The sequence below is a fragment of the Streptomyces sp. SID12501 genome, from assembly GCF_010550245.1.
In the GTDB taxonomy this organism is placed as follows: Bacteria; Actinomycetota; Actinomycetes; order Streptomycetales; family Streptomycetaceae; genus Streptomyces.
On the sequence record NZ_JAAGLU010000054.1, the window covers coordinates 1 to 44,461 of the forward strand.

The following is a 44,461-nucleotide window of genomic DNA, read 5'->3' on the forward strand; positions in this document are numbered from 1 at the left end:
ACTGCGCGGCGTACGCGCCGGACGCTCGCGCTCCACCGGCGGAGCGGCGGCGGCAGCCGCCGGGCCGGAGGAGTGGCCGGAACGGCCACCGCGACCGCGCGGGCCACCGCGTCCGCCCGTCTCACCGAGGTCTTCGACCTCCTCGGCGCCCAGGCCGGCCCGCGTGCGCTCCGAGCGCGGCAGGACACCCTTGGTGCCGACCGGGATGCTCAGTTCCTCGAACAGGTGCGGAGATGTGGAGTACGTCTCCGGCGGGTCGTTGAACTTCAGCTCCAGCGCCTTGTTGATCAGCTGCCAGCGCGGGATGTCGTCCCAGTCGACCAGCGTGATCGCGATGCCCTTGGCACCCGCGCGGCCCGTACGGCCGATGCGGTGCAGGTACGTCTTCTCCTCTTCGGGAGACTGGTAGTTGATGACGTGCGTGACGCCCTCGACGTCGATACCGCGCGCGGCCACGTCCGTGCAGACGAGGACGTCGACCTTGCCGTTGCGGAAGGCGCGCAGCGCCTGCTCGCGGGCACCCTGGCCGAGGTCGCCGTGGACGGCGCCGGAGGCGAAACCGCGCTGCGCGAGCTGGTCGGCCAGGTCGGCCGCGGTGCGCTTCGTACGGCAGAAGACCATGGCCAGTCCCCGGCCGTCGGCCTGCAGTATCCGCGCCACCAGTTCGGGCTTGTCCATGTTGTGCGCGCGGTAGACGTACTGCGCGGTGTTCGCGACCGTCTTGCCCACGTCGTCCGGCTCGGACGCGCGGATGTGCGTGGGCTGCGACATGTAGCGGCGCGCCAGGCCGATGACCGCGCCCGGCATGGTCGCCGAGAACAGCATCGTCTGACGCCGGGGCGGCAGCATGTTCATGATCTTCTCGACGTCGGGCAGGAAGCCCAGGTCGAGCATCTCGTCGGCCTCGTCGAGGACGAGCGCGCGGATGTGCTTGAGGTCGAGCTTCTTCTGGCCCGCGAGGTCGAGGAGACGGCCCGGGGTGCCGACGATGACGTCGACGCCCTTCTTGAGAGCCTCGACCTGCGGCTCGTACGCCCGGCCGCCGTAGATGGCGAGAACGCGCACGTTACGGACCTTGCCGGCCGTCAGCAGGTCGTTCGTCACCTGCTGGCACAGCTCGCGCGTCGGAACGACGACGAGGGCCTGCGGGGCGTCGGTGAGCTGCTCGGGCTTGGCGCGGCCGGCCTCGACGTCGGCGGGGACGGTCACGCGCTCAAGGAGCGGGAGACCGAAGCCGAGCGTCTTGCCCGTACCGGTCTTGGCCTGGCCGATGACGTCAGAGCCGCTGAGGGCGACGGGGAGCGTCATCTCCTGGATGGGAAAGGGAGTGATGATGCCGACGGCTTCGAGCGCCTCGGCGGTCTCGGACAGAATTCCGAGATCCCGGAAAGTCGTAGTCAGGGCAGTGCCTCTTCTGTGTACGCGGTGCGAGGCGAGCGTGGGGGTCGTGTCGGGACCGGGCCGAAAACATCGGCCGCCTCACGGGCGGGCCGAGTGGCACGGGACCACTGCCGACGCTCGAGCGCTCGTACCGCTGAGGGTCTCTCCGAACTCCGTACGCATAGTGCCGTACGGGTGAGGAGAGCTGTCGGGTCGGAGCCGATCGGGCCACCGACCGGGCATCCTCATTCGTGTGGCCCGTCGAGATACGTCTTTCAACTCAGCGGGCGCATTACCACCATACCCCGGAATCGCGCACATGCGATGGCCGATTCGGTCACGTAGTGGTCGTCACACTGATTGAGCAGGGACTTCCGCCTTGCGGCCAGCGGGCTATTGTGCGCTTCATGACGACGCCTGACAATGCCTCCGGTACCCCCGCGACCCCCGACGAAAGCACGGCAGAGACCGCGGCGGACGCCGCTCCCGCACTCACCGGAATCGCCGCCCAGGACTGGGCACAGGCCGCCACCGACCCGCAGTACCGTGCCGCGGTCGTGGACCTGCTCGGCGCGCTCGCGTACGGCGAACTGGCCGCGTTCGAGCGCCTCGCCGAGGACGCCAAGCTGGCGCCGACGCTCGTCGACAAGTCCGAACTGGCCAAGATGGCGTCGGCGGAGTTCCACCACTTCGAGCAGATCAGGAACCGGCTCACGGAGATCGGCGCCGACGCGGGCCAGGCGATGGAGCCGTTCGTCGCCGCGCTCGACGGCTTCCACAAGCAGACGGCTCCCTCCGACTGGCTGGAGGGACTCGTCAAGGCGTACGTCGGTGACTCGATCGCCAGCGACTTCTACCGCGAGGTCGCGGCCCGCCTCGACTCGGACACCCGTCAGCTGGTGCTCGCGGTCCTCGACGACACCGGGCACGCGAGCTTCGCCATCGAGAAGGTGCGCGCGGCGATCGACGCGGAGCCGCGCGTGGGCGGGCGGCTCGCGCTGTGGGCACGGCGGCTGATGGGCGAGGCGCTCTCACAGTCGCAGCGGGTCGTGGCGGACCGGGACGCGCTGTCCACGATGCTCGTCGGCGGCGTAGCGGACGGGTTCGACCTCGCGGAGGTCGGCCGGATGTTCTCCCGGATCACCGAGGCGCACACGAAGCGGATGGCTGCGCTGGGCTTGGCCGCGTAGTTGTCTTTGCCTGCGGGTCCGCTGTGGCCGGTCGCGCCCGCGCGGCGGAGCCGTACATGTCACAGCCCCGCGCCCCTTTAGAGGCGCTACGGCTACGCCGTCGCCGATGTCCGGTGGAGTCTGCCCTTGGGGCGGAGCAGCAGGGAGAGGGAGGCGGCGGAGACGGCCGCCGCGCCCAGCAGGATCAGCACGAAGTGGCCGGAACTCAGCGCGCTGTGTGTGATCAAGGCGCCGAAAAGGGCTCCGGCCGCACCGGTCGACAGGACCAGCGGGCGTGCGGGGAGGCGGTCGGGCAGACGGCTGGCCGCCGCCCATGCCAGCGCGAGGCCGAGGATCGCGGATCCGAGTGCTTCCAAGAACATGTCGGGGTCCCTCCCACAGCTTGCCGGCGCATGACGTTCTCAGCCCGTCATACCCGTGACCTGCGCAGGGCAACCCCCTTGTAAGGGTGACGTGTGGTCAACCTGTGAGTTCGGACCACGGGTGGGCATGGTCGCGGACCGGGCCACGGACAGGACTGTGTACAGGACTGCGGACATGGGTGGGGCCCGGCGGTTCGAACCGCCGGGCCCCACCCATTTTTTTTCCTACGTGTCCTACAGCGCGCTGAAGCCCACCTTGCGGACCGTCGGCTCGCCCAGCTCGACGTACGCGAGACGGTCTGCGGGGACCAGGACCTTGCGGCCGTGGTCGTCCACGAGGCTCAGCAGCGCCGACTTGCCGGCCAGGGCGTCGGATACGGCCCGCTCGACCTCCTCGGCGCTCTGACCGCTCTCCAGAACGATCTCGCGGGGCGCGTGCTGCACGCCGATCTTGACCTCCACGGCTATGTCCCTCCGACGGTCAGTGAAGTGCGCGGGCGTCCGCGCCGTACCCAGCACACATTAGCCCGGTGAGGGGACGTACATGTTCCGCCCGGGAACGCCAGGAGCGAACAGCCGACGGGAACAAACGGGCGGTCAGTGCTGCTCGGTGCCGTGCAGCGGGAAACCGGCGATGCCGCGCCAGGCCAGCGAGGCCAGCAACTGGACCGCCTGATCGCGCGGGACACTGCGGTCGCTGTGCAGCCAGGACCGCGCCACCACCTGGGAGAGACCGCCCAGACCGGAGGCCAGCAGCATCGACTCCGAGGGTGAGAGGCCGGTGTCCTCGGCGATGACCTCGGAGATCGCCTCCGCGCACTCGTTCGTCACCTTGTCGACGCGCTCGCGCACGGCGGGCTCGTTCGTCAGGTCGGACTCGAAGACCAGGCGGAAGGCTCCGCCGTCGTCCTCCACGTACGCGAAGTACGCGTCCATCGTCGCCCGGACGCGCTGCTTGTTGTCGGAGGTCGAGGCCAGGGCCGTGCGGACCGACGCGATCAGAGCCTCGCAGTGCTGGTCCAGCAGGGCCAGGTAGAGGTCGAGCTTGCCCGGGAAGTGCTGGTAGAGCACCGGCTTGCTGACGCCGGCCCGTTCGGCGATGTCGTCCATCGCGGCGGAGTGGTAGCCCTGCGCCACGAACACTTCCTGGGCGGCGCCCAGCAGCTGGTTCCGGCGGGCGCGACGCGGCAACCGCGTGCCCCGCGGGCGTGCCGCCTCAGTTTGCTCGATGGCTGTCACGCCGCCTCCCAATTTCATTCACATGCGGTGTGCGCCGCGCCGCCATCGTACTTTTCGGTAACCCTCGTGTGCGCGGTGCGAGCAGAGAAATTCCTCGACCGAGCGACTGTATGTTCCGGGCTATCCGCTCAAATGGCAACAAATCCTGCGCTTGGTACGGACTGCGGTGACGGCTATCGGTAGTCGTCCTCGTCCAGATTCACGACGCGGGCCTGTTCCGCGAGATCGGCCTCGTCGGCGCGGTCGGTGTTCTCGCCGGTCAGTGGGGCGTCGTGCTGCGGGGTGACGTCCGTGCGCTGCTCGGCGGCGTCGGCCTCGGGGACTTCGACGTCGAACTCGGCGCTGTCCTCGCCCTCGTAGTCCTCGGGGTCGGTGCGATTGGTGGGGTCGACGGTCATGCTGGGCTCCCTTCCCGGGGTGCGGTTCTCCTGCGGGTGCCCTGTTACGAGCGTAGGAGACTCTGGATCGGGATGCCAGGTGATCGGAGTGCCAGGTGATCGGGATTTCCTGCCCTGTGATGCCGAACACACGAACCACTGCGTGATCGTCTCGTAACATTGCCGCATGTCTTCGACCGAGCCGCCGTACATGCCGGCCACCAACGTGCTTCCGAAGGTGGCGCCCGTCAGGGTCGCTGAGGGCGAGCGGCTGCGCTCGGTCGGTCTGCCGGGGATCACTCTGACCGTGCGGTCGCGGCCCCCCGCGCGCGAAGGGCTGCCGCCCGCGCTGTACGTCCACGGCCTGGGCGGTTCCTCGCAGAACTGGTCGGCGCTCATGCAACTGCAGGACGAACTCGTCGACAGCGAGGCGCTCGACCTGCCGGGCTTCGGCGACTCCCCGCCGCCGGACGACGGCGACTACTCGGTCACCGGGCACGCGCGTGCCGTCATCCGCTACCTCGACGCCTCCGGGCGCGGGCCCGTGCACCTGTTCGGCAACTCGCTGGGCGGCGCGGTCTCGACCCGCGTCGCGGCGGTGCGGCCCGACCTCGTCAGGACGCTCACGCTCGTCTCGCCCGCGCTGCCGGAGATCCGTGTGCAGCGCAACGCGGTGCCGACCGGGCTGCTCGCCCTGCCCGGCGTGGCCCGTCTGTTCACCCGGTTGACCGAGGACTGGAGCGCCGAACAGCGCGTCCGCGGGGTCACGGCGCTCTGTTACGGGGACCCTGGGCAGGTGACGCCCGAGGGATTCCGCAACGCGGTCGAAGAGATGGAGAGACGGCTGCAACTGCCGTACTTCTGGGACGCGATGGCGCGTTCCGCGCGCGGGATCGTGAACGCGTACACGCTCGGCGGACAGCACGGGCTGTGGCGCCAGGCCGAGCGTGTGCTCGCGCCGACGCTCCTTGTCTACGGCGGCCGGGACCAGCTCGTCTCCTACCGCATGGCCCAGCGTGCGGCGCGTACGTTCCGCGACTCGCGGCTGCTCTCGCTGCCCGATGCCGGGCACGTGGCGATGATGGAGTACCCGGAGACGGTCGCGTCGGCGTTCCGTGAACTGCTCCAGGACACAGGTTTGTTGAAGGCGAATACCGGTACTGTGACAGCGAGGACGGTCGGCACCAGGGCCGACGCCGCGAACGCGGGGAGCTGAGACGCGAGGTGGGACGTCACAGCCGCCGCGGCCGAACCGGCGGCAGCGCGAGTACCGGCGACGCGGTGAACATCCCCGTGGTTCCGCGGGGGAAGCAACCTCAACAGGGGCAAGGCGCACCCCGTTTCACTGTTCCTGACGGCACGCCCGCTCATGGGTTCCCGCGACTCCCGGAGGGCACGCCCGCTCACGGCTTTCCCCGTGTCCGGGGAGGTGGGCACCCCGAGCAGCGCGAAACCGGCGGCGGCTGGGGCGAGTTCGGCGGGCGGGCCGGAGCCGGTCCCGCCATACCGCGTCAGCGTCCCGCGCCTCCGAACGCTTCCGGGCCCAGGCAGGCGTACGTCGATGCCTTCGACGGAGCAGGCCGGCCCGGTGTCGCCGTCGAGGACGCCGATCTCTTCGCGTCCCGCGCCCGGACATCGCACCTTGCCGACCCGGCCGACATCTACGCCCTGCCCGCCGAGCCGGCGGTCAAGGTCAAGGGCGGCAAGGGCCGGGCCTTCACCGGGATCGCGGCTGCCGCCGTCACCACCGTGCTGGCGGTCGTCGTGGCCGGGCAGGTCACCCAGGGCCAGGACGACGGCGGGGGCGTACGGACGCAGACCGCGATCGGCTCGGGCCAGGACGTCCAGGGCTCCGGGGACTCCGCGGCGAGCGGTGACGGCCTCCCCGCCGCGTCCGACGCGCCGGCCGAGGCGACGACGCTGACGTACGACCAGAAGATGGCCAGGACGTACGCGCTCGGGGCGGCCCTCAAGGGCTCGGGGAAGTTCGACGCGATCCGCGGGTTCGCCAAGGCGCCGGGGGCGGGGCGGAAGTACACGTACCGGGTGGACGTCGAGCAGGGGCTCGGGCTCGACGGGGGGTTGTTCGCGCAGGCCGTGCAGAAGACGCTCAACGACAAACGAAGCTGGGCACACAACGGCGGCCGTACGTTCGAGCGGATCTCCTCAGGCAAGCCCGATTTTGTGATCACCCTGGCGAGCCCCGGCACCACCGCCTTCTGGTGCGCCAAGTCCGGTCTCGACACCACCCAGGACAACGTGTCCTGCGACTCGGCCTCCACCGACCGCGTGATGATCAACGCCTATCGATGGGCGCAGGGGTCCAAGACCTACGGCGACAAGATCTACGCGTACCGGCAGATGCTGATCAACCACGAGGTCGGCCATCGCCTCGGCTACGGGCATGTGACCTGCGACAAGGACGGCGAACTCGCCCCGGTCATGCAGCAGCAGACCAAGTTCCTCGATCATGACGGGATCCACTGCCGGGCCAACCCCTGGCCGTATCCGGGAAGTTGACCCGCGGCTCAGGGGCCACGTTGACATGGATGGAAAGTTCGTTCATATTTTTCCGCATGTGGTCTAGTCATGTTGCCGAGCGCGCCGCCATCGAGCTGGCGCTGATCGGCGTGACCACTCTCTGTGTAGCCGACATTCTCTGTCGCTGACACCCGCCCCCGGGCGTGCGTGTCGCGACGTTCACCTTTGCCGTCACTGACCGACTTCCGCCATCGGCGGCGGTTCTCGACGACCTGATGCGACCTGACGCCCGGGCAGACGTGTGTTCACTCCCGTCTCATTCCCCGTCATTCCGTCTCACTATTCGAGAGGTCGTCTTCCTGATGCGCCAACCGTCCGTCAGAGCGCGCCGCGTGGCAGCGGTGTCCGTCAGCCTTGTCCTGGCCGCGGGCGCCGCCGCGTGCGGTCCGAAGGACAACGATGCCAAGGGCGCGGGGAGCGGCGACTCCACGCCGCAGAAGGGCGGCACGCTCACCGTCCTGAACTCCAACCCGCAGGACGACTTCGATCCCGCCCGGCTGTACACCTCCGGCGGCGGCAACGTCCCCTCGCTGGTCTTCCGCACGCTCACCACGCGCAACCGCGAGAGCGGGGCGGCGGGCGCGAAGGTCGTCCCCGACCTGGCCACCGACACCGGGCGCCCGAGCGAGAACGCGACCGTGTGGACGTACACCCTGAAGGAAGGGCTCAAGTACGAGGATGGTAGGGCGATCACCAGCGCCGACATCAAGTACGGCGTCGAGCGTTCCTTCGCCCCCGAACTCTCCGGCGGCGCGCCCTATCTGAGGGACTGGCTGATCGGCGCCGCCGACTACCAGGGGCCCTACAAGGACAAGGGCAAGGGCCTCGACGCGATCGAGACGCCGGACGCACGCACGATCGTCTTCCGTCTGAACAAGCCCGAGGGGGAGTTCCCCTACCTGGCCACGCAGACGCAGTTCACGCCGGTCCCGAAGGCCAAGGACACCGGCACGAAGTACGAGGAGCACCCGATCTCGTCGGGTCCGTACAAGGTCGTCAGCAACGAGGGTGACGGCGAGCGGCTGATCCTGGAGCGCAACACCCACTGGTCGGCGGCCACGGACGCGGAGCGCAAGGCGTACCCGGACAAGATCGACGTACGGTCCGGGCTGGACTCCTCGGTGATCAACCAGCGGCTGTCGGCGTCCCAAGGGGCGGACGCCGCGTCCGTCACCACGGACACCAATCTCGGCCCGGCCGAGCTCGCCAAGGTCGCCGGCGACAAGGAACTGGCCGCGCGCGTCGGCACCGGGCACTTCGGATACATCAACTACATAGCGTTCAACCCGAAGGTCAAGCCGTTCGACAACGTCAAGGTGCGGGAGGCGATCTCGTACGCCATCGACCGTACGAGCGTCATCAACGCGGCCGGCGGTTCGTCGCTCGCCGAGCCCGCCACCACCTATCTGCCGAACCAGAAGTCCTTCGGGTACACGCCGTACGACCATTTCCCGGCGGGTGCCTCCGGGAACCCGGCGAAAGCCAAGGAGGTGCTGAAGGAGGCCGGTTACCCGAACGGGCTGACCGTCACCCTGACCCACTCCAACGCCAAGGACTTCGAGACCAGCCCGGAGATCGCGACCGCCGTCCAGGACGCGCTCAAGAAGGCCGGCATCACGGTGAAGCTGGACGGGCTGGAGGACAACGACTACTCCGACACGATCCACGACGTGAACAAGGAGCCCGGGTTCTTCCTCGCCCACTGGGGTGCCGACTGGCCCTCCGGCGGTCCGTTCCTCGCCCCGATCTTCGACGGCCGGCAGATCGTCAAGGACGGCGCGAACTTCAACACCGGCTTCCTCGACGACAAGTCGGTCAATGCCGAGATTGACGCGATCAACAAGTTGACCGATCTTGACGCTGCCGCCAAGAGGTGGGGTGCGCTGGACAGCAGGATCGGCGAGCAGGCGCTTACCGTGCCGCTGTTCTACCCGGTCTACAAGCGGCTGTACGGCAAGGGCGTCAAGAACATCGTGATCAGCGACTGGACGGGTGTCCTGGACATCTCCCAGGTCTCGGTGAAGTGACCACACCGTGAGCGAGGTCCTTCTCGCCTCCCAGGCCGCCGGGACGGGTACGACACCCGTCCCGGCGGCCTCGGGGGCCCGTCAGTTCTGGCGGCGACTGCGTGCGCAGCGCGCCGCCCTCGTCGCGGCGGCCGTCGTCGCGCTGCTCGTCCTGGTCGCGCTCGCCGCGCCGTTGCTCACCGCGATCGCCGGCCAGGACCCGACCACCTACCACCCCGACCTCGTCGACTCCGCGCGCGGAGGCGTCCCGACCGGTTCCCTCGGCGGGATCAGCGGCGACCACTGGCTCGGTGTCGAACCGCAGACGGGGCGCGATCTGTTCGCCCGGCTCGTCTACGGGGCCCGGGTCTCGCTGGGCGTCGCGCTCGCGGCGACCCTCGTCCAGGTGTTGATCGGCGTCGTGGTGGGCATCGCGTCTGCCCTGGGCAGCCAATGGGTTGATCAACTGTTGAGCCGTCTCACCGATGTCATCATCGCCCTGCCCCTCATGATCATGTCGCTGGCTCTGCTGGCGATCGTGCCCGGCAGCTTCCCGCGGCCCGTTCTCGTCGCCCTCGTCATCGGGCTGATCGCCTGGGGCGGGATCGCGAAGATCGTGCGCGCCCAGACGCTCACCCTCAAGCAACTCGACCATGTGGCCGCGGCCCGGCTCAGCGGCTGGGGTTCCTGGCGGATCGCCCGCCGCGAACTGCTGCCCGGCCTCGCCGCGCCCGTCATCACGTACGCCGCGCTCCTCGTCCCGTCGAACATCACGGTCGAGGCCGCCCTGTCCTTCCTCGGCGTCGGGGTGAAGCCTCCGACGCCCTCCTGGGGGCAGATGATCACCGCCGCCGACGTCTGGTACCAGGCGGCACCGCAGTACCTGCTGCTGCCCGCGGGCGCCCTCTTCGTGACCGTCCTCGCCCTCACCGTCCTCGGCGACGGCATCCGCACCGCCCTCGACCCGCGCGCGGCCTCACGCCTGCGCATCGGCACGGGCCGCAGGCACGAGGCCAAGGCCGGGGCTGTCGGGACGGTCGCGGCCGTCGCGGCCGTCGCGGTGGAGAAGACCGAGGCCACAGCGGAGGAGAAGAAGGGGGCCGGCGCATGAACATCTCCGGTTTCGGCGGGTTCGTCGGCCGTCGGATCGTCGGCGCGATCGTCACCCTCTTCGCCATCTCGGTGATCATCTACGTCGTCTTCTACGTCGCCCCCGGCAACGTCGCCCAGATCACCTGCGGCCCGCGCTGTTCCCCCGCCCAGGTGCACCAGGTCGCCGAGCAACTTCGCCTCGACGACCCGCTGTACCTGCGCTACTGGCACTTCCTTCAGGGCATCTTCGCCGGCCAGGACTACTCGACCGGTACGTCCGTCGAGCACTGCTCGGCGCCCTGCCTCGGCCTCTCGTACCAGAGCGACCAGCAGGTCACCGAGCTGATCCTGGCGAAACTGCCGGTCACCGGTTCGCTCGCGCTCGGCGCGATGGTGCTGTGGCTGCTCATCGGCGTCGGCACCGGAGTGCTCTCGGCCTGGCGGCGCGGCCGGCCCACCGAGCGCCTGCTGACCGGGCTCACACTGGCGGGCACGGCCACGCCCGTCTTCGTCATCGGCCTGATCCTGATGATCGTCGTCTGCGGCCAGCTGGAGCTGCTGCCGTTCCCGCAGTACGTGCCCTTCGCCGACGACCCCGAGCAGTGGGCCTGGAACCTGGTGCTGCCCTGGCTGTCGCTGGCCCTCATCGAGTCCGCCAAGTACGCCCGCCTGACCAGGGCGTCGATGCTGGAGACGCTCGCCGAGGACCACGTACGCACCTTCCGCGCGTACGGCGTCGGGGAGCCGTCGATCATCGGGCGGCACGCGCTGCGCGGGGCGGTGGCGCCCCTGATCGCGCTGACCGCCACGGACTTCGGGTCGATGTTCGGCGGCGCGGTGCTCACCGAGACGCTCTTCGGGCTGCCCGGAATCGGACGCGAACTCGTCGAGGCGGTCAAGGTCGTCGACCTGCCGGTGGTCGTCGGCATGGTCCTGGTCACCGGTTTCTTTGTGGTCATCGCCAACGCCGTCGCGGATGTCCTGTACGCGGTGGCCGATCGACGGGTGGTGCTCGTATGAGCTTGGACAAGGCCTCAATTGAGGTCCCGGTGGAGAGCGCGGAGACCACGGAGACCAGAGCGCTGGTGGAGGTCGACGGGCTGACGGTCGCCTTCGGCTCCCTGCGGGCCGTGGACGGGCTGTCGTTCCGGCTCGCGAAGGGCGCCGCGCTGGGCCTGGTCGGCGAGTCCGGGTCCGGCAAGTCCACGGTCGCGTCCGCCCTGCTGGGGCTGCACCGCGGTACGGGAGCGGAGGTCGGCGGCACGATCCGGGTCGCCGGAACCGACGTACAGCAGGCGTCCGAGGCCGGACTGCGGCGGCTGCGCGGGGCGAATGCGGCGATGGTCTTCCAGGACCCGCTCTCCTCCCTCGACCCGTACTACGCGGTGGGCGACCAGATCGCCGAGGTGTACCGGGTGCACACCAAGGCGTCCAGGCGGGCCGCACGCGCGCGTGCCGTCGAGGTACTGGACCGGGTCGGAATCCCGGACGCGGAACGGCGGTCGCGGTCCCGGCCGCACGAGTTCAGCGGCGGGATGCGCCAGCGCGCGCTGATCGCCATGGCTCTCGCATGCGAGCCCGACCTGCTGATCGCCGACGAGCCGACGACCGCGCTGGACGTGACCGTCCAGGCCCAGATCCTCGACCTGCTGCACACGCTGCGCGAGGAGACCGGCATGGGCCTGCTGCTCGTCACGCACGACGTGGGCGTCGCGGCGGAGAGCGTCGACCACGTGCTGGTGATGCGGCACGGGCGCGCCGTCGAACACGGCCCGGTCGCCGCCGTACTGGGGGCGCCCGCCCAGGCGTACACCCGCGAACTGCTCGCCGCGGTACCGCGCGTGGACGCGAGGCGGGTCCCCGGGGGAGCCTCCGGCTCCGAGGAGGTCGTGCTGGAGGCCGTCGGTCTGCGGCGCGAGTTCGGGCGCGGGAAGCGGGCGTTCACGGCCGTGGACGACGTGTCGCTGACCGTGCGCCGGGGCGAGACCCTCGGGATCGTCGGCGAGAGCGGCAGCGGCAAGACGACGCTCGGGCGGATGCTGGTCGGGCTGCTGGAGCCGACGGCCGGCGAGGTGCGCTACGAGGGGCGCGTGCGGTCCGGGGTCGGCCCGGCCGTGCAGATGGTCTTCCAGGACCCGGTCTCCTCCCTCAACCCCCGCCGCAGCGTCGGCGAGTCGATCGCCGACCCGCTGCGGGCGCGCGGCGAGAGGGACGAGGGGCGTGTCCGGGGGCGGGTGGGTGAGCTGCTGGAGCGTGTCGGGCTCGATCCGGCGCACTTCGACCGCTATCCGCACGAGTTCAGCGGCGGCCAGCGCCAACGTGTGGGCATCGCACGGGCGCTGGCCGCCGAACCCCGCGTCATCGTCTGCGACGAGCCGGTCTCGGCGCTCGACGTCACGACCCAGGCCCAGGTGGTCGCCCTGCTCGGCGAGTTGCAGCGCGAACTCGGTCTCGCGCTGGTGTTCGTCGCCCACGACCTCGCCGTCGTACGCCAGGTCAGCGACCGCGTCGCGGTGATGCGACGGGGACGGATCGTCGAGTCCGGCCCCGCCGACGAGGTGTACGACAATCCACGGAACCCGTACACCCGGCAGCTGCTGGCCGCCGTACCCGCTCTCGACCCGGATGTCGCGGCCCGGCGCCGCACCGCCCGCCAGGAGTTGACCTGGGCGTGACCGCACAGGCGTTCGTAACCATGCGTGTGTGAATGATCTCTTAGCGCGACAGAACGCCAACCGCACGGGAAAGTTACGACCGTTCACCCCTTTTGGTGGTGCGACGGACAACCGTCCGTCGCACCACCGTCATGTCCGCATACGTTCGTCCCGCTGCGAGCCGCCGGGTCAACGGTGGCTCCCCATACGGGAGATCGGGGGTGTACTCGTGCGCATCGGACTGCTGACGGAGGGTGGCTATCCGTATGTGAGCGGTGACGCCAGACTCTGGTGCGACCGGCTCGTGCGCGGGCTCGACGGACACGAGTTCGACATCTATGCGCTCAGTCGCAGTGAGCGGCAGGAGGACGAGGGCTGGATCGAACTGCCGCCGCAGGTCAGCCGGGTCCGGACCGCCCCGCTGTGGACGGCCGAGGATGACGGAGTGGCCTACGGCCGCCGTGCACGGCGGCGATTCGCCGAGGCCTACGGAGAGTTGGCCGCGGCCCTGTGCGGCGGACCCGACGCGGGGAACGCGTCGGGCGGATCGGACCCGTCCACCACTGAGGCGGACCGTTTCGGCAGTGCGCTGTACGGGCTCGCCGAACTCGCCCGGGACGAGGGCGGCCTGGTGGGAGCGCTCCGCTCCGAAGCCGCCGTACGCGCTCTGGAGCGCGCCTGTCGTGCGCCCGGCGTGCAGGGAGCGGCGCGCGAGGCGCGCGTCCCGGACCTGCTCGCCGTCGCCGCGCACCTGGAACGCGCTCTGCGCCCCCTCTCGCTCGACTGGTACGAGGACGACGGGCTCGGCTCGGTCGACCTCTGCCATGCCGCGGCCGGTGGCCCGGCGGCGCTCCCCGGACTGCTCGCCCACCACTTCTCCGACGTACCCCTGCTGGTCACCGAGTACGGGGTCCCGCTGCGGGCGCACTACCTGGCCTCGGGCACGGACGGCAGCGCCCCGGCCGTACGGTCCCTGCTCGCGGCCTTCCACGGCAGGCTGGCCTCGGAGGTCTACCGGCGGGCCGCGCTCGTCACCCCCGGCAACACGCACACCCGCCGCTGGCAGGAGAGATGCGGGGCCGACCGGGAGAAGCTGCGGACCGTGTACCCCGGCATGGAGGCGTCCCACTTCGCGGAAGCGGGCGAGTCGCCGGAGACCGCGGACCCCGACACGCTGATCTGGGTCGGCCGCATCGAGCCCGCCAAGGACCTGATCTCCCTCCTGCACGCCTTCGCGGAGGTCCGCAAGGAGGAACCGAAGACCCGCCTGCGCATCATCGGCGCGGCGGCGGGAGCCGAGAGTGAGGCGTACCTCGGCCACTGCCGGGCGCTGGCCGCGCAGCTCTTCCCCGACGAGGCCGAGGGTATTCACGCGGTCGGAGACAACCCGGTGTCCTTCGAGGAGATCGGCGGCCCGGAGGCGCCGACGCTCGCGGAGGCGTACGCGGTCGGCGCGGTCGTCGTCCTGTCGAGCGTGGTCGAGGGCTTCCCGATCAGCCTGGTCGAGGCCATGTTCTGCGGCCGGGCGACCGTGTCGACGGACGTGGGCGCGGTGGTCGAGATCATCGGCGGTACGGGGCTCGTGGTGCCCCCGCGCAACCCGCGGGCGCTCGCGGAGGCGTGCGTGGCGCTGCTGCGCGACCCGGCGCGCCGCGAACGCCTGGGCGCCGCCGCACGCGCCCGTGCCCTCGAACTGTTCACCGTCGAGCAGAACGTCGAGGCATTTCACGGCATTTACCTGGAGGTCGTCTCGCGCTGCCCCGTCCACAAGGTGGTCCTCGACCACGCCGGTGAACCGCTCCCGTTCGCCGTCCCGGCGGAGGCACACGTCCCCGGCCGCTGGACGCATGCCGACATACGAGTGGTGGCCCGGGGCGGGCCCAGCTGGGCGACAGGACGCGCTTCCGCACCGGTACAGGCGACCCCCGTACCCGCCGGGGAGGGCGCGCGATGAGCGAGCTGGGAGAACTGGACCGCCCGGGGGCACCGAACAGCCCCGCAGCCTGGGACGAACACCCGGAGGAGTGGCTCACGGGCGCCGCGGAGACGAACGTACGGGACACGGACACGGACACGGACAGGGAGACGGAGACGGAGACGACGCGGACACAGTCACAGGCCACCGCGCCCTCCACCCGTACCGCGCGCCGAGGGACCGGGGACCCCGTGAAGGCGCTCATGCACCGACACCGTGAGCTGTGCCGGCGTGCGGTGGACCCCCTGGAGATCGCCGCCGGCCTGGAGGCCCACGGCGTGACCGACCGGACGGCCGCACGCTTCCGCCACCGGGACGTGTTCTCCCTGGCCGAGGAGATGTACGCCCGGGTCTCCCGGGACACGGAATCGGCACTGAGGGCCACCCCGCCGCCCGTACCCCGCGTACGGGCCGACTGGGTCCTGCTCTCCCTGCTCCCCGGCGCCCTGTGCGCGGCGACGGTGACGGGCCTGCACCTCACCGAGGGCCGGGTCCGGCTGGCTGTGGCGACGCTGGGTGCCCTGGCCGTGGCGCTGGCCGTACGCGCGGCACTGGGCCGGGGGCCACTGGGCCCCAGATCCCACCCGGCGCCCCCCGGCACATACTCGAGCCACACCCCGGGCTCCACGCGTGCGTGGACCTACTGGCTCCTCGCGTACGCGCTCCTGGGCGACGACCTGCTCACCGCCGCGCTGACCGGCGGCCCCGACGGATTCCAGGCCGCCGTCCGCGACCTGTCCACCGCCCCTGTCATGGCCCTCACCCTGGCCTGCGCACCGGCTGCCTGGTGCGCCCACCTCTTCGCGGCGGGAGCCCGTCGCAAACTGGCCGCCAGTCGTGGCCTGGCGGACTTCACGGCAGCCGTGAAACCCCTCCTCCTGGGCGCGTTCGCTCTGTTCCTCTGCACGTCGGCGGCGCTCGTGGCGATCTCCGCGACGGTCCTGCGTGAACCGGCGGCCTACGCCACGACCGTCAGCCTGGGCGCCCTGCTCCTCCTGGCCCGCCTCCTCACTGCACACGGCTTCACCCACGCCCCGGCGGTGGTCCTCGGCGCGGCAGCCGCGACGGAGGCGGTGGCCCTGGCCACCGCCTCCGCGTCCCACCTCCCCGGCTGCGCCTCCCTGGCCGTCCCGGTGGACGCGGTCGCGGCCGCCTGGAGTCCGGCAGGCATCCAGGCCGCGGCCTGCTCGGTGGCCGCCCTGATCCTCCTGCTCCACGCCACCCGAACGCTGACCAGAGCGTCGGCCCACGCGATGCCGGGTGAGCCCGGATGACGTCCCGGAGCACGACCACGACCACGGCAGGCGACCGATTCCGCGACGCCCGGCCCTCCATCACGAACGAACCCGCAACCCCTGAAGGAGTACAGCGATGATCACCTCCCGACCCGGAGCCGGAGAATCCGCCGAGGGAGCCGTCCGATGAGGGTTCTACTGATCGGAGCCAACGGCTATCTCGGCCGCTTCGTCGCCGACCGACTGCTCGCCGACCCTGCCGTGCAGCTCACCGTCCTCGGCCGCGGCGACGACGCCGACGTCCGTTTCGACCTCGCGTCCGGCAGCCCCGGCGCACTCACCCGCTTCCTCGACGCCGTCCACCCCGGAGTCGTCGTCAACTGTGCGGGCGCCACCCGCGGCGGGGCCCGCGAACTCACCCGCCACAACACGGTCGCCGTCGCCACCGTCTGCGAGGCCCTGCGGCGCAGCGGCTGCGGCGCCCGTCTGGTCCAGCTCGGCTGCGGCGCCGAGTACGGCCCCAGCCAGCCCGGTTCCTCCACGGCCGAGGACGCCGTCCCCCGCCCCGGCGGCCCGTACGGTGTCAGCAAACTCGCCGCCACCGAACTGGTCCTCGGCTCCGGCCTCGACGCCGTCGTCCTGCGCGTCTTCTCGCCGGCCGGGCCCGGCACGCCCGCCGGCTCCCCGCTCGGCCGCCTCGCCGAGGCGATGCGCCGCGCGATGCAGTCCGGCGACGGCGAGCTCAAGCTCGGCGGCCTGGGCGCGCAGCGCGACTTCATCGACGTACGGGACGTGGCACGGGCCGTCCACGCCGCCTCGCTCTCGGCCGCGCAGGGCGTCATCAACATCGGCTCCGGCCGCGCCGTGCGCCTGCGCGACGCCGCCTCCGTCCTCGCCCGCGTGGCCGGATACGGCGGCGCGCTGCACGAACTCGACGGCCCGCCCGGCCCTCTGAGGGCGTCCATCGGCCACCCCCGCTCCGATCCGGACCACGCGCCTCCGGCCGCGTACCCGTACCCGGACGGCTGCGGCAGCTGGCAGCAGGCCGATGTACGCACCGCACGCGACCGGCTCGGCTGGCGGCCCCGGATCAATCTGGAGGAGTCCCTCGCCGACATCTGGATGGAGGCGGCATGCCGCATCTGACCAGTGCAAGGGCGGGCACCGCGAGCACCGGCGTACGCACCGGCTTCGGGATTCCGGGCTTCGCGCACCCCCTCGTCGCCCCGGCCGAGTGGGGCGAACTCACCCGCCCGGGCACGCCTCTGCACTGGGTCGTCCTCAACGTCGCCGACGGCCCGGGCAGCCGCCCCGATCCGCACTGCCTGGAGGCCGTCGGCCGCCTGCGCAACGCGGGTGTCCGTGTCCTCGGCCACCTCGACACCGCCCACGGGGCCCGTACGCACGGTGAACTGATCACCGAGGCGCAGCGGTACCGCGACTGGTACAAGGCGGACGGCTTCCTCCTGGACCGCTGCCCGACCGACCGCACCGCGCTTCCGGAGATCCGCCGCACGGTCGGCACGCTCCGCGAGGCGGACGGTGACGCGCACATCGTCCTGGGCCACGGCACCCATCCGCATCCGGACTACGCCGAGCACGCCGACCAGCTCGTCACGTTCTCCGGCCACTGGAGCGACTACCGCTGGTCGCAGGTGGCCGAGTGGACCGCCGACCATCCGCCCGAGCGTTTCTGCCACTTCGTGCACGGCCTGCCGCTCGGCCATCTCGACGAGGCGCTGCGCGTCGCCCGCTGGCAGGGCGCCGCCACGATCTACTTCACCGACCGTACGGATCGCGCTGGCCGCACCGACCCCTGGGAGACGATGCCCGGCTACTGGGACGAGATCGTCTCGCGCCTCGGAACGGGTGTCTCGGAATGAAGAAGGGCGTGGCAGTGTTACGGGGAGAACAACTGTAGTGATTGACCGACCAACGGAGTCCCCGTGTCGCTGCCACCCCTGGTCGAGCCCGCTGGCGAGCTCACCGTAGACGAGGTCCGCAGGTACTCCCGCCACCTGATCATCCCCGATGTCGGGATGGACGGGCAGAAGCGGCTGAAGAACGCCAAGGTGCTCTGTGTGGGCGCCGGCGGCCTGGGCTCGCCGGCGCTGATGTACCTGGCCGCCGCGGGCGTGGGCACGCTCGGCATCGTGGAGTTCGACGAGGTCGACGAGTCGAACCTGCAGCGCCAGATCATCCACAGCCAGGCGGACATCGGCCGCTCCAAGGCCCAGTCGGCCCGCGACTCGGTGCTTGGCATCAACCCGTACGTCAACGTGGTCCTTCACGAAGAGCGGCTCGAAGCCGAGAACGTGATGGAGATCTTCAGCCAGTACGACCTGATCGTCGACGGCACGGACAACTTCGCGACCCGCTACCTGGTCAACGACGCGGCCGTCCTGCTGAACAAGCCGTACGTGTGGGGTTCGATCTACCGCTTCGACGGACAGGCCTCCGTCTTCTGGTCCGAGCACGGCCCCTGCTACCGCTGCCTCTACCCGGAGCCCCCGCCGCCGGGCATGGTTCCCTCCTGCGCCGAGGGCGGCGTCCTGGGCGTGCTGTGCGCGTCCATCGGCTCCATCCAGGTCAACGAGGCCATCAAGCTCCTCGCGGGCATCGGCGAGCCCCTCGTCGGCCGCCTGATGATCTACGACGCCCTGGAGATGCAGTACCGCCAGGTCAAGGTTCGCAAGGACCCCGACTGCGCGGTCTGCGGCGAGAACCCGACCGTCACCGAGCTCATCGACTACGAGGCCTTCTGCGGTGTCGTCTCCGAGGAGGCCCAGGAGGCGGCGGCCGGCTCGACGATCACTCCCAAGCAGCTCAAGGAGTGGATCGACGAGGGCGAGAACATCGAGATCATCGACGTCCGCGAGATCAACGAGTACGAGATCGTCTCGATCCCCGGCGCCAAGCTGATCCCGAAGAACGAGTTCCTCATGGGTACCGCCCTGGCGACTCTCCCGCAGGACAAGAAGATCGTCCTGCACTGCAAGACGGGTGTCCGCAGCGCGGAGGTCCTCGCGGTCCTGAAGTCCGCCGGTTTCGCGGACGCGGTCCACGTCGGCGGCGGTGTGATCGGCTGGGTCCACCAGATCGAGCCGCACAAGCCGGTCTACTGACCCGCGGTTCACGCCACGGTCTGTCCCGTTCCTCTCGTTCCTCCTCCTGTTCGGCCGGCGGGGGTCTCGCGCACCACAGGTGCCCGGGGCCCCCGCCGCCGTCATGAACAGACCTTGCCGTCCTTCGGCACCGTCCCGTCCAGCAGATACGCGTTCACCGTGGAGTCGACACAGCCGCTCCCACTGCCGTACGCCCCGTGCCCCTCGCCCTTCCAGGTCAGCATCACGCCGACGCCCTTGCCCAGCTCGTCCGCCATCTTGCGCGTGCCCTCGTACGGTGTCGCCGGGTCCCCGGTGTTGCCGACCACGAGGACGGGCGCCGCGCCGGGCGCGCCGACCTCCGGTGTGTCGTACTGGCCGGCCACCGGCCAGTCGTGGCACCAGCCGGCCGTGTCCCAGCCCATGAACTCCCCGAAAACGGGCGAGATCTTCCGGAATTCGGGCAGCAGCTTCCTGGTCTGCGCCGCGGTCGGCCGCTGCTTGTCGTCCAAGCACGATATGACCCGTTGGGCATGTGTCGTCGTGCCGTAGTGGCCCGACGCGTCGCGGTCGTTGTAGCCGTCGGAGAGCGCCATCAGGTCCGATCCGTCGCCCTGCTCGGCCGCGTCCAGTGCGTTGGTCAGCGCCGGCCAGCTCTGCTTGCTGTACAGCGGCAGGACGACGCCGGTGACCGCCATGCCCTGGGTCAGCTTCCGCCCTGAGGACGTGGGCAGCGGCTCGGCGTCGATCCGCTTCAGCAGCGCCGCGATCTTCCGCGAACCCTGGTCCGGGTCCTGGCCCGTCGACTTCAGGTAGTCGTCGAGGGCGCGCTGGAAGCCCCGCGTCTGGTTCTTCGCGTGTCCCACCAGGTCGGCGCTCGGGTCGACGACGGCGTCGAGGATCAGCCGTCCCACGTTCTTCGGGAACAAGTGGGCGTACACACCGCCGAGTTCGGTGCCGTACGAAATGCCGAAGTAGTGCGTCTTCGCGTCGCCGAGGACCTGACGCATCAGGTCCATGTCGCGGGCGGAGTCGGTCGTCGAGACATGCGCGAGGAGCTTTCCGGCGGACTTCTCGCAGCCCTTCCCGAAGTCGGCCGCGTCCTGGAAGTACGCCTTCTCCTCGGCTGCGTCGTCCGGCGTCGGGTCCACCGACTCGGCGGCCTCGATCTCCTTGTCGCTGCGGCAGCGCACGCCCTCGCTGGCCCCGACCCCGCGCGGGTCCCAGCTCACCAGGTCGTAGCGTTTGCGGAGTGCGGAGACCGTGCCGGCGTACGAGGGCATCACGGAGATGCCCGACTGGCCCGGTCCGCCGAAGTTGAACAGGAGGGACCCGATGCGGTTGCCTCCGGTGGCATTGGCGCGGATGAGCGCCAGGCCGATGGTCTCGCCGCCCGGTTTCGCGTAGTCCAGCGGCACCTTGAGCGTCGCGCACTGCCAGTCGCTGCCCGGCGTGGGGGAGTCCGACGTGCCCTCGCAGCGGCCCCAGCCGAGCTTCTGCGAGGTCAGCGAGGCGGGCAGCTCCGGCGAGGCCCGGGACGAGGAGGCCGCCGTTGAGGGCGTGGCGGCGCCGGACCCCTTGCCGTCACCGCTGCCGGATGTGTTGTCGCCGCAGCCGGCCACCAGCAACACGGCGGCGGCAGCGGCCGTCCAGCGTACGAAACGAGACATGTGCACTTCCCCCCTGCGAGCCGTCCGCTCGGATCAGCGGATGGCGTTCCGGCCATATTAGGCGGATCACGCCGAGGCTGTATCGGCCTGTGGATAACGTTCTGACCTGCACTTTTCTAGGAGCATACGGTCCCCGTCGCCGGTACCTTCCCGTTCAGCAGATAGCCGTTCACCGCCGTGAGCACGCAACGGTTCCCGCTGTCGTACGCGCCGTGCCCCTGCCCCTTGTACGTCAGCTCGACGCCCACACCCTCACCCAGCGCACCCACCATTTTCCGCGCGCCCTCGTACGGCGTGGCAGGGTCGCCGGTGTTGCCGATGACGAGGATCGGCGCCGATCCGGTCGCGCCGACGTCGGGGTGGTCGGCGTCGCCCCGCACGGCCCAGTCGGTGCAGCTGACCATGGACCAGGCCAGGAAGTCGCCGAACAGGGGAGAGGCGGCGCGGAACTCGGGCAGCCTCGCCTCGACGTGCGCGACGGTGTAACGCGGCTTCTGGTCGGAGCAGTTGATGGCGATGTTCGCCGCGGTGATGTTGCTGTACTCGCCGTTCTGGTTGCGACCGTTCATCGAGTCGGACAGCAGCATCAGGAATTTGCCGTCACCCTCGTACGCCCGCTCAAGGCCCTCGGTGAGGTACGGCCAGAAGTCCTGTGAGTACAGCGCCTGCGCGATGCCGTTGGCCGCCGCGCTCTGGGTCAGCTCGCGCGGGAAGATGCCCGGGATCGGCTTGGCGTCGAGGTCCTTGAGGAGCTTGGCGATCCGGGTCTCGACATCCTGCGCGGTGTCGCCGACCGGGCAGTCCTCGGTCTTGGAGGCGCAGTCCTCGGCGAAGTTGCCGAGCGCGAGCTGGAAGCCCTTGGCCTGTCCGAGCGAGCCCTGTTCGGGTGTCTGGGTGGGGTCGACGACCGCGTCGAAGACGGCACGGCCCACCTTCTTGGGGAACAGATGTGCGTAGACGCCGCCGAGTTCGGTGCCGTACGAGATGCCGAAGTAGTACAGCTTTTCGTCGCCGAGGACCTGGCGCATCAGATCCATGTCCCGGGCCGCGTCGGTGGTGCGTACACGGGGGAGCACCCTTTTGGAGTTCTTCTCGCAGGCCGCGTTGAACTTCCGGGTGTTGCCCAGCAGCTCGGAGCGTTCGGCGGCGTCGTCGGGCGTCGCGTCCTGCTGGAAGTACGCGTCGAGCTGTTCGTCGTCCTCGCACCGCACACCGGCGCTGGCCCCGACCCCGCGCGGGTCGAAGCTCACCAGGTCGTAGCGCGTGCGCAGGGTCGTGTAGTCCGTGCCGAACGCGGGAAGCGTGGCGACTCCCGAGCCGCCGGGCCCGCCGAAGTTGAAGATCAGGGATCCGACGCGCTTGCTCGCGTCTCCACTGGTCTTCGCCCGGATCAGCGCGAGTCCGATCGTCTCGCCTTTCGGCTCGGCCCAGTCCAGCGGTGCCTTCATGGTGGCGCATTGCCAGGTGTCGCCGCCCGGCAGCGGGGACGGCGCCTCGCCGCCGCCCTCCGACTCGGACGGCTCGGGACAGTCCCGCCAACTCAGCTTCTGGGCCGACGGATCCTCATCCGCGGAGCCGGAATCGTCGCTGCACCCCGACATCAGGGATGACAGCAGGAGGGCGCTGGCCGTCAGAGCAGCGGCACGCGGCCGGAAGGGGCTGGGCATGCCCCCATCCTGCGGTCGTGCCCGGTGGGACGCTCGGGGCGCGAGCCGTACGAGGTACCGCGCACGCCCCGGGGAGCACCGGCACGAGGCTCCTCTCGCTAGAGGGAGCCCTTCCGTGTCAGGTGGTTGAAGAACAGCCAGCCCGGCAGTACCGGGATCCAGAGGGTCAGCAGCCGGTAGAGCAGCACGGCAGGGGCGGCGACCTCCTTGGGCAGACCGACGGCGATCAGACCGACCGTCAGGGTCGCCTCGACCGCGCCCACACCACCGGGGGTCGGTGCCGCGGAGCCCAGCGCGTTGCCGGCGAGGAAGACGACGGCGACGCTGGCGAGGCTGAGCGAGGTCGACTCGTCGCCGAATGCCCGGATGGACGCGTCCAGGCACATCACGAAACACGCGGTCAGCAGCAGCATGCCGCCGATACCGGTGATCAGTTTCTGGGGCCGTTGGAGAACGTCCAGCATGCGCGGTACGACACCGGCGAACAGCGACCTCACGCGCGTGACGACGAATTTCCGCAGGAACGGCACCGAGGTCACCACGAGCACGAGCACCGCGACGGTCAGCAGGCCCGCGATGACCGTCCGGGACGGCGACAGTGACGGAGTCTTCTCGGTGCCCGTCAGATAGCCGAACGACAGCAGCATCAGGATGTGGCAGCCGAGCCCGAACAACTGCGACGCGCCGACACTGGCCACCGCGAGCCCGGGCCGCACACCGACGCGTTGCAGGAATCGCGTGTTGAGGGCCACACCGCCCACTGCCGCGGGTGCCACGATCTTCACGAACGACCCGGCGACCTGCGCGGCCACGGTCCGCATGAACGGCACCCGCTCCGGTACGAAGCCGAGCAGACTCATCGCCGCGGCGAAGTAACTCAGCGCCGAGAACAGCACGGCCGCGATGACCCAACCCCACTCGGCTTCGTCGAACAGGGTGGCGAACTCGATGTGGGTGAGCTGGGAGAGCAGGAAGTACGCGCCGAACGCGCCCGCGATGAAACTCATCAGGGTGCGCGGTCTGACCCGTTCCAGCCGGGCCGGTTCGACCGGTGCCTGCGGTCTGATCAGCAGCACCTGGTGGCGGATCTGGGCGAGCAGATCCTCCTCGCGGGCTCCCTCAAGAGCCTCGTCGATGGCCCGCTTCTCGGCTCGCTGTTCCGCTCGCACGGCTTTTTTGTCGGACTTTTCCAGTACGACCGGCCCGGTGTCGGGCTGGGCCGCCTCCAGCCGGGCCTGCTTGGCCTGCTGGGACGCTTCCAGGACCGCATCGCGCTGACGCTGGGCGCGCTCGCGGGCGAGTCTGCGCAGCGTCGCGCGCGTGGAGCGCGACAGGGCGATGGGCTGGAGCATCGGCAGACAGTCCGCCACCGCGTCCGGGCCGAGCACTCCGACCGCGGACGTCACCGTGCGCTCGGCGCCCACGCGCAGACCCAGCGTCGACACCAACTGGGCGATGTCCATGCGCAGGAGCAGGTCCCCGGCCGCGATCTCGCCGACCCGGAGGTCGGTGAGGATCACCTTGCCGGAACGATCCACCAGAATCGCCTCGCCGACGAGCCTGCGATGGGCGATGCGCCGCGACTGCAGGGCCCTCACCTGATCCCAGGTGTTGCGCAGCAGGTCGTCGGTGATCTCCTCGTCCTCCAGCGAGTCGAGCGTGCGGCCTCCGGTGTGCTCGTATACGAGCATCACGGCATCAGGGCCGAGCTCCGAGGTCGCGATCAGCTTGGGCGCGTTGGCCCCGGCGGCGATCGCCGCGTACGCGAGGAGAGCTTCCTGCTCCAGTGCCTGGCGCAGCGACTGGAGGCTGCTGCGGGTGGCCAGGCCGCGCAGCGTGATGTTGCGCCACATGCGGTAGAAGAACCCCTGCGCCTGCTGCTCGCGGTCGACCACGGTGACGTCCAGCGGGGGGCCGTCCTCCAGGGTGACGAAGTAGCGCCGGCCGCGGTCACCGCTGTCCGCCGCCTCCGGTACCTCCTCACGGGCCGCGCTCACCGGGCGGAAACCGACGTGCCGCAGGCCCGCCATCAGGTTGCGCCCGGTGGGACGCACGTTCGGCGAGCCGACCGCGTACAGCGTCCCGTACGCCACCGACCAGCCGATCAGCACCGTCAGGATGATCGAGAACGGTGTTGTGTAGCCGGTGACCAGCATCGAGAAGGCATCGAGCAGCAGCACCACCCACAGCACGGCGCGCCAGCGCGGCCGACGGGACATGCCGACGGCCGTCATGTACGCGATGACCGGAGCGAGATAGCCGTGCACCGGGTCGGTGAGGGCGTGGATGTCGCCGGGGGAGGGCTGGGTCAGCGCCTCCTGGATGGAGCCCGGGGCGGCCTTGGCGACCCACAGGTCGGTGGCGAGGGTCACACCGTGCGCGAGGACCGCCGCGAGCACACCGTCGGCGATGCGCAGCCCGTCCCGCTTGATCAGCCGTTCGATCGCGAAGGCGACCGGCACCAGGAGGATCGCGATGCTCGAAGCCAGCCCCGCGATCTTGATCAGCAGGTCGGGTGCCTGGCCGGTGCCCTTGTTGATGTCCTGTTCGAGCCCCGAGGTGGTGCCGTGCGCGAACGCGGCGATCGCGAGCAGGACGATGATCGCGAAGACGCCGGCCAGGAGCCGCATGAGATCGGAGGGGCGGTGCACGCGCGCGGGGAGCAGCGGTTCGTCGCCCTCGACCTCCTCGGCGTGGGCCTCGTCGTCGGTGCAGTCGGCGGCCGGTCCGGCCGGTGTCCGCTCGGGCTCGTGGCCGGTGCCGTCCGCATCGGGACGCGACGAGACCTCAGAGGTGTCCTCCGTGCCTTCGGGGTGCACGCCCTGCTGCTTCATGGTCTCTTCTTGGTCTCGTATCACCGGTCACCGCCCGCACGATGGTGGCATGCCCCACTGACACACAGGGGCATCAGGGTGCAATGCGGGGGCGCACAGTCTGCCGCAAGCACTGCTCCGGGGCGAGGAATACCCACGGTCGCCGTCTCGTCACATTGTCGGTGGGGTGGGGCAGGATGGGTCGGATGAGCGACGAGAGCCGTCCGGCGGACGCCCTGCCGGAGTACGCCGAGCGGGCCCTGGAGGCCGCCGAACTGATCCCGCCCGGGCGTGTCATGACGTACGGAGATGTGGCCGAGTGGCTGGAGGAGGGCGGACCGCGCCAGGTCGGGCGCGTGATGGCCCTCTACGGAGGGGCCGTTCCGTGGTGGCGGGTGGTCCGCGCGGACGGCGTCCTGCTCCCGGGCCACGAACTGGAGGCCCTCGGCCACTACCGCGCGGAGGGCACACCTCTGAAGGAGGCGAGCAAGGCCGCCGCGGGGCATCTGCCGCGCCTCGACATGAGACGGGCGCGATGGGACGGCGGCGAGCGGGCGGAGGGTCACACCTGACAGCTTCCGCCATCGGGCGGGCATCAGGGGGACCAGTGGCCCGTACGGGGTAAACCGGGCACGTCCGTGCCATGGCGTACGTTCGAGGGGCGAGGGGCCCGGGTGACGCCCGGGGCGGGAGGGAACAAGCGGAAGCCCTGCTTCCGAACCGCCCGTCGGCGTACCGTCTGCTGCACCTACCCCCCTCACCTCCCGGCCACCGTCCTCCACGCGGTCGGCCGACCAGCACACCCACCAGGACCGGCGAACCACGTGAGCTCCTCTTCCTCCACCAGGCGCCTGTCGCACCCCCAGGGGCGACAGGGGAACCGTGGCGCTTACCGACTGGTGCGCACCCCGCCCACGCGGCAGGATCCCCCTCATCTGGACGCCGCACAGCGTGCGGTGGTTGACCACGCGCGGGGCCCACTGCTCGTCCTCGCAGGTCCGGGTACCGGAAAAACCACCACCCTCGTCGAATCCGTGGCGGCCCGGATCGCCCGGGGCGGGGACCCCGAGCGGATCCTCGTGCTGACGTTCAGCCGCAAGGCGGCCGTCGAACTGCGCGACCGCATGGCACTGCGCATCGGAGCCGCCCGCGCTCCCCGCGCGACCACCTTCCACTCCTTCTGCTACGCCCTGGTCCGCGCCCACCAGGACAGCGACCTGTTCGCGGAACCCCTGCGACTGCTCTCCGGCCCCGAACAGGACGTGGCCGTACGCGGACTGCTCGCCGGCCAGCCCGACCTGGAGCGGCTCGGCCTGGCCCATGTGCGCTGGCCGGACGAACTGCGTGCCTGCCTCACCACCCGCGGCTTCGCCGACGAGGTCCGCGCGGTCCTCGCCCGCAGCCGCGAACTGGGCCTCGGCCCGGACGCTCTGGACGCCTTCGCCCGGCGCATCGGCCGCCCCGACTGGCGGGCCGCCGCCGCCTTCCTCGCCGAGTACCTCGACGTACTCGACATGCAAGGAGTGCTCGACTACGCGGAACTCGTGCACCGGGCCGTACTCCTCGTGAGCCGCCCCGACGCCGCCGGGCAGCTCGCCGCCCGCTACGACGCCGTCTACGTGGACGAGTACCAGGACACCGACCCGGCGCAGGTACGGCTGCTGCGTGCGCTCGCCGGAGGCGGCCGGACACTCGTCGCCCTCGGTGACCCCGACCAGTCGATCTACGCGTTCCGCGGCGCGGACGTCAACGGCATCCTGGACTTCCCGGATGCCTTCCCGCGCGCGGACGGCCGCTCTGCCCCGGTCGAGGTCCTCCGGACGTCCCGCCGCTCCGCCGCCACCCTGCTGACCGCCACCCGCCTGCTCACCCAGCGCATGCCGCTGACCCGCCTCCCGGCCGAGAAGGTCCGCGCCCACCGCGGACTTGCCCCGGTCCGCGACGGAGGCCGCGTCGAGGTCTTCACGTACCCGACGTCCGGTACGGAGCTGGAGAACATCGCCGACATCCTCCGCCGCGCACATCTGGAGGACGGTGTCCCCTGGGGCGAGATGGCCGTCCTGGTGCGGGCCGGCGGCCGTACGATCCCGACGGTCCGGCGCGCTCTCACGTCCGCCGGGGTCCCCCTGGACATCGACGGCGACGACCTGCCCCTGCGCCACGAACCCGCGGTGGCACCGCTCCTGACGGCCCTCCGAGCGGTGGCGACCGCGGCGGCGTCGAGCGCGGGTGAGGAGAGGGACGCCGAAGGAGCAGAGGACGGTGAGGGTGAAGACGCCGACGTCGCCCTGCAGGGAGCCATCGCCTGGCTCGGTACCGAAACCGCCCTCACCCTCCTCACCTCCCCCCTCGCCGGCATGGACGCCGCCGATCTGCGGCGCCTCGGCCGCGCCCTGCGCGAGGAGGAGCGGACCGCGGGCAACCCCGTACCGCCGCCCTCGGACGAACTCCTGGCCCGCGCGCTGGCCGAACCGGAACGCCTGGTCGTCCACGACCCGACGTACGCGCGTGGTGCCCAGCGCCTCGGCGCGCTGCTCGGCAAGGCACGTGAGCGCCTCGCGGGCGGCGGCACGGCGGAGGAAGCCCTCTGGGACCTGTGGAACGGCACGCCCTGGCCAGGGCGGCTGGAGCGGGCCGCCCGGCGCGGCGGTGCGGCCGGACGCAACGCCGACCGCGACCTCGACGCCGTGTGCGCGCTGTTCGCGACCGCCGCGCGCGCGGAGGAGCGCACCGGCGGCCGTGGCGCCCTCAACTTCCTGGAGGAGATCGACGCCGAGGACATCGCCGCCGACACCCTCAGCCGCCGTGCCGTGCGCCCCGACGCCGTACGCCTGATGACCGCGCACCGCTCCAAGGGCCTCCAGTGGCGCCTCGTGGTCGTCGCAGGCGTCCAGGAGGGTCTGTGGCCCGACCTGCGCCGTCGCGGCTCCCTCCTGGAGGCCGACCGCATCGGCCGCGACGGCCTCGCCGAGCCGCTCACGCCGGGAGCACTGCTCGCCGAGGAACGGCGGCTGTTCTACGTGGCCGCCACGCGCGCGCGTGAACGCCTGGTCGTCACCGCGGTGAAGGCTCCCGCCGACGACGGCGACCAGCCTTCCCGCTTCGTCACGGAACTCGGCGTCGAACCCAAGGACGTGACGGGCCGCCCGCGCCGCCCCCTCTCCGTCGCCGCCCTCGTAGCCGAACTGCGCGCCACAACGGTCGACCCGCGCGTGTCCGCTCCCCTCAGAGAGGCCGCCGCCCGCCGCCTGGCCCGGCTCGCCGCGCTCACCGACGAGGAGAGCCGCCCACTCGTCCCGTCAGCCCACCCCTACCGCTGGTGGGGCATGTATGAACCGACCGAGAGCAAGGTCCCGCTGCGCGACCGCGACCAGCCCGTCGTGCTCTCCGGCAGCGCCCTCGACCAACTCGCCAACACCTGCTCCCTGCAGTGGTTCCTGGGCCGCGAGGTGAAGGCCGACGCCCCCGCGACCGCCGCCCAGGGCTTCGGCAACGTGGTGCACGTCCTCGCCGACGAGGTCGCCTCCGGACACACCCCCGCCGACCTCGCCGTCCTCATGGAACGCCTCGACTCCGTGTGGAACGCGCTCGCCTTCGACGCGCCCTGGAAGTCGACGCAGGAGAAGGAGCACGCGCGCGTGGCGCTCGAACGCTTCCTGACGTGGCACGTCGACTCCAGCCGCACAGGCCGCACCCCGGTGGCCAGCGAGCACGACTTCGACGTGACCCTCGGAGCCGGCGACTACGAAGTGCGCATCCGCGGTTCCATGGACCGCGTCGAGGCCGACGGCGAGGGCCGCGCCTACGTGGTCGACTTCAAGACCGGCAAACAGACGCCCACCGCCGCAGAGGTGGCCCGCCACCCCCAGCTCGCCGTCTACCAGCTCGCCGTCCGTGAAGGCGCCGTCGACGATGCCTTCGACGGCGTGCGCCCCGAACCGGGCGGCGCCGAACTCGTCCAGTTGCGCCAGGGCGCCGCAAAGAAGGACGGCGGCGAGACACTGCCCAAGGTCCAGGCGCAGGCCCCCCTTGAGGGAGGGACCGGGACAGGGACGGAGGGGGAGTGGGTCGGCGACCTGCTGGCCACCGCCGCCGGCAAGGTGCTCGACGAACGGTTCACCCCGACCGCCGGTCAGCACTGCGCGCACTGCTCCTTCCGGGCATCGTGCAGCGCCCGCCCGGAGGGCCGGCACGTCGTCGAGTGACACCCGTCGGCCCCGCGCGAGGGTGACGCCCGTACGGGAGTGATGTACGGCACCACCTGTGCCGACCTGCGCTTCCGCCGCCCCGGACGGCGAACCTGGCCTCCGCTGTCAGTGTCCGCGGCTAGCCTCTCTGACGTGCCAGCCAGTATCAGCGACCCCGAGCAGCTCAAAGAGCTCCTCGGTATCCCCTTCACCCCGGAGCAGACGGCCTGCATCATCGCGCCGCCCGCCCCTCAGGTGATCGTGGCCGGAGCCGGGTCGGGCAAGACGACGGTGATGGCGGCACGCGTGGTGTGGCTCGTCGGCACCGGCCAGGTCGCCCCCGAACAGGTGCTCGGCCTCACCTTCACCAACAAGGCCGCCGGTGAACTCGCCGAACGCGTCCGCAAGGCCCTCGTCAGGGCAGGCGTCACCGACCCGGACGTCATCGACCCCGACAACCCGCCCGGCGAACCGGTCATCTCGACCTATCACGCCTTCGCCGGCCGTCTCCTGAAGGACCATGGCCTGCGCATCGGCCTCGAACCCACCGCCCGTCTCCTGGCCGACGCGACCCGCTACCAGCTCGCAGCGCGCGTACTGCGCGAAGCCCCCGGTCCCTACCCCGCCCTCACGCGGTCCTTCCCGGACCTCGTCAGCGACCTTCTGACGCTCGACGCCGAACTCGCCGAACACCTCGTCCGCCCCGAGGAACTGCGCGCGTACGACGCCGAACTGCTGCGCGCCCTGGAGGGCGCCAAACTCACCAACGCGGACCTGCGCAAGCTCCCTGAGACAGCCGCGGCGCGCCGTGAACTCACCGAACTGGTGACCCGCTACCGGGCCGCCAAGCGCGAGCGCGACCTTCTCGACTTCGGCGACCAGATCGCCCTCTCCGCGACGCTCGCCGACATCCCCGAAGTGGGCCGCGTCCTGCGCGACGAGTTCCGGGTGGTTCTCCTCGACGAGTACCAGGACACCTCGGTGGCCCAACGCGTCCTCCTCGCAGGCCTGTTCGGTGGTGGCACCGGCCATCCGGTGACCGCGGTCGGTGACCCCTGCCAGGCGATCTACGGCTGGCGCGGTGCCTCCGTCGCCAACCTCGACGACTTCCCCGAGCACTTCGCCCACGCCGACGGCGGCTCGGCTGCCCGCCAGTCGCTCAGTGAGAACCGCCGCAGCGGGGGCCGCCTCCTCGATCTCGCCAACGGCCTCGCGGAGCCCCTGCGCGCCATGCACGCGGGCGTGGAGGCCCTCCGCCCCGCACCCGGCGCCGAGCGCGACGGCCAGGTGCGCTGCGCGCTGCTGGGCACTCACGCCGAGGAGATCGACTGGCTCGCCTACTCCATCGCCCACCTCGTACGCACCGGCACGGCACCCGGCGAGATCGCCGTCTTGTGCCGCACCGCCACCGACTTCGCCGAGATCCAGGGCGCACTCGTCGCCAGGGACATCCCCGTCGAGGTGGTCGGGCTCTCCGGGCTGCTGCACCTGCCCGAGGTCGCCGACCTGGTGTCCGTCTGCGAGGTACTCCAGGACCCCGGGGCCAACGCCTCCCTGGTCCGGCTGCTGAGCGGCCCGCGCTGGCGCATCGGCCCACGCGACCTCGCCCTCCTGGGCCGCCGGGCCCGCCTTCTCGTGTCCCACGCGCGCGTGGGCGACGCCGACGACCCGGACCGCCGGCTCGCCGCGGCTGTCGAGGGGGTCGATCCCGCCGAGGTGATATCGCTCGCGGACGCCCTGGACACCTTCCTGGAGACACCGCTGAGAGGCCAGGGCGACGACGACGGGCTGCCCTTCTCGCCGGACGCGCGTGTGCGCTTCGCCCGGCTCGCCACCGAACTGCGCGACCTGCGCCGCTCACTCGCCGACCCGCTGATGGACGTACTGCACCGTGTGCTCGCCGTCACCGGCCTGGAGGTGGAGCTGTCGGCGTCCCCGCATGCTCTGGCCGCCCGCCGCCGCGAGACCCTCTCCAACTTCCTGGACATCGCCGCCTCGTTCGCCGCCCACGAGAGCGAGGCGAGCCTGCTCGCCTTCCTCGGCTTCCTTCGCACGGCCGCGCAGTACGAGAAGGGCCTCGACAACGCCCTGCCCGGCGGCGAGAACACCGTCAAGGTGCTCACCGCCCACAAGTCCAAGGGCCTGGAGTGGGACGTCGTGGCTGTCCCCGGCCTGGTCACCGGTGCTTTCCCCAGCGACCGGGGCCGTGAGAAATGGACCTCGCAGGCCAAGGTCCTGCCGCACGGACTGCGCGGCGACACCGCCACACTGCCCGACATCGAGGCCTGGGACTCCCGGGGTATGAAGGCCTTCCAGGAGGCGATGAAGGACCACCAGCACACCGAGGAACTCCGCCTGGGCTACGTCACCTTCACCCGCCCCCGCTCCCTCCTGCTCGGCTCCGGCCACTGGTGGGGCCCCTCCCAGAAGAAGCCCCGCGGCCCCTCCGACTTCCTGCGGGCCCTCCACGACCACTGCACGGCCGGGCACGGCGAGATCGAGGCCTGGGCGGACGAACCGGAGGAGAACGAGGAGAACCCCGCCCTGCACGCGACGACCGCCGACCAACTGTGGCCCCTGCCCCTGGACGACGCCGCCTTCCGCCGCCGCCGGGCCGCCGCCGAGACGGTCCTCGCCCACCTGGAGACCCTCGCCTCCCACGAGGACAGTCACCCCGCAACGGCACACGACGCCGACGCGTACGACGACCCGGACTGGCCTCCGCCGCCGGACGACGAGCCTCCCTACGCGGACGACGAACTCCTTGACGACGACCCCATCGAGGAAGACGCCGCTTCCCCCGCCGAGGACGAAGGCGACTGGGACGCCTGGACCACGGACCGTCCCGAACCGACCGCTCAGACCCCACCCCACGCGCGCGTGCCCCACACCGGACCCGACCAAGACCGCCCGCACACGGTGCCCCACGCCCGCAGCCACCCCGCCGAAGCGGATCTCACACCCGAGGAGGCCCGCGCCGTAGCCTCCTGGGACCGAGACCTCGACGCGCTCGCCGGGGAACTGCTGCGCGCGCGGGCGAGCGTCACCGATGTCCCCCTGCCCCCGACACTGACCGCGTCCCAGCTGATGCTCCTGGCCGCCGACCCGGACGCCCTCGCGCAGGAACTGGCCCGCCCCATGCCGCGCCCACCGCAGCCCGCCGCCCGCCGGGGCACCCGCTTCCACGCCTGGGTAGAGGCCCGCTTCGAGGAACTGCGGCTCCCCATGCTGGAACCCGAGGAACTGCCCGGCAGCGACGCGGAGATCGCCGACGAACGCGACCTACAGGCCCTCAAGGACGCCTTCGAGCACACCGTGTACGCCCACCGCACGCCCTACCGGGTCGAGGCCCCCTTCCAGCTCGACATCGCCGGACGCGTCGTACGGGGCCGGATCGACGCCGTCTACAAGGAAGGCGACGGCGCGGAGGCGACGTACGAGATCATCGACTGGAAGACCCACCGCGCCCACACCGCCGACCCCCTCCAGCTCGCCGTCTACCGGTTGGCCTGGGCCGAGCAGCAGGGCGTTCCCCTGGAGGCCGTCGGAGCCGCCTTCCTGTACGTGCGCAGCGGCGAGATCGTCCGGCCGGACGATCTCCCGGACCGGGCCGCACTGGAGCGGCTGCTCCTGGACGAGCCCGCCGCGTTCGAAGTACCGGACGAGGACGTCAGTGCGGGCCGATAAGCTCATGACATGAGCCAGGCCCCGGACAGCGCCGTCCGTACGTACATCGAGCAGCACCGCGTCGCCTTCCTCGACGACCTCGCCGAGTGGCTGCGCATCCCGTCCGTGTCGGCCCAGCCCGACCACGCCGCCGATGTACGCCGCAGCGCCGACTGGCTCGCCGCCAAACTCAGGGAAACCGGCTTCCCCACCGTCGAGGTCTGGGCGACACCGGGCGCCCCGGCGGTCTTCGCCGAGTGGCCCGCCGACGACCCCGCCGCCCCCACGGTCCTCGTCTACGGCCACCACGACGTGCAGCCCGCGGCTGTCGAGGACGGCTGGGACAGCGACCCGTTCGAACCGGTCGTCCGGGGAAACCGCCTCCACGCGCGGGGGGCCGCCGATGACAAGGGCCAGGTGTTCTTCCACACACTCGGCGTCCGCGCCCACCTCGCCGCCACGGGCCGCACCGCACCCGCCGTCCATCTGAAGATGCTCGTCGAGGGCGAGGAGGAGTCGGGCTCCGTCCACTTCCGTTCCCTCGTCGAGGAGCACGTAGACCGACTCGCCGCCGACGCCGTGATCGTCTCCGACACGGGCATGTGGGCCGAGGACACCCCCACGGTGTGCACCGGCATGCGCGGCCTCGCCGAGTGCGAGATCCAGCTCCGGGGGCCCGACCAGGACATCCACTCCGGATCTTTCGGCGGTGCCGTGCCCAACCCGGCGACCGCCGTCGCCCGCCTCGTCGCCGCACTGCACGACGAGCACGCGCGCGTGACGATCCCCGGTTTCTACGACGGAGTCACCGAACCCACCGACCGCGAGCGCGAGCTTTTCGCCGAACTCCCCTTCGACGAGGAGCAGTGGCTGCGCACCGCCAAGTCGTACGCCACCCACGGCGAAGCCGGACACACCACCCTGGAGCGCGTATGGACGCGTCCCACCGCCGAGGTCAACGGCATCGGCGGCGGCTACCAAGGGCCCGGCAGCAAGACGATCGTCCCGGCCTCCGCCATGGTGAAACTCTCCTTCAGGCTGGTCGCCGGCCAGGACCCCGACCACATCGAGAAGATCGTCCGCGACTGGACCGCGACCCGCGTTCCCGCCGGGATCCGGTACGAGATCACCTTCGCGGCGGCCACGCGCCCGTGTCTGACCCCGCTGGACCACCCCGCTCTGCAGTCCGTCGTACGCGCCATGAGCCGTGCCTTCGACAAGCCGGTCCGCTACACGCGCGAAGGCGGCAGCGGCCCGGCCGCCGACCTCCAGGACGTCCTCGGTGCCCCCGTGCTCTTCCTGGGCGTCTCCGTCCCGTCCGACGGCTGGCACGCCCCCAACGAGAAGGTGGAGATCGACCTGCTCCTCAAGGGCGTCGAGACCACCGCCTACCTGTGGGGCGACCTGGCAGGTAACTGGCGCCATGAGTCCTGACGACCCTGTGCGGTCCGGACCGCCAGCCGCCCCGGGGCACACTGGACGCACCGCCCCGCACCTGCGCGAACCCGCCCGAAAACCGCCGCCCCCCATGCGTCCCCACCCGCATCCCGCTGAACCGACCGCCGAAATATCCGTTCCACCGGGGGAGTTGGAAGCACCTGTGACCACCTGGACCGACCACACCGCCGACCGTCCCATCTCGCTCACCGCCCCCAGTGGCATCGACCGGGCAGCGCACCACCGGCTCGACGAGGCCTGGCTCGCCGCGGCGTGGAGTCACCCCACAACCCGCTGCTTCGTGGTCTCCGGCGGCCAGGTCCTCATCGACGAGACGTCCGAGGGGCGTACCGAGCTCGTCATGACCCCCTCCTTCGAAGCCCCTCTCACCGAAGCACACCGCTACTTCCTCGGCAGCGACGACGACGGCACCAGCTATTTCGCCCTCCAGAAGGACGCCCTGCCCGGCCGCATGGACCAGTCCGCGCGCCCCGCGGGCCTGCGCGAGGCCGGCCTGCTCCTCTCGCCCCGCGACGCGGGTCTGATGGTGCACGCCGTCGCACTGGAGAACTGGCAGCGACTGCACCGCTTCTGCTCCCGCTGCGGCGAGCGCACCGTCATCGCCGGTGCCGGCCACATCCGCCGCTGCCAGGCCTGCGGCGCCGAGCACTACCCGCGCACCGACCCGGCCGTGATCATGGCCGTCACCGACGAGGAGGACCGCATCCTCCTCGGTCGCCAGGTCCACTGGCCCGAGGGCCGCTTCTCGACGCTCGCCGGCTTCGTCGAGCCCGGTGAGTCCATCGAACAGTCGGTGCGCCGTGAGGTGTTCGAGGAGGCCGGCATCCTCGTCGGCCACGTCGAGTACGTCGCCAGCCAGCCCTGGCCGTTCCCGTCCAGTCTCATGCTGGGCTTCATGGCCCGCGCCGTCTCCACCGACATCGAGGTCGACGGCGACGAGATCCACGAGGCCCGCTGGTTCTCCCGCGAGGAACTGCGCGCGGGCTTCGAATCCGGCGAGGTCCTGCCGCCGTACGGCATCTCGATCGCGGCCCGCCTGATCGAACTCTGGTACGGCAAGCCGCTGCCGAAGCCGAACAGCGCGCTCTGACGCCCGAGGCCGGCCCCCGAGCCGGCCTCGCCGACATGCCGGGCACGCGAAGACCCCCGCGCGGCCGTCGGGCCGGTCGGGGGTCAGGGACACACGGGGTCAGACGCCGAGGGCCCGCTTCACCTGCGCGAGGCTCGGGTTCGTCATCACGACCTCCGGGCCGTCGTTGGAGGGAACCACCAGCACCGTCGGAACCGTCTGGTTGCCGCCGTTCGCCTTTTCCACGAACGCTGCGGAGTCCGGGTCGTGCTCGATGTTGATCTCGTTGTACGCGATGCCCTCGCGGTCCATCTGGCTCTTCAGCCGACGGCAGTATCCGCACCACGTGGTGCTGTACATCGTCACAGTGCCCGGCATGTCTCTCGCGCTCCTCAGCAGTTCGGGGGACGGGTGCTCGTTGTGGTGGAACGTACGAGGCCCGGCCGCCATTCCCGCAGGGTGTCCGAGGGGGATGCCTGCCGCATTAGTACGACCGCAAAGGGCTGCCTGTGGACAACCGGCTCACCTGTCTCCGGCGACCTGGCAGCATGGCCGTGTGACAGCAGCAACGCACTCCACCCTCTTCCCGCAGGTTCCGGACTCGGCCGACGCGGTGCTCGACGGACTCGATCCCGAGCAGCGCGAGGTGGCCACCGCCCTGCACGGGCCGGTGTGCGTGCTGGCAGGTGCCGGCACGGGAAAGACCCGGGCGATCACCCACCGCATCGCCTACGGCGTACGCGCCGGAGTGCTCCAGCCCTCCAGCGTGCTGGCCGTCACCTTCACCAACCGTGCCGCCGGTGAGATGCGCGGGCGACTGCGCCAGCTCGGCGCCGGCGGAGTCCAGGCGCGCACCTTCCACTCGGCCGCGCTGCGCCAGCTCCAGTACTTCTGGCCGAAGGCCGTCGGCGGCTCCATGCCCCGCCTCGTCGACCGCAAGATCCAGCTTGTCGCCGATGCCGCCGCCGCCTGCCGCATCCGCCTCGACCGGGGCGAACTGCGGGACGTCACCGCCGAGATCGAATGGTCCAAGGTCACCCAGACCGTCCCCGCCGACTACGTCCCCGCCGTCGCCAAGTCCGGCCGCGTCGCGCCCCGCGACCCGGCCGAGATCGCCCAGCTCTACGCAACCTACGAGGACCTGAAGCGGGACCGCTCCGTCATCGACTTCGAGGACGTCCTGCTGCTCACCGTCGCCGTCCTCCAGGACCGGCACGACATCGCCGAGCAGGTCCGCTCCCAGTACCAGCATTTCGTGGTCGACGAGTATCAGGACGTCAGCCCGCTCCAACAGCGGCTGCTGGATCTGTGGCTCGGGGAAAGGGACAGCCTCTGTGTGGTCGGCGACGCCAGCCAGACGATCTATTCGTTCACAGGAGCAACTCCTGACCATCTTCTCGACTTCCGCACCCGCCACCCCGGTGCCACCGTCGTCAAGCTGGTCCGCGACTACCGCTCCACCCCCCAGGTCGTCCACCTCGCCAACGGTCTGCTCGCCCAGGCCCGGGGCCGCGCCGCGGAACACCGTCTGGAACTCATCTCCCAACGCGAACCCGGACCCGAACCCGTCTACACCGAGTACGCCGACGAACCCGCCGAGGCCGAGGGTGCCGCCCGCCGCATCCGGGACCTCGTCGCCGCCGGCGTGCCGGCCAGCGAAATCGCCATCCTGACCCGGACGAACGCCCAGTCCGAGACGTACGAGCAGGCACTCGCCGATGCCGGAGTCCCCTACCAGTTGCGTGGCGCCGAACGGTTCTTCGACCGGCCCGAGGTGCGCAAGGCCATCAGCGCGCTGCGCGCCGCCGCCCGCTTCGGAGCCAACGACTCCCTCCTGGACGACGTCGTCGACCTGCCCTCCCAGGTGCGTGCCGTGCTGTCGGGGGAAGGCTGGACCAGTCGGCCGCCCGCCGGCTCCGGGGCCGTCAGAGAGCGCTGGGAGTCGCTGGCCGCACTGGTGAACCTCGCGCAGGACTTCACTGCTGCGAAAGCGAATGCCACGCTCGCCGACCTCGTCGCCGAACTCGACGAGCGCGCGAACGCTCAGCACGCCCCGACCGTGCAGGGTGTCACCCTCGCCTCCCTCCACTCGGCCAAGGGCCTGGAATGGGACGTCGTCTTCCTGGTCGGCGTCGCCGAGGGCATGATGCCGATCAGCTACGCGAAGACCGATGAACAGATCGAGGAGGAACGCCGCCTCCTGTACGTCGGAGTGACCCGCGCGCGAGAACGCCTTCATGTCTCCTGGGCACTCTCCCGCGCGCCCGGGGGTCGGCCCAACCGCCGCCCCAGCCGCTTCCTCGACGGCCTGCGCCCCGGCTCCGTCACCACCGCCGTCCGGACGGGCACGGCCGGCTCCGGTGGCATCGAGCGCGGCTACGGAGGCAGCCCCGGCGTCGCCCCGCGCCGGACCCAGAGAACCCCTGCCCGCTGCCGGGTCTGTGGGCGCACCCTGACCGACGCGGGCGAGATGAAGCTGATGCGCTGCGACGAGTGCCCCTCCGACATGGACGAGGGCCTCTACGAGCGGCTGCGCGAGTGGCGGGCGGTCCAGGCGGCGCGCAGTGGGCAGCCGGCCTTCTGCGTCTTCACCGACAGGACCCTGATGGCGATCGCGGAGACCATCCCGGACGAAGCAGGGGAGCTGGCCCGTATCCCCGGCGTCGGAGTGCGCAAGCTCAACCGGTACGGATCCGATGTTCTGGCCATCTGCGCAGGTCAGGAAGTAGAGGGCGAGGTCGGCAGTGACTGATTCAAACTCGTCGGAAAAATAGTTTGCGCATGCCCCGGGAATCCCCATAGGTTCTTAGCAACGGGAACAGAGTCTTCTCAGAAGGCCTGGCCCTGTGCTCTACTTCATAGTCGTATATCCGTTGGACTGGTTCGTCCCAGTCCCCCAAGACGCCGAGAGGAGGCGAGTCCAGTGATCAGCATCAACACCAGCTCTGTCAGCACGGTCAAAATGACCGATCTCTCGACCGTCTCCCTGTGCATGCTCGGCGTCTCGGACCTGGGCACCGGTCTGTCCGGCATTCCTGCCGTCCGGCTGGCGTCCTCCCTGCCTCTCGCGGGTCTCCCTGTCCGTGAGCGCAATGAGCGACCGAGCAAGGCACTGGAAGCAGGAGCAGTAGAGGCAACGGCCCCGGCCTATGCCTTTGCGGCCGGTGCCGGATCCCTCAAGCAGACGACGCAGCACCACACGATGTGGGCCTTCCGTGGGCCAGAACCCTGGAGTGATCCAGCCTGATTGATCAGGCCGGCGCCTTCAGGGCCGCGGAACCCCACCCGGGATCCGCGGCCCTTCTGTTTTCCCCGAACGGGGACGACGGAGTGAAGGGGCCTCGGGACAAGAGAAAACCCGCCGGTACCAGCCGCACCCGGCCCAACAGGGCCGGAACGACCAGACGAGGAAAACAAACCGTGCAACTCGAAGCGCACGCCCCGTCAGTACCGCCTTCCGAAACGATCCCCCCGCCCGGCCTCACGGAGGACCGCACCTTGATCCCGCTCACTGCGCTCACCGCGCTCGACGACGCCATCGAGAACCTCGGCGTACCCGTCCCCTGCCGCTCCTACGACCCGGAGGTCTTCTTCGCCGAGTCGCCGGCCGACGTCGAGTACGCCAAGTCCCTCTGCCGCACCTGCCCGCTGATGGAGGCCTGCCTCGCCGGCGCCAAGGAGCGGCGTGAGCCCTGGGGCGTCTGGGGCGGCGAACTGTTCGTCCAGGGTGTCGTTGTGGCCCGCAAGCGGCCCCGTGGCCGTCCGCGCAAGAACCCGGTCACAGCATGAACATCACAGGAACGATCGATCGCCCCTTCACGCACGACCCCAAGAAGCAGGTCCCGATGACGCCGACCACCAGCGAGCCCGTCGGCTCCGCGACCCCGGACTTCACCACCACCGGTGCGAACGACTCGCGCCAGAACAGGACCCGAGAGATGCAACTCATCCCAGAAGCCTTGGCTCGTGCGCATATGCACGACCGCCTTCAGGAGGCCGAGCGGGAACGCCTCGCGCACCGCGTGGTGACCGCCCGTCGGCTCCAGCGCCGAGCCGAGCGCGCCTCGCTGCGTGCCCGCCGGGCGCTTGCCATGGCGGTCATGCAGTAACGACCACGGCAGCTGCGCAGTAACAGCAGCCGCTTCCCGCGGGGGTCGGTCCGTCAGAACGGACCGGCCCCCGCGGTGCGTTGTGCCCTCCTGGCCGCAGGTCACGGCGATATCGTCGCAGGGTGACGAGTTTTCCCGATAGCAGTGGTGGCGAGGATGCCGGTTCCTCGACGGACCCCCGACCCGTCGTGTGCGCCCGCTGCGGTACGCGGGCCGAGGGCCCGCCGCTGACCTGGACCTGCTCGGTGGAGAACGGAACGCGTCACTACCTCTGTGACACGTGTGCCCGGGAGAACCTCAGGGCGATCGAGGGGCGGCTGGACCCGGCCTGGTGGTGAAGCCGGCTCACGCCTCGGCAGCCGCGGACTCCTCCTCGGCCTCCGGCAGGAATCCCGGCAGCCACTCCTCCAGTTCCGCGCGCATGCGGACCGTCGCTCCCAGTTGGCACAGGACACCGATGGTGCTCAGGGTCACCCGGTGTATCAGCAGGTACGACGGAGGCAGGTTGAGGCGCTTGCCCAGTTGGTGCGCGGGGGAGCGCGGGTCGGCTATGCGGGCCGCCTGGCTGCGCATCCAGCCTCGGCTGAAGGTGAACTCGTCCGCCTGGGCCGGTTCGATGATCGGCAGGAGATAGTCGAGTACAGCGTCGGGATCCAGGTCGATCGAGTCCTTGACGAAGCCTTCCGCGCGGAGAGCCTCGTAGATCGCCTCGGCCCGGCCGTCCAGGGTCAGGCGCAGTGAGTGGCCGATCATCGGGGGCAGACCGCCCGGGAGGCGGTCGACCGTACCGAAGTCGAGTACGCCCAGGCGCCAGTCGTCCTTGCCGCCCGGGCCGCCGGGCAGCAGGCGGAAGTTGCCGGGGTGGGGGTCGGCGTGCAGGAGGCCGGTGCGGGCGGGCCCCGAGAAGAGGAACCGGGCCAGCAACTGGCCCGCGCGGTCGCGCTGCTCCTGCGTACCGTCGGTGATCACCTCCGACAGCGGTATGCCGTCGATCCACTCCGTCACCAGGACCTGCTCGCGCTGGTGGACGACGGCCGGTACCACGACGTCCGGATCGTCCGTGAACTCCTCCGCGTGGGCCTGCTGGGCCTGGGCCTCCAAGCCGTAGTCGAGCTCCTCGGAGACACGGTCCCGGAGCTCGGCGATGAGCGGTTTGATGTCCATCCCGGGGATGAGGGGCCCCAACAGGCGGGCGAAGCGGCTCAGCTGGGTCAGGTCGGAGAGCAGCGCATCGCCGGCGCCCGGATACTGCACCTTGACCGCGACCTCGCGCCCGTCGTGCCACAGCCCCCGGTGCACCTGGCCGATCGAGGCCGCGGCGGACGGCTTGTCCTGGAACTCCAGGAACAGGTTCTGCCAGTCCGCGCCCAGCCGTGCCTCCAGTACCGAGTGCACCGTGCGCGTCGGCATCGGCGGAGCCGCTTCCTGGAGCTTCGTCAGCGCCGCGCGGTAGGGGCCCGCGACCTCCTCGGGCAGGGCCGACTCGAAGACGGACAGGGCCTGCCCGAACTTCATCGCGCCGCCCTTGAGCTCGCCGAGCACCTTGAACAGCTGTTCCGCCGTGCGCTGCTGCAGTTCGCGGCCGACGATGTCCGCCGACTCGCCGACGATCCGTTTGCCGAGTCCCCAGGTCGCCCGCCCGGCGATGCCGAGCGGGAGCGCGGCGAGCTTGGCGGTACGGGTGACCGCCTTCCGGGGAAGATCAGACATGAGCCCTCCAAGTTCCGGGCAGCCGCGCCGCGTGTGCCTTACGGCGTAACTCCGTCGACGGCCGTTGCTCCGCCATTGTCTCGTGCGACTCCCCGTCCTCCGAGGTGTGTTCCTCCTTCTTACTCTTCTCCTCGGCACCGCAGGGGCATTCGGGGTGGGCCCAGACCGGTCGGGCGTGCCAGTCGAGGCCGGGTACGGAGACCTCCCAACGGGCACCCGCGCTGGACGGCGTCCTACCGTCCAGGAAGGCGAGCGCGTGGCTCGCGGTCAGGCCTGCGACCGTCGTCGACAGGGCCAGGTCACAGGCCCTGACCTGGCGCGGACGTGCGGAACGCCACTGCGCCACCAGACGCGGCCAGACGGGGTCCCGGTCGACGCGCCACCGGTCCAGACAGCCGGCGCAGGCCGTCTCGCCCGGCAGGACGAGCGGGCCCACGATGCCGGTTCCTTCCACGACGCCCGCGTACAGATGAGGTGTGCCCGAGGTCACGAGCGGTTCTGCGGCTGCCGGGTCGGGGGCATGCACGGCGAGGTCGTCGCGCGGGGCGATGATCACCAGGGAGAGACCGGGGTCGTGCTCGCCGGGCGGCGACTGAGCGGCCGTACGCCGTGGTGGGCGGTCCGGGGCCGCCCGGCGGGCAGCGCGCCGCGCGGACTCGTCCCGGCGTTCGCCGACGGAATCGGCGGGCAGGCCACCTGGTGCGACGTCCCATGGCTCGACCACGCCGCCGTCGCGCACATCGACGTGACCCACGCCTGCGCCCGCCAGCAGCGAGGCCACCACCGCGCCCACCCTGCCCGCGCCTCGGACCTGCACGCGCAGCGACCGGCGAGCGGCCAGACGTGCCATCGCCTCGCCCGGTTCCCGTGCGACCAGGGAGAGGGAGGCCAGATCGGGACCCAGCCGCTCCAGAACCTTCTTCTTGCCGCGCAGCGTCTCGACGGCAGGGCCGCCTCCTGTCGCATCGTCGAGGAGACCGGCCTCGCTCAGCCGCTCCACCAGACCGTCGACATGGGCGGCCGGCAGGTCCATGCGGTGCCCTTCGTCGTGGAGGCGCGGCAGTCCGCGAGTGCCGTCGAGCAGGCTGAGGAAGCTGCCCGTCGCCGTGTCCATCGGGCCGAGCGTCATCGCATGGGCGGGTGTCATCCCGAACTGCACCGTGTTCAGGTCCCGCCAGCCGGTGCGCAGCGCGCCCTTCATCATCGGGTGAGTGACACGCGGGAGGGTCTCACCCGAGTGGCTTGTGGCCGTCGGCGTGACCTCCGTGTCCGAAGCACGCGCAGGTGTGGTGGTTGATCGCATGGCAGGCCCCCGTAGCCAGAGAAAATCCCTGTTGAAAGTCCTTGTTTGTCGGTGGATGTCAGTGCTCGTCCGCCGGCGAATGTCAGCATGACCGGTTTGCTCATCGGGCGTCGAAAGTTGTCCACAGGCGGTGGGTATTAGTCGTACAAATCAAACGCATGGTGGGGATCGCCGCCGAACCGCGCCGGAGTCAAGACTTCCTCCATGCACAGCGGGTAACGTCGTGCCGTGCCCGCCGACCCACTGCACCGCGCCGGAAACCCACAGCGCAGTACGACGAGCCAGCCGCCGAGCGGCTCGGGGGCGAGCGCGATCGAGGTTCGCAGGAGCGACCGGCGACGCCGGACGGTCTCCGCGTACCGCGAGGGCGATCGCACCGTTGTGCTCATCCCCGCCCGGATGTCCGAGGCCGAGGAACAGCGCTGGGTGACTGTCATGCTCGACAAACTGGCCGCCCAGGAGAGCAAGAACAAACGGGTGCCCGGTGACAGCGAGCTGGCCGAGCGCGCCGAGCAGCTGTCGGCCCAGTACTTCGACGGCCGCGCCCGGCCCACCTCGGTGCGCTGGGTCACCAACCAGAACACGCGCTGGGGCTCGTGCACCCCGGCCGAGGGCAGCATCCGTCTGTCGCACCGGCTGCAGGGCATGCCCGAGTACGTCGTCGACTACGTCCTCCTCCATGAGCTGGCGCATCTGCTGGTGCCGGGGCACGGGCCCCGTTTCTGGCGGCTCCTGGACGCGTATCCACGGACCGAGCGGGCCCGCGGCTACCTCGAGGGAGTGGTCGCCGCCGACCGGCTGCCGCATCCGCCCTCCGCGCGCGGGGACTGATCTCCGGGCCGCGAGCACGCGGTGGTGACAGGGTGTTGTGTACCGGGTTTGTACCGGCTCGGGTCACGTCCGGAATTTGCCGTTAGCCTGACCCGACGCATTCGGCATTCGGGATGGGGGACGGTCGGTACGCATGGCCAGGGAATTCCAACGCGGCCACAAGGCCAAGATCAGTGATCTCACAGCGGGCACGGATCTGTACGTAGGCGTACAGATCTCCGGACCGGGGCTGACCTTCGACATCAGCTGCTTCGGCCTCGACGCCGACGAGCAGCTCTCGGACGACCGGTACTTCATCTTCTTCAACCAGCCGAAGTCCCCCGAGGAGTCCATCCAGCTCCTGGGTACTCAGGCGGGCGACACGGAGTCCTTTCGCGTCACGCTCGACCGGATCCCGCCGCAGATCCAGAAACTGTCGTTCACTGCCACGCTCGACGGCGCCGGGCAGATGTCGCAGATCGCCCCCGGATACGTCCGTATCGTCGCCGGCGGCGAAGAAGTGGCCCGCTACTCCTTCAACGGCTCGGAGTTCACCACCGAGCGGGCCGTGATGCTGGGCGACTTCTACCTGAAGGACGTGTGGCGGTTCGCCGCGGTCGGACAGGGTTTCGACGGCGGCCTCGACGCGCTGCTGAAGAACTTCGGCGGGGAGGTCGCCGAGGAGGAGGCACCCGCTCCGCAGCAGCCCCAGACCGGTGCCACTCCCGGGTTCGCGCCGCCCGCGTTCGGCGCTCCGGCGCCGGCCCCCGCCGCTCCGCAGCCCGCCGCGCAGGGTTTCGCGCCACCTCCGGGAGCCACCGCGCCGTCGTCTCCGGCGCCCGCG

36 protein-coding genes are annotated in these 44,461 nt (G+C 70.8%); 25 read left to right on the forward strand and 11 right to left on the reverse strand.

The genetic code is table 11. The features are described 5' to 3' along the window. Positions 1–1,308: DEAD/DEAH box helicase (locus tag G3I71_RS40720; protein ID WP_239149651.1), on the reverse strand; the 1,308-nt coding region annotated here is incomplete at its 3' end. A 479-nt stretch (positions 1,309–1,787) separates the two neighbouring features. Here G3I71_RS40720 and G3I71_RS40725 point away from each other — a divergent pair. Then, on the forward strand, positions 1,788–2,570 hold the full coding sequence (locus tag G3I71_RS40725) for a ferritin-like fold-containing protein (protein WP_164323191.1): 783 nt from the start codon (positions 1,788–1,790) through the stop codon (positions 2,568–2,570). 92 nt (positions 2,571–2,662) lie between these two features. Here the strand turns inward: G3I71_RS40725 and G3I71_RS40730 are convergent, their stop codons facing one another. The 4 genes from G3I71_RS40730 to G3I71_RS40745 all read right to left on the reverse strand — a co-directional run bounded on the left by G3I71_RS40730 (position 2,663) and on the right by G3I71_RS40745 (position 4,569). Further along, complete coding sequence (locus G3I71_RS40730; protein ID WP_164323192.1) at positions 2,663–2,932, reverse strand: hypothetical protein; 270 nt, start codon at positions 2,930–2,932, stop codon at positions 2,663–2,665. 234 nt (positions 2,933–3,166) lie between these two features. Beyond that, positions 3,167–3,394, reverse strand: a complete 228-nt coding sequence (locus tag G3I71_RS51790; protein WP_164323194.1) for a DUF3107 domain-containing protein — start codon at positions 3,392–3,394, stop codon at positions 3,167–3,169. Between the two features lie 135 nt (positions 3,395–3,529). Continuing rightward, the gene (locus G3I71_RS40740; RefSeq protein ID WP_164323195.1) at positions 3,530–4,171 is read right to left on the reverse strand and encodes a TetR/AcrR family transcriptional regulator; all 642 of its coding nucleotides are present in this window, start codon (positions 4,169–4,171) and stop codon (positions 3,530–3,532) included. Between the two features lie 173 nt (positions 4,172–4,344). Further along, on the reverse strand, positions 4,345–4,569 hold the full coding sequence (locus G3I71_RS40745) for a hypothetical protein (protein ID WP_164323197.1): 225 nt from the start codon (positions 4,567–4,569) through the stop codon (positions 4,345–4,347). A 166-nt stretch (positions 4,570–4,735) separates the two neighbouring features. Between G3I71_RS40745 and G3I71_RS40750 the strand changes: the two genes are divergently transcribed. The 12 genes from G3I71_RS40750 to moeZ all read left to right on the forward strand — a co-directional run bounded on the left by G3I71_RS40750 (position 4,736) and on the right by moeZ (position 19,176). Beyond that, complete coding sequence (locus G3I71_RS40750; protein WP_164323199.1) at positions 4,736–5,764, forward strand: alpha/beta fold hydrolase; 1,029 nt, start codon at positions 4,736–4,738, stop codon at positions 5,762–5,764. Between the two features lie 8 nt (positions 5,765–5,772). Then, complete coding sequence (locus G3I71_RS40755; protein WP_164323201.1) at positions 5,773–7,068, forward strand: DUF3152 domain-containing protein; 1,296 nt, start codon at positions 5,773–5,775, stop codon at positions 7,066–7,068. Between the two features lie 56 nt (positions 7,069–7,124). Then, on the forward strand, positions 7,125–7,217 hold the full coding sequence (locus tag G3I71_RS52820) for an Ms4533A family Cys-rich leader peptide (RefSeq protein WP_343243228.1): 93 nt from the start codon (positions 7,125–7,127) through the stop codon (positions 7,215–7,217). A gap of 174 nt (positions 7,218–7,391) precedes the next feature. Further along, positions 7,392–9,116, forward strand: coding sequence for an ABC transporter substrate-binding protein (locus G3I71_RS40760; RefSeq protein ID WP_164323203.1), 1,725 nt, complete (start codon positions 7,392–7,394; stop codon positions 9,114–9,116). 7 nt (positions 9,117–9,123) lie between these two features. Continuing rightward, a complete protein-coding gene (locus G3I71_RS40765; RefSeq protein ID WP_343243225.1) occupies positions 9,124–10,206 on the forward strand; it encodes an ABC transporter permease in 1,083 nt (360 codons plus the stop codon). A 2-nt stretch (positions 10,207–10,208) separates the two neighbouring features. Then, on the forward strand, positions 10,209–11,207 hold the full coding sequence (locus G3I71_RS40770) for an ABC transporter permease (RefSeq protein ID WP_164323248.1): 999 nt from the start codon (positions 10,209–10,211) through the stop codon (positions 11,205–11,207). Beyond that, complete coding sequence (locus tag G3I71_RS40775) at positions 11,204–12,862, forward strand: ABC transporter ATP-binding protein (protein WP_164323205.1); 1,659 nt, start codon at positions 11,204–11,206, stop codon at positions 12,860–12,862. Before G3I71_RS40770 ends, G3I71_RS40775 begins: the two co-directional genes overlap by 4 nt. 208 nt (positions 12,863–13,070) lie before the next feature. After that, positions 13,071–14,795 carry a DUF3492 domain-containing protein gene (locus G3I71_RS40780; RefSeq protein WP_164323207.1) on the forward strand — a complete coding sequence of 575 codons (1,725 nt, stop codon included), beginning with the start codon at positions 13,071–13,073 and terminating at the stop codon, positions 14,793–14,795. Further along, positions 14,792–16,090: a hypothetical protein gene (locus G3I71_RS40785; protein ID WP_164323208.1), complete on the forward strand. Its 1,299-nt coding sequence runs from the start codon at positions 14,792–14,794 to the stop codon at positions 16,088–16,090. Before G3I71_RS40780 ends, G3I71_RS40785 begins: the two co-directional genes overlap by 4 nt. Before the next feature lie 147 nt (positions 16,091–16,237). Next, complete coding sequence (locus G3I71_RS40790) at positions 16,238–17,197, forward strand: NAD(P)-dependent oxidoreductase (RefSeq protein WP_164323210.1); 960 nt, start codon at positions 16,238–16,240, stop codon at positions 17,195–17,197. Further along, positions 17,185–17,934: a spherulation-specific family 4 protein gene (locus tag G3I71_RS40795; RefSeq protein ID WP_164323212.1), complete on the forward strand. Its 750-nt coding sequence runs from the start codon at positions 17,185–17,187 to the stop codon at positions 17,932–17,934. Before G3I71_RS40790 ends, G3I71_RS40795 begins: the two co-directional genes overlap by 13 nt. 63 nt (positions 17,935–17,997) lie before the next feature. After that, positions 17,998–19,176 carry an adenylyltransferase/sulfurtransferase MoeZ gene (gene moeZ / locus G3I71_RS40800; protein WP_164323214.1) on the forward strand — a complete coding sequence of 393 codons (1,179 nt, stop codon included), beginning with the start codon at positions 17,998–18,000 and terminating at the stop codon, positions 19,174–19,176. A 101-nt stretch (positions 19,177–19,277) separates the two neighbouring features. Here moeZ and G3I71_RS40805 read toward each other — a convergent pair whose 3' ends face one another. From G3I71_RS40805 to G3I71_RS40815, 3 genes are all read right to left on the reverse strand, one after another. Beyond that, positions 19,278–20,825 carry an alpha/beta hydrolase gene (locus G3I71_RS40805; RefSeq protein ID WP_164323216.1) on the reverse strand — a complete coding sequence of 516 codons (1,548 nt, stop codon included), beginning with the start codon at positions 20,823–20,825 and terminating at the stop codon, positions 19,278–19,280. A 116-nt stretch (positions 20,826–20,941) separates the two neighbouring features. Then, positions 20,942–22,492: an alpha/beta hydrolase gene (locus G3I71_RS40810; RefSeq protein WP_164323218.1), complete on the reverse strand. Its 1,551-nt coding sequence runs from the start codon at positions 22,490–22,492 to the stop codon at positions 20,942–20,944. Between the two features lie 98 nt (positions 22,493–22,590). Continuing rightward, positions 22,591–25,326 carry a lysylphosphatidylglycerol synthase transmembrane domain-containing protein gene (locus G3I71_RS40815; protein ID WP_164323220.1) on the reverse strand — a complete coding sequence of 912 codons (2,736 nt, stop codon included), beginning with the start codon at positions 25,324–25,326 and terminating at the stop codon, positions 22,591–22,593. A 185-nt stretch (positions 25,327–25,511) separates the two neighbouring features. On the opposite strand from G3I71_RS40815, the gene G3I71_RS40820 reads away from it, so the two are divergent. From G3I71_RS40820 to nudC, 5 genes are all read left to right on the forward strand, one after another. Then, on the forward strand, positions 25,512–25,877 hold the full coding sequence (locus G3I71_RS40820; RefSeq protein WP_343243226.1) for an MGMT family protein: 366 nt from the start codon (positions 25,512–25,514) through the stop codon (positions 25,875–25,877). Positions 25,878–26,129: 252 nt separating this feature from the next. Then, on the forward strand, positions 26,130–29,510 hold the full coding sequence (locus tag G3I71_RS40825; protein ID WP_164323224.1) for an ATP-dependent DNA helicase: 3,381 nt from the start codon (positions 26,130–26,132) through the stop codon (positions 29,508–29,510). A 135-nt stretch (positions 29,511–29,645) separates the two neighbouring features. Then, entirely contained in the window at positions 29,646–33,179 is a 3,534-nt protein-coding gene (locus G3I71_RS40830; RefSeq protein WP_164323226.1) for a UvrD-helicase domain-containing protein, read from the forward strand. A 9-nt stretch (positions 33,180–33,188) separates the two neighbouring features. Beyond that, a complete protein-coding gene (locus tag G3I71_RS40835) occupies positions 33,189–34,592 on the forward strand; it encodes a dipeptidase (RefSeq protein WP_164323228.1) in 1,404 nt (467 codons plus the stop codon). A 154-nt stretch (positions 34,593–34,746) separates the two neighbouring features. Further along, complete coding sequence (gene nudC / locus G3I71_RS40840; RefSeq protein WP_164323230.1) at positions 34,747–35,706, forward strand: NAD(+) diphosphatase; 960 nt, start codon at positions 34,747–34,749, stop codon at positions 35,704–35,706. 99 nt (positions 35,707–35,805) lie between these two features. Here nudC and G3I71_RS40845 read toward each other — a convergent pair whose 3' ends face one another. After that, complete coding sequence (locus tag G3I71_RS40845) at positions 35,806–36,063, reverse strand: glutaredoxin domain-containing protein (RefSeq protein WP_164323232.1); 258 nt, start codon at positions 36,061–36,063, stop codon at positions 35,806–35,808. Positions 36,064–36,241: 178 nt separating this feature from the next. On the opposite strand from G3I71_RS40845, the gene G3I71_RS40850 reads away from it, so the two are divergent. From G3I71_RS40850 to G3I71_RS40870, 5 genes are all read left to right on the forward strand, one after another. Next, entirely contained in the window at positions 36,242–38,437 is a 2,196-nt protein-coding gene (locus tag G3I71_RS40850) for an ATP-dependent DNA helicase UvrD2 (protein WP_343243227.1), read from the forward strand. 171 nt (positions 38,438–38,608) lie between these two features. Beyond that, on the forward strand, positions 38,609–38,932 hold the full coding sequence (locus G3I71_RS40855) for a hypothetical protein (protein ID WP_164323236.1): 324 nt from the start codon (positions 38,609–38,611) through the stop codon (positions 38,930–38,932). A 173-nt stretch (positions 38,933–39,105) separates the two neighbouring features. After that, the gene (locus tag G3I71_RS40860; protein ID WP_164323238.1) at positions 39,106–39,474 is read left to right on the forward strand and encodes a WhiB family transcriptional regulator; all 369 of its coding nucleotides are present in this window, start codon (positions 39,106–39,108) and stop codon (positions 39,472–39,474) included. Continuing rightward, on the forward strand, positions 39,471–39,794 hold the full coding sequence (locus G3I71_RS40865) for a hypothetical protein (protein WP_164323240.1): 324 nt from the start codon (positions 39,471–39,473) through the stop codon (positions 39,792–39,794). Before G3I71_RS40860 ends, G3I71_RS40865 begins: the two co-directional genes overlap by 4 nt. A 122-nt stretch (positions 39,795–39,916) precedes the next feature. Further along, positions 39,917–40,132, forward strand: a complete 216-nt coding sequence (locus tag G3I71_RS40870; RefSeq protein WP_164323242.1) for a hypothetical protein — start codon at positions 39,917–39,919, stop codon at positions 40,130–40,132. Positions 40,133–40,139: 7 nt separating this feature from the next. Here the strand turns inward: G3I71_RS40870 and G3I71_RS40875 are convergent, their stop codons facing one another. Both G3I71_RS40875 and G3I71_RS40880 read right to left on the reverse strand, forming a co-directional pair. Further along, positions 40,140–41,504, reverse strand: coding sequence for an AarF/ABC1/UbiB kinase family protein (locus tag G3I71_RS40875; protein ID WP_164323244.1), 1,365 nt, complete (start codon positions 41,502–41,504; stop codon positions 40,140–40,142). Next, the gene (locus G3I71_RS40880; protein ID WP_164323245.1) at positions 41,497–42,708 is read right to left on the reverse strand and encodes a TOMM precursor leader peptide-binding protein; all 1,212 of its coding nucleotides are present in this window, start codon (positions 42,706–42,708) and stop codon (positions 41,497–41,499) included. The genes G3I71_RS40875 and G3I71_RS40880 overlap by 8 nt, the downstream gene beginning before the upstream one ends. A 327-nt stretch (positions 42,709–43,035) precedes the next feature. Here G3I71_RS40880 and G3I71_RS40885 point away from each other — a divergent pair, with 327 nt between their 5' ends. Then, positions 43,036–43,638, forward strand: coding sequence for a M48 family metallopeptidase (locus tag G3I71_RS40885; RefSeq protein ID WP_164323247.1), 603 nt, complete (start codon positions 43,036–43,038; stop codon positions 43,636–43,638). A 133-nt stretch (positions 43,639–43,771) separates the two neighbouring features. Next, positions 43,772–44,461 (forward strand): TerD family protein (locus G3I71_RS40890; protein WP_203732691.1); only part of this gene is annotated, 690 nt, incomplete at its 3' end.

Excerpts from the sequence above, each read along its gene's own strand:
- G3I71_RS40785 (WP_164323208.1), top strand. The coding sequence starts at position 14,792 with ATGAGCGAGCTGGGAGAACTGGACCGCCCGGGGGCACCGAACAGCCCC.
- G3I71_RS40835 (WP_164323228.1), top strand. The coding sequence starts at position 33,189 with ATGAGCCAGGCCCCGGACAGCGCCGTCCGTACGTACATCGAGCAGCAC.
- G3I71_RS40750 (WP_164323199.1), top strand. The coding sequence starts at position 4,736 with ATGTCTTCGACCGAGCCGCCGTACATGCCGGCCACCAACGTGCTTCCG.
- G3I71_RS40745 (WP_164323197.1), bottom strand. The coding sequence starts at position 4,569 with ATGACCGTCGACCCCACCAATCGCACCGACCCCGAGGACTACGAGGGC.
- G3I71_RS40865 (WP_164323240.1), top strand. The coding sequence starts at position 39,471 with ATGAACATCACAGGAACGATCGATCGCCCCTTCACGCACGACCCCAAG.
- G3I71_RS40815 (WP_164323220.1), bottom strand. The coding sequence starts at position 25,326 with ATGAAGCAGCAGGGCGTGCACCCCGAAGGCACGGAGGACACCTCTGAG.
- G3I71_RS40820 (WP_343243226.1), top strand. The coding sequence starts at position 25,512 with ATGAGCGACGAGAGCCGTCCGGCGGACGCCCTGCCGGAGTACGCCGAG.
- G3I71_RS40790 (WP_164323210.1), top strand. The coding sequence starts at position 16,238 with ATGAGGGTTCTACTGATCGGAGCCAACGGCTATCTCGGCCGCTTCGTC.
- G3I71_RS40760 (WP_164323203.1), top strand. The coding sequence starts at position 7,392 with ATGCGCCAACCGTCCGTCAGAGCGCGCCGCGTGGCAGCGGTGTCCGTC.
- G3I71_RS40730 (WP_164323192.1), bottom strand. The coding sequence starts at position 2,932 with ATGTTCTTGGAAGCACTCGGATCCGCGATCCTCGGCCTCGCGCTGGCA.
- G3I71_RS52820 (WP_343243228.1), top strand. The coding sequence starts at position 7,125 with ATGTGGTCTAGTCATGTTGCCGAGCGCGCCGCCATCGAGCTGGCGCTG.
- G3I71_RS40880 (WP_164323245.1), bottom strand. The coding sequence starts at position 42,708 with ATGATGAAGGGCGCGCTGCGCACCGGCTGGCGGGACCTGAACACGGTG.
- G3I71_RS40875 (WP_164323244.1), bottom strand. The coding sequence starts at position 41,504 with ATGTCTGATCTTCCCCGGAAGGCGGTCACCCGTACCGCCAAGCTCGCC.
- G3I71_RS40805 (WP_164323216.1), bottom strand. The coding sequence starts at position 20,825 with ATGTCTCGTTTCGTACGCTGGACGGCCGCTGCCGCCGCCGTGTTGCTG.
- G3I71_RS40795 (WP_164323212.1), top strand. The coding sequence starts at position 17,185 with ATGCCGCATCTGACCAGTGCAAGGGCGGGCACCGCGAGCACCGGCGTA.
- G3I71_RS40775 (WP_164323205.1), top strand. The coding sequence starts at position 11,204 with ATGAGCTTGGACAAGGCCTCAATTGAGGTCCCGGTGGAGAGCGCGGAG.
- G3I71_RS40845 (WP_164323232.1), bottom strand. The coding sequence starts at position 36,063 with ATGCCGGGCACTGTGACGATGTACAGCACCACGTGGTGCGGATACTGC.
- G3I71_RS40725 (WP_164323191.1), top strand. The coding sequence starts at position 1,788 with ATGACGACGCCTGACAATGCCTCCGGTACCCCCGCGACCCCCGACGAA.
- G3I71_RS40810 (WP_164323218.1), bottom strand. The coding sequence starts at position 22,492 with ATGCCCAGCCCCTTCCGGCCGCGTGCCGCTGCTCTGACGGCCAGCGCC.